General features: G+C 76.8%; 51 protein-coding genes (1 of these 51 running past the window's edge). 20 read left to right on the forward strand and 31 right to left on the reverse strand.

The window, feature by feature from the left end; translation table 11 throughout:
* Positions 1–182: 182 nt before the first annotated feature.
* The 14 genes from ACRYR7_RS01340 to ACRYR7_RS01405 form a co-directional block, all read right to left on the reverse strand.
* Positions 183–1,178 carry a glycosyl hydrolase gene (locus ACRYR7_RS01340; RefSeq protein WP_432570270.1) on the reverse strand — a complete coding sequence of 332 codons (996 nt, stop codon included), beginning with the start codon at positions 1,176–1,178 and terminating at the stop codon, positions 183–185.
* A 20-nt stretch (positions 1,179–1,198) separates the two neighbouring features.
* Complete coding sequence (locus tag ACRYR7_RS01345; RefSeq protein ID WP_432570271.1) at positions 1,199–2,815, reverse strand: lipopolysaccharide biosynthesis protein; 1,617 nt, start codon at positions 2,813–2,815, stop codon at positions 1,199–1,201.
* A complete protein-coding gene (locus tag ACRYR7_RS01350) occupies positions 2,812–3,831 on the reverse strand; it encodes a polysaccharide pyruvyl transferase family protein (protein ID WP_432570272.1) in 1,020 nt (339 codons plus the stop codon). The genes ACRYR7_RS01345 and ACRYR7_RS01350 overlap by 4 nt, the downstream gene beginning before the upstream one ends.
* Before the next feature lie 138 nt (positions 3,832–3,969).
* Entirely contained in the window at positions 3,970–5,091 is a 1,122-nt protein-coding gene (locus tag ACRYR7_RS01355) for a glycosyltransferase (RefSeq protein WP_432570273.1), read from the reverse strand.
* 205 nt (positions 5,092–5,296) lie between these two features.
* Positions 5,297–8,146, reverse strand: coding sequence for an OmpL47-type beta-barrel domain-containing protein (locus tag ACRYR7_RS01360; RefSeq protein WP_432570274.1), 2,850 nt, complete (start codon positions 8,144–8,146; stop codon positions 5,297–5,299).
* A gap of 6 nt (positions 8,147–8,152) precedes the next feature.
* Positions 8,153–9,271 (reverse strand): glycosyltransferase, encoded by a 1,119-nt coding sequence (locus ACRYR7_RS01365; protein ID WP_432570275.1) that lies wholly within the window; start codon positions 9,269–9,271, stop codon positions 8,153–8,155.
* A gap of 269 nt (positions 9,272–9,540) precedes the next feature.
* Positions 9,541–11,034, reverse strand: a complete 1,494-nt coding sequence (locus ACRYR7_RS01370) for a glycosyl hydrolase (RefSeq protein WP_432570276.1) — start codon at positions 11,032–11,034, stop codon at positions 9,541–9,543.
* A 262-nt stretch (positions 11,035–11,296) separates the two neighbouring features.
* Positions 11,297–12,544: a glycosyltransferase family 4 protein gene (locus tag ACRYR7_RS01375; RefSeq protein WP_432570277.1), complete on the reverse strand. Its 1,248-nt coding sequence runs from the start codon at positions 12,542–12,544 to the stop codon at positions 11,297–11,299.
* Positions 12,541–13,812, reverse strand: a complete 1,272-nt coding sequence (locus ACRYR7_RS01380; protein ID WP_432570278.1) for an O-antigen ligase family protein — start codon at positions 13,810–13,812, stop codon at positions 12,541–12,543. The genes ACRYR7_RS01375 and ACRYR7_RS01380 overlap by 4 nt, the downstream gene beginning before the upstream one ends.
* A gap of 7 nt (positions 13,813–13,819) precedes the next feature.
* Entirely contained in the window at positions 13,820–14,518 is a 699-nt protein-coding gene (locus tag ACRYR7_RS01385) for a YveK family protein (RefSeq protein ID WP_432570279.1), read from the reverse strand.
* A gap of 167 nt (positions 14,519–14,685) precedes the next feature.
* Positions 14,686–15,894 carry a right-handed parallel beta-helix repeat-containing protein gene (locus ACRYR7_RS01390; protein WP_432570280.1) on the reverse strand — a complete coding sequence of 403 codons (1,209 nt, stop codon included), beginning with the start codon at positions 15,892–15,894 and terminating at the stop codon, positions 14,686–14,688.
* A gap of 215 nt (positions 15,895–16,109) precedes the next feature.
* On the reverse strand, positions 16,110–16,616 hold the full coding sequence (locus ACRYR7_RS01395) for an acyltransferase (RefSeq protein WP_432570281.1): 507 nt from the start codon (positions 16,614–16,616) through the stop codon (positions 16,110–16,112).
* Positions 16,617–16,641: 25 nt separating this feature from the next.
* Positions 16,642–17,505, reverse strand: coding sequence for a glycosyltransferase (locus ACRYR7_RS01400; protein ID WP_432570282.1), 864 nt, complete (start codon positions 17,503–17,505; stop codon positions 16,642–16,644).
* A gap of 79 nt (positions 17,506–17,584) precedes the next feature.
* Positions 17,585–18,487, reverse strand: coding sequence for a right-handed parallel beta-helix repeat-containing protein (locus tag ACRYR7_RS01405; protein ID WP_432570283.1), 903 nt, complete (start codon positions 18,485–18,487; stop codon positions 17,585–17,587).
* A gap of 273 nt (positions 18,488–18,760) precedes the next feature.
* On the opposite strand from ACRYR7_RS01405, the gene ACRYR7_RS01410 reads away from it, so the two are divergent.
* From ACRYR7_RS01410 to ACRYR7_RS01420, 3 genes are all read left to right on the forward strand, one after another.
* On the forward strand, positions 18,761–19,651 hold the full coding sequence (locus tag ACRYR7_RS01410; protein WP_432570284.1) for a hypothetical protein: 891 nt from the start codon (positions 18,761–18,763) through the stop codon (positions 19,649–19,651).
* An 83-nt stretch (positions 19,652–19,734) separates the two neighbouring features.
* The gene (locus ACRYR7_RS01415; protein ID WP_432570285.1) at positions 19,735–21,060 is read left to right on the forward strand and encodes an O-antigen ligase family protein; all 1,326 of its coding nucleotides are present in this window, start codon (positions 19,735–19,737) and stop codon (positions 21,058–21,060) included.
* The gene (locus ACRYR7_RS01420) at positions 21,057–22,142 is read left to right on the forward strand and encodes a glycosyltransferase family 4 protein (RefSeq protein WP_432570286.1); all 1,086 of its coding nucleotides are present in this window, start codon (positions 21,057–21,059) and stop codon (positions 22,140–22,142) included. The genes ACRYR7_RS01415 and ACRYR7_RS01420 overlap by 4 nt, the downstream gene beginning before the upstream one ends.
* Here the strand turns inward: ACRYR7_RS01420 and ACRYR7_RS01425 are convergent.
* Both ACRYR7_RS01425 and ACRYR7_RS01430 read right to left on the reverse strand, forming a co-directional pair.
* Positions 22,111–23,271: a polysaccharide pyruvyl transferase family protein gene (locus tag ACRYR7_RS01425; protein ID WP_432570287.1), complete on the reverse strand. Its 1,161-nt coding sequence runs from the start codon at positions 23,269–23,271 to the stop codon at positions 22,111–22,113. The two genes, ACRYR7_RS01420 and ACRYR7_RS01425, sit on opposite strands and share 32 nt — an antisense overlap.
* Positions 23,268–24,377, reverse strand: coding sequence for a glycosyltransferase (locus tag ACRYR7_RS01430; protein WP_432570288.1), 1,110 nt, complete (start codon positions 24,375–24,377; stop codon positions 23,268–23,270). The genes ACRYR7_RS01425 and ACRYR7_RS01430 overlap by 4 nt, the downstream gene beginning before the upstream one ends.
* 298 nt (positions 24,378–24,675) lie before the next feature.
* On the opposite strand from ACRYR7_RS01430, the gene ACRYR7_RS01435 reads away from it, so the two are divergent.
* Positions 24,676–25,536, forward strand: coding sequence for a glycosyltransferase family A protein (locus tag ACRYR7_RS01435; protein ID WP_432570289.1), 861 nt, complete (start codon positions 24,676–24,678; stop codon positions 25,534–25,536).
* Between the two features lie 25 nt (positions 25,537–25,561).
* On the opposite strand, the gene ACRYR7_RS01440 is transcribed toward ACRYR7_RS01435, so the two are convergent.
* The 4 genes from ACRYR7_RS01440 to ACRYR7_RS01455 all read right to left on the reverse strand — a co-directional run bounded on the left by ACRYR7_RS01440 (position 25,562) and on the right by ACRYR7_RS01455 (position 28,811).
* Positions 25,562–27,085 (reverse strand): lipopolysaccharide biosynthesis protein, encoded by a 1,524-nt coding sequence (locus tag ACRYR7_RS01440; protein WP_432570290.1) that lies wholly within the window; start codon positions 27,083–27,085, stop codon positions 25,562–25,564.
* 145 nt (positions 27,086–27,230) lie between these two features.
* Positions 27,231–28,457, reverse strand: a complete 1,227-nt coding sequence (locus tag ACRYR7_RS01445) for a nucleotidyltransferase family protein (protein WP_432570291.1) — start codon at positions 28,455–28,457, stop codon at positions 27,231–27,233.
* Positions 28,439–28,597, reverse strand: a complete 159-nt coding sequence (locus ACRYR7_RS01450) for a lasso RiPP family leader peptide-containing protein (protein WP_432570292.1) — start codon at positions 28,595–28,597, stop codon at positions 28,439–28,441. Before ACRYR7_RS01450 ends, ACRYR7_RS01445 begins: the two co-directional genes overlap by 19 nt.
* A gap of 73 nt (positions 28,598–28,670) precedes the next feature.
* On the reverse strand, positions 28,671–28,811 hold the full coding sequence (locus ACRYR7_RS01455) for a lasso RiPP family leader peptide-containing protein (RefSeq protein ID WP_432570293.1): 141 nt from the start codon (positions 28,809–28,811) through the stop codon (positions 28,671–28,673).
* Positions 28,812–28,970: 159 nt separating this feature from the next.
* Here ACRYR7_RS01455 and ACRYR7_RS01460 point away from each other — a divergent pair, with 159 nt between their 5' ends.
* Positions 28,971–29,969, forward strand: coding sequence for a hypothetical protein (locus ACRYR7_RS01460; RefSeq protein WP_432570294.1), 999 nt, complete (start codon positions 28,971–28,973; stop codon positions 29,967–29,969).
* Here the strand turns inward: ACRYR7_RS01460 and ACRYR7_RS01465 are convergent.
* The 5 genes from ACRYR7_RS01465 to ACRYR7_RS01485 form a co-directional block, all read right to left on the reverse strand.
* Positions 29,902–31,140: an asparagine synthase-related protein gene (locus tag ACRYR7_RS01465; RefSeq protein ID WP_432570295.1), complete on the reverse strand. Its 1,239-nt coding sequence runs from the start codon at positions 31,138–31,140 to the stop codon at positions 29,902–29,904. The two genes, ACRYR7_RS01460 and ACRYR7_RS01465, sit on opposite strands and share 68 nt — an antisense overlap.
* An 18-nt stretch (positions 31,141–31,158) precedes the next feature.
* Complete coding sequence (locus ACRYR7_RS01470) at positions 31,159–31,593, reverse strand: lasso peptide biosynthesis protein (protein ID WP_432570296.1); 435 nt, start codon at positions 31,591–31,593, stop codon at positions 31,159–31,161.
* Position 31,594: 1 nt separating this feature from the next.
* Positions 31,595–31,855 carry a PqqD family protein gene (locus ACRYR7_RS01475; protein ID WP_432570297.1) on the reverse strand — a complete coding sequence of 87 codons (261 nt, stop codon included), beginning with the start codon at positions 31,853–31,855 and terminating at the stop codon, positions 31,595–31,597.
* A gap of 168 nt (positions 31,856–32,023) precedes the next feature.
* On the reverse strand, positions 32,024–33,889 hold the full coding sequence (locus ACRYR7_RS01480) for an ABC transporter ATP-binding protein (protein WP_432570298.1): 1,866 nt from the start codon (positions 33,887–33,889) through the stop codon (positions 32,024–32,026).
* Positions 33,890–33,900: 11 nt separating this feature from the next.
* Positions 33,901–34,770: a glycosyltransferase family 2 protein gene (locus tag ACRYR7_RS01485; RefSeq protein WP_432570299.1), complete on the reverse strand. Its 870-nt coding sequence runs from the start codon at positions 34,768–34,770 to the stop codon at positions 33,901–33,903.
* Between the two features lie 92 nt (positions 34,771–34,862).
* Here ACRYR7_RS01485 and ACRYR7_RS01490 point away from each other — a divergent pair, with 92 nt between their 5' ends.
* The 5 genes from ACRYR7_RS01490 (at position 34,863) to ACRYR7_RS01510 (ending at position 40,247) form a co-directional block, all read left to right on the forward strand.
* A complete protein-coding gene (locus ACRYR7_RS01490) occupies positions 34,863–35,846 on the forward strand; it encodes a glycosyltransferase family 2 protein (protein ID WP_432570300.1) in 984 nt (327 codons plus the stop codon).
* The gene (locus ACRYR7_RS01495; RefSeq protein ID WP_432570301.1) at positions 35,843–36,442 is read left to right on the forward strand and encodes a polysaccharide pyruvyl transferase family protein; all 600 of its coding nucleotides are present in this window, start codon (positions 35,843–35,845) and stop codon (positions 36,440–36,442) included. Before ACRYR7_RS01490 ends, ACRYR7_RS01495 begins: the two co-directional genes overlap by 4 nt.
* Complete coding sequence (locus ACRYR7_RS01500) at positions 36,439–37,509, forward strand: glycosyltransferase family 4 protein (RefSeq protein ID WP_432570302.1); 1,071 nt, start codon at positions 36,439–36,441, stop codon at positions 37,507–37,509. Before ACRYR7_RS01495 ends, ACRYR7_RS01500 begins: the two co-directional genes overlap by 4 nt.
* Complete coding sequence (locus ACRYR7_RS01505) at positions 37,506–38,735, forward strand: glycosyltransferase (RefSeq protein ID WP_432570303.1); 1,230 nt, start codon at positions 37,506–37,508, stop codon at positions 38,733–38,735. The genes ACRYR7_RS01500 and ACRYR7_RS01505 overlap by 4 nt, the downstream gene beginning before the upstream one ends.
* A gap of 96 nt (positions 38,736–38,831) precedes the next feature.
* Positions 38,832–40,247 carry a dihydrolipoyl dehydrogenase family protein gene (locus ACRYR7_RS01510; protein WP_432570304.1) on the forward strand — a complete coding sequence of 472 codons (1,416 nt, stop codon included), beginning with the start codon at positions 38,832–38,834 and terminating at the stop codon, positions 40,245–40,247.
* A 10-nt stretch (positions 40,248–40,257) separates the two neighbouring features.
* Here the strand turns inward: ACRYR7_RS01510 and ACRYR7_RS01515 are convergent, their stop codons facing one another.
* On the reverse strand, positions 40,258–40,887 hold the full coding sequence (locus ACRYR7_RS01515) for a dTDP-4-dehydrorhamnose 3,5-epimerase family protein (RefSeq protein ID WP_432570305.1): 630 nt from the start codon (positions 40,885–40,887) through the stop codon (positions 40,258–40,260).
* 148 nt (positions 40,888–41,035) lie between these two features.
* Here ACRYR7_RS01515 and rfbD point away from each other — a divergent pair, with 148 nt between their 5' ends.
* Positions 41,036–41,881: a dTDP-4-dehydrorhamnose reductase gene (rfbD, locus tag ACRYR7_RS01520; RefSeq protein ID WP_432570306.1), complete on the forward strand. Its 846-nt coding sequence runs from the start codon at positions 41,036–41,038 to the stop codon at positions 41,879–41,881.
* A 9-nt stretch (positions 41,882–41,890) separates the two neighbouring features.
* Here the strand turns inward: rfbD and rfbA are convergent, their stop codons facing one another.
* Complete coding sequence (gene rfbA, locus ACRYR7_RS01525) at positions 41,891–42,763, reverse strand: glucose-1-phosphate thymidylyltransferase RfbA (protein WP_432570307.1); 873 nt, start codon at positions 42,761–42,763, stop codon at positions 41,891–41,893.
* A gap of 20 nt (positions 42,764–42,783) precedes the next feature.
* Here rfbA and rfbB point away from each other — a divergent pair, with 20 nt between their 5' ends.
* Positions 42,784–43,773 carry a dTDP-glucose 4,6-dehydratase gene (rfbB, locus tag ACRYR7_RS01530; RefSeq protein ID WP_432570308.1) on the forward strand — a complete coding sequence of 330 codons (990 nt, stop codon included), beginning with the start codon at positions 42,784–42,786 and terminating at the stop codon, positions 43,771–43,773.
* A gap of 52 nt (positions 43,774–43,825) precedes the next feature.
* Here the strand turns inward: rfbB and ACRYR7_RS01535 are convergent, their stop codons facing one another.
* Together ACRYR7_RS01535 and ACRYR7_RS01540 are read right to left on the reverse strand one after the other, a co-directional pair.
* Complete coding sequence (locus tag ACRYR7_RS01535) at positions 43,826–44,767, reverse strand: glycosyltransferase (RefSeq protein WP_432570309.1); 942 nt, start codon at positions 44,765–44,767, stop codon at positions 43,826–43,828.
* 143 nt (positions 44,768–44,910) lie between these two features.
* Positions 44,911–46,548: a dolichyl-phosphate-mannose--protein mannosyltransferase gene (locus ACRYR7_RS01540; RefSeq protein WP_432570310.1), complete on the reverse strand. Its 1,638-nt coding sequence runs from the start codon at positions 46,546–46,548 to the stop codon at positions 44,911–44,913.
* A gap of 244 nt (positions 46,549–46,792) precedes the next feature.
* Here ACRYR7_RS01540 and rsmI point away from each other — a divergent pair, with 244 nt between their 5' ends.
* The 5 genes from rsmI (at position 46,793) to ACRYR7_RS01565 (ending at position 52,161) form a co-directional block, all read left to right on the forward strand.
* Positions 46,793–47,710 (forward strand): 16S rRNA (cytidine(1402)-2'-O)-methyltransferase, encoded by a 918-nt coding sequence (gene rsmI / locus ACRYR7_RS01545; RefSeq protein WP_432570334.1) that lies wholly within the window; start codon positions 46,793–46,795, stop codon positions 47,708–47,710.
* Positions 47,711–47,906: 196 nt separating this feature from the next.
* Positions 47,907–49,097, forward strand: coding sequence for a right-handed parallel beta-helix repeat-containing protein (locus tag ACRYR7_RS01550; RefSeq protein ID WP_432570311.1), 1,191 nt, complete (start codon positions 47,907–47,909; stop codon positions 49,095–49,097).
* Between the two features lie 96 nt (positions 49,098–49,193).
* Entirely contained in the window at positions 49,194–49,685 is a 492-nt protein-coding gene (locus ACRYR7_RS01555) for a hypothetical protein (protein WP_432570312.1), read from the forward strand.
* A complete protein-coding gene (locus tag ACRYR7_RS01560; RefSeq protein WP_432570313.1) occupies positions 49,682–50,653 on the forward strand; it encodes an HTTM domain-containing protein in 972 nt (323 codons plus the stop codon). The genes ACRYR7_RS01555 and ACRYR7_RS01560 overlap by 4 nt, the downstream gene beginning before the upstream one ends.
* Positions 50,654–50,991: 338 nt before the next feature.
* A complete protein-coding gene (locus ACRYR7_RS01565) occupies positions 50,992–52,161 on the forward strand; it encodes a right-handed parallel beta-helix repeat-containing protein (protein ID WP_432570314.1) in 1,170 nt (389 codons plus the stop codon).
* Positions 52,162–52,241: 80 nt separating this feature from the next.
* On the opposite strand, the gene ACRYR7_RS01570 is transcribed toward ACRYR7_RS01565, so the two are convergent.
* Both ACRYR7_RS01570 and ACRYR7_RS01575 read right to left on the reverse strand, forming a co-directional pair.
* Entirely contained in the window at positions 52,242–53,900 is a 1,659-nt protein-coding gene (locus ACRYR7_RS01570) for a solute symporter family protein (protein ID WP_432570315.1), read from the reverse strand.
* Positions 53,897–54,262 (reverse strand): DUF485 domain-containing protein, encoded by a 366-nt coding sequence (locus ACRYR7_RS01575; RefSeq protein ID WP_432570316.1) that lies wholly within the window; start codon positions 54,260–54,262, stop codon positions 53,897–53,899. Before ACRYR7_RS01575 ends, ACRYR7_RS01570 begins: the two co-directional genes overlap by 4 nt.
* A gap of 215 nt (positions 54,263–54,477) precedes the next feature.
* On the opposite strand from ACRYR7_RS01575, the gene ACRYR7_RS01580 reads away from it, so the two are divergent.
* The 3 genes from ACRYR7_RS01580 to ACRYR7_RS01590 form a co-directional block, all read left to right on the forward strand.
* Positions 54,478–55,692, forward strand: a complete 1,215-nt coding sequence (locus ACRYR7_RS01580) for an amidohydrolase (RefSeq protein ID WP_432570317.1) — start codon at positions 54,478–54,480, stop codon at positions 55,690–55,692.
* A gap of 111 nt (positions 55,693–55,803) precedes the next feature.
* On the forward strand, positions 55,804–57,021 hold the full coding sequence (locus tag ACRYR7_RS01585) for a glycosyltransferase family 61 protein (protein ID WP_432570318.1): 1,218 nt from the start codon (positions 55,804–55,806) through the stop codon (positions 57,019–57,021).
* A gap of 60 nt (positions 57,022–57,081) precedes the next feature.
* Positions 57,082–57,671: the 5' portion of a diacylglycerol/lipid kinase family protein gene (locus ACRYR7_RS01590; RefSeq protein ID WP_432570319.1), read on the forward strand. It continues 361 nt past the right edge of the window; only the first 590 of its 951 coding nucleotides appear in the window; it begins with the start codon at positions 57,082–57,084; the stop codon falls past the right edge of the window.

Consider the following 57,671-nt stretch of genomic DNA (forward strand, 5'->3'; position numbering starts at 1 on the left):
CCCCCCCCCCCCCCCCCCCCCCCCGCCCCCCCCCCCCCGCGGCCCGCCGCCCCCACCCCCCCCCACACCCTCCCCCCCCCCGCGCCGGCCCCCCCCCCCCCCCCCCCCCCCCGCCGCGAGCGTGCGAGGAGGCGGTGACCACCCCGGGACCCCCGGGGGGCGGTCACCGCCTCCTCGCGCGTTCAGCCCGCCGACGCCTCGGCGCCGGGACCGACCAGCCGCAGGTAGGTCGAGGCCGCCTCGGGGTTGCAGCCCTCGTCCAGCCGGAACTCGCACGGCTGCCGGGGGTCGTTCGTGCGGTTGTAGTAGGCCTCGTAGGCCAGGACGTCGCTGTTGTCGCGGAAGAGGGCGACCATGCCGGCCACGTACGCCGCCGCGTCGGCGTCGGGGGCGTTGGTGCCGTCCACCCCCCACTCCGGCACCGCGAACTCGACGCCGCGCTCGCGGGCGAACTGCGCATAGCGGCACAGGCCCTGCGGGCGCTCGGGCGTGCCGGCCCAGCACTGCTCGCGCCAGTCCTGCGCGCTGCGCACGTCGTGGCTGAGGTACACGTCGTTGCTGACGATGTCCACGAGACCGTCACCGGGGTAGACGTCGGCGATGTTCGTGGCGCCGCGGGCGGAGCCGTAGTTCAGCTCGATCCGCACGTCCGGGGCCCGCTCGCGGAACACCGCGGCGAAGCGCTGGAAGCACTGCCGGTACAGCGGCACGGCCCGTTCCAGGCCGCCGTTGCGCGGGGCGCTCACGCCCCAGGGGTACCACCCGGCCGAGCCCTCCCACCCCGGCCGCACGATCGCGCTCCCGAAGCCGTACCGGACGAAGCCCTCCGCCATGGCGCGGAAGTGCCCGTCGTTGCCCCCGGCCGCGCACAGCTCGAGCGTCTGCCCCGGCTCCTCGGTGACCAGCGGGACGGCGTAGCTGAGCAAGCGGTCCTCCCCCTCCTGCGCCGCCTCGCGCAGCCCGTAGGTCGGCACCGCCGCCGCCCAGGTGTCGGCGCTGTTCCAGGTGACCCGCACGTCGGCGGGCCGCCCCCGCCACTGCTCGAAGCTGGCGATGCCCTTGTCGTCGGAGCCGCCGCTGCGCCACGGCAGTCCCGACCGGTGCTCGTCCGGGCCGCGCTGCAGCAGGACCAGCGCGACCGTGAGCGCCACCAGGAGCAGCGAGCAGGCGAGCAGCACCGCTCGGCGTCGTGGGCGGGTCAGCGCGCGGCTCCGGACGAGGGGTGCCGGTCCCCGGCGGGAGCGGCTGGGGCGGTCTCGCGGCGCACCGCGTCCGCCTGCTCCGGAACGGCTCGCGCCCCGGCCGGCGGGCGCCTGCGGGCCGCGGCGCGGACCGTGGCGAGCGTCTCGCGCACGAAGCGCCGGTCCACCAGGACCAGCACCACGGCGAAGACCAGCGCGAAGGCGGCCCCGGCCGCCACCAGGCGCAGCAGCGGGTCCGCGTCCTCCAGCAGGTGGCGCACCAGCTCCCCGGTCCCGGCCGCCGGCGCGGTGGCCAGCACGGGACGGACCCACTGCAGCAGGTAGCGGCCCACCGGCAGCCCGGTGACCCTGCGCAGGAAGGCGATGCGCACCGGCCACAGGCCGTAGGAGCGCACCGCGAGCAGCACGCACACCAGCATCAGGCCCTGCAGCGACCCCAGGGCGGCCGCCAGCGCCGTGCCCGCGGCCGTCAGCCCGGCCACCACCAGCTCCAGGCCGGGGCGCCCGGCCGCGTAGAGCACGCTGCGGTCGAAGAACGTCACCGAGTACACCAGGCCCACCAGGCACAGCACCTGCGCCAGCGGCACGGCCTCGCCCCACTGCCGGCCGAAGACCACCGGCACCAGGTCCGGGGCCAGCACGGCGATGGCGACGAAGGTGGGCGCGGCCACGGACACCGACAGCTTCGTGGCCCGGAACAGGGCCCGCACCGTCAGGTCCCGGTCGCCCTTCAGGCGGGAGAACACCGGCAGCGCCACCCCGGACATCACCCCGGTCATGACCTCGGTGACGAGCATGAGGATGCGCCAGGCGACGTAGTAGTAGCCCAGCGCCTCGGTGCCCAGCAGGGCCCCCACGATGAGCTTGTCGGCGTTGTTGACCAGCCAGGTCATCAGGTCCACGCCCAGGACGCCGCCGCTGAAGCGCACCAGGCCCTTCCACCGCGCGCGGTCGAAGGCCAGGCCCGGCCGGAAGCGGGTGGCGGCGTAGAGCACGACCACGGAGGCCGCGGTGGTGCCCAGCGTCTGGCCGACCAGGGCCCACACGCCCGCGCCGGTGGCGGCCAGCACCACGCCCGCCACGCCGCCGACGAGCACGGAGACCAGCCGGCGCACGGCCAGCTCGCGGAAGCGGAACTCCCGCGACAGCAGGGCCTGCGGCACGCTGGAGGCCGCCTGCAGCAGGAACCCGATCGACAGCCAGCGCAGCACGGCCGTCAGCTGCGGCTCGTCGTACAGGTCCGCCACCAGCGGCGCGGTGAAGAACATCGTCAGCGTCAGCAGGGCCGACACGCCCAGCCCCACCCAGAACGCCGTGCTGGTGAAGGCCCGGTCCGGGCGGTCCTCGACGACGAGCGCCTGGCTGAACCCCTGGTCCACCAGGATGCGCACGAGGTCCAGGACCACCTGGGCGATCGCGATGACGCCGAAGACCGTCGGGTCCAGCATCCTGCTGAGCAGGACGAACACGAGGAGCTGGGCGAGCCGGGCACCCCACTTCTCCAGGACCGACCACGCCGCCCCGCGCAGCGCGCGTGCGCCGATGCCGGAGGTGGCGGTCGCGGCGGAGGCCGCCGGGCCGTCGGGGGGCGGCGTGGTGGTCCGGTCGGTCATCCTGCGGCCAGCTCCTGGAACACCTCGCGCGCCTTGACGACGGCATCCTTCGCGTTCGTCTCGATGTGGGCCAGCGGCGAGTCGGCGAGCCAGGTCTCGTGGTAGCTGCGGATCTTGCCGTACCCGGAGTCGACCGCGACGTGGGGGATGCCCAGCAGCTCGGCGAGCAGGTGCGCGTGCAGGCGGTCGGTGAGGACGACGCGACCGCGGCTGAGGAACTCCAGGCCCCGCTGCACCTGCTTCTCGGCGAGCCACTCGTAGGACCAGCCCTGCCGGCGCTCCAGGCGCCCAAGGTCGCGCAGCGGGCGCGGCGAGCGGGCCAGGCCCAGGTTCATGCGCAGCAGGAACCCCTCGGGGTGCACGGCCGGCGGGCGGGGGCGGCCCCAGTCCACCGGCGAGAGACCCTCGGCCTCGGCCACCGGGCCCAGCGCCTCGCCCAGCGTCTCGTGGTCGGTGCGGGCGAGGGTGAAGACGTCCTCCGTCGCCGGGTGGCTGCGCTGCTGGGCGCCGAGCATGAACGCCATGTCGGGGGCCAGCATCACGTGGCAGTCGAAGGACTCCTGCGCGATGCGGTGGCTCTGGTGGTCGCGCACCACGAGGACGAAGTCCCGGTGCCCGGCGATGAGGCGCTGCGTGCGCTCCATCGCCGACTTCTCCCGGAAGTGGATCGACTGGGGCATCTGGATGACGCGACGGTCCGGGAAGTCCTCGATGACCCGCTCGCGGAACCCGTGGAAGTGCGGCCACAGGTCGCCGAAGTTCCCGCCGCCGTGCAGCAGCACCGCGGTGGAGGCGGGCAGGGCGGCGATGTCCTCGCGGCGGTAGGTGCCCGTCTCGCACCGGTACACCACCCGGCAGCCCAAGGCGCGCGCGAGCGCGACCTCTCCCCGCCAGATGGCGCTGTCGCCGCAGTTGCTGTGGTTGGGGAAGTCCAGGAGCGCGACGTCACGGCCCTGCAGCAGGGGCCGGAAGGCTTCGAGCGTGGACTCCTGCAGGTCGGTGATGACGGTCGACATCGGTTCTCCTGACGAGTGGGGGCGCGGAGCCGGCCCTGCGCGGCAGGGGTCCGGGCAGCGGTGCGCGCTCGGGTCCAGGGGGTCGGTCGGACCGTACCGCAGCGGCACGGTCCGTGATCGGAGCCGGTGGGGCGGTGCTCAGGGCGTCCGGTTGGCGCGCCGCTCGGCGACGAGCTCCTGGACCGCCTCGGCCCACGGGGTCAGGACGCGGTCCCAGCTGTAGCGGTCCGCGACGGCGGCGGCCCCGGCCAGGCCCAGTCGCTCGGCCTGCTCGGGGTCCTCCAGCAGCTCCACGACCCGCTTGGCGAAGTCGGCCGGCTCGTCGGCGATGACCACGCCGCTGCCGACGAGCTCCTCCAGGCCGTCCGCGCCCACCGAGGTCGCCACCACCGGGCGCCCGGCGGCCAGCGCCTCCAGGATCTTCAGGCGGGTGCCGCCGCCGGCGCGCAGCGGGGCCAGCGCGACGCGCGCGCGCGCCAGGTAGGGCTGCACGTCCGGCACCGTGCCGGTGACGGTGAGCCCGTCGCCGGCCAGGGCCAGGGTGGCGGGGGAGGGGTCGCGCCCGACCAGGGAGGCGAGCGCCGACGGCGACGCCGCGCGCACCAGCGGCCACACCTCGCGCGCCAGCCACTGGGCGGCGTCGGCGTTGGGCTTCCAGCCCAGCGTGCCGACGAACACCGCCACCGGCTCGGTGGCCGGCGGCAGCACGGGGCGCGGTTCCCAGCCGTTCAGGGCCGTCACCGCGCGCCGCGGCCGGGCGGGCAGGCGCTCGGCGTCCTTGGCGCTGACCACGGAGACCAGGTCCGCGGCCCGCACCGCCGCGCGCTCCACGCGCTCCAGCAGGCGGGCCTCGACCAGCGAGGCGACCTTGCGGGCCGGGGGGGCGGAGGCGGCGTAGCTGGCCACCAGGGCGGCCTCGGCGTTGTGGCAGTCCAGCGCGCGCACCAGCGCGGCGGGCCCGGGCGTGCGCAGGTACGCGCCCAGCTGCGAGTACTCCACCTGCAGCAGGTCCGGGCGCTGGGCGGCGACCTGCTCGCGCACCAGCGCGGCCAGCCGAGCGTCGTAGAAGCGCGCCGCCGACAGGCTGCCCCCGGGCACGAGGCCCTTGAGGACCGTGGCCGGGCCTGGCCGCCAGGGCACCTCGTGCACCGTGACGCCCTCGGCGCGCAGCGCGTCGGCGTCGCCGGTCCCGTCGGAGAAGCAGCACAGGGTGGTGGGCCCCATCGCCGCCAGCCGGCGGACCACGGCCAGGGAGCGCAACCGGCCGCCGGCGTTGGCCGGGAACGGCGTGAACTTGGTGACGACGACGCTTCTCAGGGTGGGCCTCCGCTGCTCGTGGCGCGGCCCGCCCCGGGGGACACCCCGTGGAGGGCCCCGCCGTCGGGACTGCTGCTGGTGCTGCTACCGGGTCCCGGGAGCCGCCGCGCGGGCTGCTCCCGGGACCCGGCCGGGTGGTGCGGGCCGGTTACTGCGCCGTCACCGCGAAGGAGGAGACCGTCGCGGTGTAGGGGGTGGTGCTGCCCCCGCCCGACACCAGGACGCCCGCCTTCGCGGAACGGCCGAACCACCGGCTGACGTCCGCCGGGCTCACCGTGGTCGTGCCGATCCGGACGGGGGCCCCGCCGTCGATCGCGTACGACACGCTCACCTGCGTGAGCGGGTAGCTGCGCACCTTGTTCGGGTCGGAGGCGGCCGCGATCGGGTCGGGCACGCTCGTGTTGCCCTGGACGATCAGGTCTACCGTGCTCGCCGAGGTGACCGCCGGCACCGAGGTGGTGGCGATCGTCCGGGCGGTGCCCTTCTCGCTGAAGAAGAACGTCGCGTGCGGGTCGGTGCCGGTGCCCTGGAACTCGACCTCCGCCTTGACGAAGTTCGACTGGTCCGGGCCGAAGAAGGCCGCGACCTGCTGGTACGGCTTGGTCAGCCCCGTGATCGGCCCCTTGACGCGGGCGCGGACGGTGAACGGCCCGGTCGAGGCGTCGAACGACTTGTACAGCGCGTTCTGCTGCCGGCCGTCGGCGAGCTGGCCGGCCGTGGAGGTCATCCGCAGGCCGTCCGGCGTGAACGACATCGCCGCCGCGTTGCACTGGGTGCCGGCGGTGTTGGGCAGCACCCCGTCGAAGCCGGTGACCCCGCAGTCGGTGCCCACCGTGCCGCCGGCGGCCAGGTTCACCGTGGTGGCGGCGCCCGGCAGCGGCGCGGGGGCCTGCGCCGGTGCGGCGTTGCGCAGCACGAGCACGACGTCCTCGAAGTCGTTGTTCTTGTAGGACGGCACGCGGGTGATGTCGACGCCCACGATCCAGGTGTTGGGCACGAGCCGCCGGTCGGCGGTGTAGGCCGGGTACACGCGGATGCTGTGCAGGTGGTGCAGCGGGGTGATCGTCGCACCGGAGGTGGAGCGGGCGTGGTTGAAGCCGTCGTCGGTGTAGTTCACGTCGCCGTAGTCGCCGTGGTACAGCCCGAACGCGCCGCCGGGGCGGAACGTCGTGGTCCCGGTGAACTCTGGCATGAGCTCCTGGTTGGCCGTGTAGGCGCTGGCGGTGTCGCCGGGGAAGAGGAAGAGCTGCTTGCAGGTGGAGCTGCAGCCCGTCGCGCCGGTGGCGCCCTGGGAGATCCAGCCCGTGCGGCCGTAGCCCGAGGCCGCGGTGTTGCGGCTGCCGTAGTGCGCCACCGGGGTGAGCGTCACCGGCTGCGAGGCGTCGGCGGGGACGAAGTAGGGGTTGTACACCTCGTCGGAGCCGGGGGAGTTGCGCTGGGGCCCGATGAACCGCTCGTTGCCGAAGGTCCGGTACGTCTTCACGTCGTAGCCCAGGGCGTCGACGACCTGCTGCAGCGTGGGCTCGTTGTTGCCCTCCACGTTGCACGTCACCACGCCCGAGACGTCCACCGAGCCGGGACCGGACGGCGTGCTGTACGTCAGGCGGGCCTCGCGCACCATGTCCGCGATGGCGGTCGGGTTGGCCGAGGAGGGGCAGTTCGTCGGGTCGGTGGGCGTGAAGACCACCGAGACCTGCGCCGTGCCGCCCGCGGGCACCGTGACGGAGGACGGCTGGCCGGGGGCCAGGGCGAAGCTGCCGGCGTCCTCACCGGCGGTGGCCAGGCCCGACAGCGCCAGCGGCGTGCCGCCGGTGTTGGTGAAGGTGAACGAGCGCGCCGGCGGGGCCGGGCGGCCGCGCACCGTGCTGAAGACCAGGCGGGGGGTGGGCAGGCCCAGCGCGGCGTCGTCCGGGGAGGAGGCCACGAGGGTGCCGGCCGGGGCGGCGGCGGCGCGCGTCCAGGTCGCGCTCGCGGTGCCGGTGTTGCCGGCCCCGTCCGTCGCGGTGACCACGACGGTGTGCGCGCCGGGCTCGGCCACGGAGAACGGGGCGGTGTACGGCAGCGGCGCGCCGCCGTCCAGGGCGTACGTGATCCCGGCCAGGCCGCTGCCGCCCTGGTCGGTGGCGGCCGCGGTGACGGTGACGTCCTGCGCGTAGGCGCCGGACGCGTCGCGCTCGCCGGACAGCGCCACGGTGGCGACCGGGGCGGTGGTGTCCACCGGGGCCGTGACCACGGGGGAGACGTCGACGAAGGCGATCTTGGTGTTGACGCCGGTGGCGGGCGAGAGCGTCAGCCGCCCGTCGCTCACCCTCACGCGCGAGGTCGTCGTGCGGAACGGCTCGGCGCTGGTGAGCTTGACGGCGTCGACGATCGTCACGGCGTCCGCCCCGCCGGGCTCGGCCACGATCGTGTGCGTGGAGTTGTAGGCGGTGGCGTCGCCCACGGCGACGGTGACGTCGTAGGTGCCGTCGGCCAGCGCGTACTCCCAGCGGCCCGGGCGGGCGGTGCCGCCGTAGGCGCTGGTCGTCTGCTGCATCTGCACGATCGTGTCGTAGCGCTTGTCCGGGGAGACGGCCGAGTTGCGCTGCCGGCCGTTGCCCACCAGGGACAGCGGGGCGCCGGTGACGTCGTCCAGCCAGCCGGAGCCGGTGGTGTCGCTGTAGGGCTGGCCGTGGTCGGCGGTGTAGCCGGGGAAGGTGGCGGCGGCCTGGCTCTGGAAGTCGACCCGGGCGCTGGTGCGCGTGGCGTCCTCGGCGGCGGTGGCCGCCGGGGCCTGCGCGAGCGGGACCAGGACGGCGAGGGCGGTGCCCGCGACGATCGGGGCGCCGGGGCGGCGGTGGCGCGCGGTGGTGGTGATGTCCCCTCCCGGGGCGGGAGCAGCCCGAGGGGCTGCGGAGCGGCGGTGGACGGGGCGAACGCTACTGCGTCCGGGGGAGCGGGGGAACAGTTCGTGACCCGCCGAGCGCGGGCCGGAACGTTTTCCGCCCCCACCGGACACGCCCCGTCACTTGGTCGGTACCGAGAGTTCCTGCCGAGAGGTGACGAGCGCCTCGCTGAGGGCCACGTGCCGCGCGGCGTACCCGGCGTCGGTGAGCTCCGCGCGCTGCACCCGGTGCCGCATCCCGGCCACCAGGGCCGGCCCCGAGGAGCGGGCGACGTCGCGCACCGCCTCCCACCACGAGGTCGCGCCCGCGCCCTCGGGCACGTACCGCACCGCCTCGTCGCCGAAGTACTCGCGCAGCCCGCCGGTGTCGCTGACCACGCACGGCAGCGACCACGTGGCGGCCTCGAGCAGCACGGTGATGCCCGAGGCGTGCAGGTTGCGCTTCAGCGGCAGGCACACCACGTCCGCCGCCGCGTAGGCGTCCGCCGTCTCCTCCACCCGCCGCGCGGGCCGCACGTGCAGGTTGGGCAGCCCGGCCGCGAAGGAGGGGTCCAGGCGCTTGGTGACCAGCGTGACGTCCACCTCCGCACCGCCGGCCCGCGCCAGCTCGCGCAGCAGCTCCCAGTCGCGGTGCACGTCGTTGCCCAGGCACAGCACGCGCACGGGGCGGGGGGTGCCGTCCGCGGCGTCCGCGGCGTCCGCGGCGGGGGCGCTGCCCGGCCACGGGTCGGCGCGCACGCCGAAGGGCACCACCTCGACCGGGGCGCCGGTCAGCGCGCGCAGGAAGGCGGCGTTGTCCGGGGCCAGGGTCGTCAGCGACTCCAGGTGCCCCAGGCACCAGCGGTACAGCGCGCGGCGCGGGGCGGACCACTCCCGCCAGCGGTCGGCCACCCACACCGACTGCGCCACGACCGGCGGCAGGTCGCGGCCCAGGCCCTTGAGCAGGCCCAGGGCCAGGTGCTCGCGCTCGGTGTGGGTCCACACCACGTCCGCCTCGCGGGCCAGCGGCACCTGGCGCAGCACGTGCAGCAGGTCGAAGCCGAGCACCTTGTACACGGCCCGGCGGGTGAAGGAACCCACCGGCCCCTCGCGGCGGTCGCGGGAGAACGTCACGCTCACCCCGTCGCCCTCGGCGAGCCCGTAGCCGTACGGGGTCTGCTCGTACACCTCCCCGCGGCGGTACCGCTCGCGCCAGGCGGGGTCGCCCTTGCCTTGCTCCAGCAGAACGAAGACGCGCATCGGCACCTCTCGGGTGGGGGACCCGGCCGCCGCCCGCGCGGGGAGGCGACCGGGTCCGGTGGTCCAGGTCTGGCTCGTGGATCGGCCCGCGTCGGACGTCGCCGTCCCGCAGCGGACGGTACTACGCCGGGGACCGGACGTGATCGGGACCGGGCGGGAACCCGGGACCGGACCGGGTGGGAACCGAGGGCTGGACCTGGACCGGGAGCGGAACCGGGTGCGCCCCCGCGGCGGGGCGGTGAGCACCCCGCCGCGGGGGCGGCACCGCCTCAGGCGGTCTTGAACGTGGCCGTGACCGTGCGCTTGGCGCCGTCCCAGCCGGTGACGACCGCCGAGAGCGTGTGCGTCCCGGGGCTCATCGCCGCACCGTCGATCGGGTTCGCCCGGCCCGAGATCGCCGACACCCCGTCGGCGTGGAACGGCGCGTCGGACTCCACGTGCGTCGGTGTGCCGGAGGTGGGGGTGTCGAGGTAGAAGGCCACCGAGCGCGCCTGCGCGGCGGAGACCTCGGCGGTGACGTACACCATCCCGCGCAGGGTCGAGCCGTTCAGGGCGTACCCGGTGCCGGACCCGTCGGAGTTCTTCGTCCACTGCAGCACGGTCCCGGACGTCGCGGTGGGGCCGCTGGAGGCGGTGGTGCTGCCGGGCACGAAGCCCTTGCTCCACAACGACTTGTAGGTCGCCTTGGCGTTGGGGAACGTGCTGCCGGTGATCTTGTGCTTCTCCGCGGAGGAGGGGTCGTAGTTGAAGTAGCTCTCGAAGAGCACGTTGTTGTTGGAGACGTACTCGTACACCTTCTTGATGAAGTACGAGTCGTCACCGCCGCCCCAGCCGCTGGACAGGCTGCTCAGGCCCCACTCCGCCAGCGCGATCGGCTTGCCGTGCTGCTTGCCGAAGTCGGCCAGCCAGCGCAGGCCGAAGTCCTGGTCGTAGAAGTGGCCCCAGCGGGCCACGGTCTCCTCCGGGCGGAAGTTCTCGCTGTGGTCGTACAGCGAGGCGCCGACGGCGTCGACCCACGCGTCGCCCGGGTAGGCGCGGTCGGTGGCGAAGGTGCCCAGGGAGTTGCCGCTGCCCGGCGCCCACAGGAACGTGAACCGCTGCCCGGACACGGACCTCATGGCGCCCACGGCCTGCCGCCAGAACGCGACGTACGAGGCGGGGTCCTGCTTGGCGCTCCAGGTCTGGCAGGAGCAGTTCATCTCCCAGCCCAGCCGAACGACGGAGTTCGCCTGGCCGGCGTTGACGAGGTTCTGCGCCACCTTCTTGAAGTGGCTGTTGTAGGCGCCGGTGGCGCCGGTCTTCAGCGACGCCCCCGACTCGGGCAGCATCGGCACCGACCAGTGCATCCGGTACCCCCTGCCCTTCCAGAGGTTCATGGGGTACGGGTCGGTGATCTGCGACCAGCTGGTCTCGGGCAGGAAACCCGTGACGATCTGCAGCTTGCGGCCGGTGAGGTTGGAGAACGCCGTGGCGTCGCTGCTCGGGCGGACGAACGCCCCGTGCAGGGTTCCGGTCCCCGCGGCGGCGGTCTGCGCCGGGGCGGTGAGCAGGCCGGCCGCGGCGGCCAGCGCGGCGAGCGCCGTGCCCAGCCGTGCCGCGCGCCGGCGCCACGGACGGGCGCCCCCGCGCCCTCCGGCGCCGGCGTGCGGCGGGTGGTCGTGGCGCAGGCGGTCGTGGTCCAGGGGCTGCTCGCCGCTCGGCGACGGGCAGTGGTTCTGCGCAGCGGAGGGGGAAACGGGCGTGCGGAAGGGAGATAGGCGCATGGTCGTCTTCCGGTTCGGGAGGACGGTGCCCGGGAGGACGGCCGTCGCCGGCCGCGCGCCCCCCCGGACCGCTCAGTCCGCCCTCCCGAAAGGGCGCCGCCCTCGTGGGACCGCAGTCATCACGGTGCAGGGCGTAGCCGTTTCACCCGTTCGGGCGATCCGGCCGTCGCAGAATGTGCCCTATCAACTACCGTGATCGCCAGTCGTGTGATCCAGCTCTCACCGTCCCGGCGCGTTCCTGCCGTCGTGTCGGCTGGACGTTTCAGCGGGGTCCCTGCAGGTCAGCGCGCGTGTCGGCCTCCCGCTGCGCGACCGGCGCTGCGCTGCGCGGCGCCGGCACGGCAGGACCCCGACCGCCCTCCCCGCGGGCCCCCGAGCGCCCCGCCAGGCGCGCCGCGAGCGCCCGCAGCGGGCGCGCCGAGGGCCCCGAGACCGCGAAGCGCAGGTACTCGCGGGCGACCCGCGCGGGGTCGTGCCGCTCGGCGGCCACCCGCCGCGCCCGCTGCGCGAGCTCACCGGCGGCCACCGGGTCGTCCAGCACCCCGCGCACCGCGGCGGCCAGCGACGCCGCCGAGCCGGCCCGGAAGCGCCGGCCGGTCACGCCGTCCTCCACCAGGTCCCGCGCCCCGCCGCGGTCGGGCACGACCACGGGCACCCCGGCGAGCTGCGCCTCGACCACCGTGCGGCCCAGCGCCTCCTCGTCGTTGGCGACCACCACGCACGACAGCCCGCTCACGACCCGCTCGCGCGGCACGCGCCCCTCGAACACCGCGCGCTCGCCCAGCAGCTCGTGCGCGCGCCGGCGCAGCCCCTCGGTGTACGCCTCGTCCAGGCCGGAGGCGCCGCGCAGCACCAGCTCGGTGTCCGGCAGCAGCGCCACGGCCTCCAGGGCCAGCTCGATCCGCTTGTCCGCGTCCAGCCGGCCCACCACGCCGACCCGGTGCCGCTCGCCGGCGCCCTGCGCACCGCCGCCCGCGTCCTCCGCGTCCCCGCTCGCGCCGTCCCCGGTCGCGCCGTCCCCGCTCGCGCCGCCCTCGACGGGCCGGGCGAGGACCAGCAGCGCGGAGTAGTCCTGCGAGAGCTGGCTCGCGGCGAACCCGCTGACGGCGACGACGCGGTCGAACCACCACATCGCCACCCGCATCCGGCGGCGGCCGCCCTCCCCGGGCATGTAGTCGTGCAGGTCGAAGACCAGGGCCGGCCGCACGGCGGCCGGCAGCAGCCGCAGCGGGGCGAAGGCCGCCGCCAGCCGCAGGCTGCAGCACACCAGGGCCTCGGGCCGCTCGACAAGGGCCGTCCAGGCCAGGCGCGCGTAGAACCCCGCGCCGCGGGCGAGGCGCTTGGCGCCGCCCGGCCACTGCTCCACGAACCCGGGCGCCTGCGCCAGCAGGCCCACCCGGACCCCCTGGCGCGCCAGGTGCTGCGCCGTCACCAGCAGGCTCGTCTCCGCCCCCCACACGATGGCGCTGGTCGAGACGAAGACCGCGGGCAGTCGTTGTTCGCGCGTCACCGGGTCGCTCCGATCGTCGTGCGCGGCGGCGCCGCGCTGGTTGCGCCCGCGACCTGCCGCCGCGCGTGCACGACGGTCACCGCCAGCCAGGCGATGAGCAGCACGAGCCGGGGCTTGTCGAGGATGGACTCCACGCCGCCCTTGCCCAGCAGGCCGAGCAGGGCGCCGAGCGCGGCCACCTGCAGCGGCAGCAGCCGGGGCAGGCGCACCAGGCACTGCAGCACGCACGCCAGCAGCACCACCAGCAGCACCGCGGTGGCCGGCAGCCCGAACCGCAGCGGCAGGTCCAGGTAGATGTCGTGCGTCAGCGAGGTCCACGCCGTGCGGTCGGTCGGCCGGTCGTACAGCTGGTACTGGAAGCCCAGGCCCTCGCCCAGCCAGGGCGACTCGCGGATGCGCTGCACCGCGATCTCCAGCTGGTCCAGGCGCGACAGGCTCGACTCGGCCTTGCCGGTGCGGCGGAACGTGGCGTCCACCACGTCGGAGACCAGCGCCGCGATGGCGCCGGCCTTGACGAACGCCGCGACGGCCAGGGCCACCACGACCGCGGCGGCCACCGCGATGCCGCCGCCGCGCGCGGGGCGGACCCGCAGCCGCAGCACGACGGCCAGCGCCAGCGGCGGCAGGGAGAACAGCAGCGCCGCGCGCTGCCCGCCCAGCCCCACCAGCGCCACCGTCAGCAGCAGCAGGGGCAGCGCGACGAGCAGCCGGTCGCGCACCAGCGACACGGCCGCCACCGCGGCCACCACCGTGAACGGGTCCCCGCCGCCGCCGGTCACGAGCAGCGCCGCCGCGATCGGCAGCGTCAGCACCGGCAGCAGCGACTCGCACCGGTGCAGCCAGCGCGCCGGCGCGTCCGCCCAGGCGAGCACGAACGCCCACCCGTACAGCAGCAGGTGCCACTGGCCGAACATCAGGCGGACGTCGTGGCCGTTGGCCAGGCCCACGACGGTGCCGCCGACCCACACCGCGGTGACGAGCAGCAGCGGCAGCAGCACCGCGCGCGGCAGCACGGTGCGCCCGGCCAGCCACTTGGCCCCGCCCAGCGCGATGGCGGCGACCGCGAGCAGGTCGGTGACGCGCGCGCCGGCGAGCTTGACGCCGACGGCGTCGCTGCCCGCCGTGGGGTAGGCCCACACGTCGACCAGGTTGACGACGACGGCGGCGAAGGCGAGCAGGAAGGTGACGGGCACGCCGCGGGTCCCGGGCGCGCCGGCGGCCGGCCCGCCCGCCAGCTCGTGCGCCGCCGGCGGGGCGAGGGCGCTCACGACCGGGTCAGTCCGCGTGCCGGGCGCCGGCGCCGGCCAGCTCCTGACCGCCGGAGCGCGGGGCGCCCGGGGCGGTCGCGTCCAGGTGGACGCTGCGGCGCGAGGCCGCGGAGGCGGACTCCGCCACCAGCGCCGCGCACACCGCCAGCGCCAGGCCGGCCAGCACGCCCAGGGCCAGGCCCAGCGCCCAGCTCGGGCTCGCCGGCGAGGACGGGGCGGTGGCCGGCTGCACGAGGGTCAGCGCCACGGGGCTGGGGACGCCGCCGGCGGACTCCAGCTCGCCCACCGTGGTGACGAGCTGGCGCGCGACGGCGTCGGCGAGCTCGGCGGCGCGCGCGGCGGAGCCGTCCGCCACCGTCAGCTCCAGCACGACGGTGTCCAGGGGCACGGAGGTGGAGATGCGCGAGGCCAGCTCCTCCGGGCTCTCGGAGGAGCCGGTGGACTGCACCACCGGGGCCGTCACGGTCCGCGTCCTCGCCAGCAGCGCGTACGACTCCGCCCGGTCCTGCGCGAAGCCCGAGCCCTCGAAGGCCAGCTCGGGGTCCTGCGGGTTGCCCGGGGTGCTCACGAACACCGTGGCGGTCGCCTCGTACGTCCTGGGCAGCAGGGCCGTGGCCACCACCGCCAGCAGCAGCGGGACCAGGAAGGACACGGCGACCAGCCGCCGCCTGCGCCGGAGGGCGTGCAGGAACTCACCGATGCTCACGCGGGGGTACCTCCGGGGGTCGGGCGTCGACGGCTCGACCGGTGCGAGCCATCGTCCACCGTCGGAACTCGACGACCAGCCGTCGGCCGGGCGCGAGCGGATCGTACCCGTCCCGTGACCCTCCCGGTAGGCCCTGCGCCGTCCGGGTGCCCCCCTCGCCGGGCGGCTCACCAGCGGTCGACGGTGACCTCCTTGCCGGTCCAGCCCATGACGTTGCCGGTGAAGGTGACGTCCTTGCCGGTGGGCGCGATGACCGCGCCGTAGCGGCTGTTGTCCTCGAAGGTGTTGCGGCGGAACACCAGCCCGCTCACCGTGACGTCGCCGCGCACGTTGACGGTGTAGGAGCCGCCGCCGAGGCGGTTGTCCTCGACGACGACGTTCTCCAGCTTCCTCGAACCCGTCTCGGTGCCGACCATGATGGCGGCGTTGAGCGGGTCGCCGCCGTTGGAGGGGTCCAGGACGTTGCGGCGGATCACGACGTTGGACCCGGAGGTGGTCTGCAGCGCGTCGCTGTGCAGGCCGTCCTGGCGGGACATGTCGTGGATCCAGCTGTCCTCGATGAGCACGTTGCTGCCCCAGCGGGCGCCGTCGGCGGAGCCGTGCACGTTGACGCGGCGCAGGGTGTAGTTGCCCCAGCCCACGCCGACGTCGGCGCCGGTGGCGTCGATCTCGGTGTCCTCGACGAGCAGGTTGCGCGCGCCGTCGGCGACCTGCACGGCCACCTGGCGGCCCTGCCGGCGGCAGTTCACCTTGCTGTTGCGGATGACGACGTCGTCCGCCTTGACGACGACGCAGCCGTCGACCTGCACGCCGTCCAGGACGGTGCCGTCCCGGGTGATGACCTGGTCGCCGGTGAGCACGCGCTGGGCGCGGGCGCCGCGCAGGCCGGTGGTGAAGGCGCCGGGCCGGCCGTCGGTGGCCTGCACCCGCACGCTGCGCGCGGGGCGCGACGCGGCGGTGCGCCCGGTGCCGAGGCCGCTGGCGGGGTCGACGACCCGCAGGGTCTTGGCGACGCTGCTGCTGCTGCCGCCGCTGACCAGCTTCGCGGTGAGGCTGACGCGCCCGGACAGGCCCGACAGGTCCGCGGTCGCGGTGGCGGTCCAGTCGCCGCCGGCCGTGGTCGGTGCCGTGGCGGTCACCGCGGCGCTGACGACCCGACCGCCGACGCTGTAGGTCAGCGTGTCGAACGGCCTGGGCGACTGCGTGGTCAGCTGCACCGCGGAGGCGGGCACGCGGGCGTTGTTCACGCTCGCGCCGCCGTACGCGATCCAGGGCGAGGCGCTGGCGGCGTGCGCCGGGACGGTGCCCGCGGCGAGCACGGCGGTCGTGCCCACGGCGGCCAGGACGGCCTTCCAGGTGCGCTTCGTGCTGGGCACGGGGAGCCTCCGCTGCGGTGTCTTCGGGGACGGACTGTCCCCAGAGGCATCGGGTCGGCGGGCCCGTGAGCGCCATCGCCCCGGCGGGTGGGGCGAACGGGGTCGTCACCCGGGCGAACGGTGACGCAGCGTGCAGCGCGGGGGTCGCGCGGGCGCGACGGGGTGAGGCGTCCGGGCGACGTTCGCCCGGACGGGTGGCGCGGTGACGGCCCGCCTCAGGGCAGCTGGACCACCGTGCCGGCACCGCCGGCGTCCCCGGCGGTGCCTGCGGTGCCGGCCCGCTCGTCGGTGCCGCGGTCCAGCAGCCGGCCGTAGGGGCCGGTGGTGATGCCCGAGCGGATCACGCGGGCGGGGGAGCCGGCGACGATGCAGCGCGGCGGCACGTCCCGGGTCACCACGGCGCCGGCGGCCACGATCGAGCCGTCGCCGATCGTCACCCCCGGCAGCAGGATGCTGCCGGCGCCGATGAAGCAGTCCTCCCCGATGCGGGTGTCCGTCTTCTTCCCGCGCGTCATGTCGTGCGAGAGCACGATCACCTCCAGCGCGACGTAGCTGCGCGCGCCGACGTGCACGCCGCGCGGGTGGGTGCGGTCGAAGCGGGCGGACAGGCTGAAGGTGGCGGTGGGGTGGATGTCCATGCCCCACACCCGCACGTTGACCGCGCGCTTGGCCCCCACGATGCCCCGGCGCAGCCAGCGCAGCCGGTTGAGGGATCTCGCCATCGAGTGCTCCTCGGGGGTCGGGCCGTCAGGCGGCCGGGGTGCGGGAGGTCGTGTCGCGGTCCCAGGCGACGGGGGCGCCGCTGCTCAGCCGCCGCCGCGCGCGCAGCCGGGTCAGCAGCCCGACCGCGGCGTACACCGGCAGCGCCGGCCACAGCGCGGGGCGGGCGGCCAGGCGCCGCAGCACCGGACCCGGGCCCTGCGCCGCGCGGGCGGACTCGTGCTGCGCGTGCCCGGCGACCCGTGCGGCGGCGTGCTCGGCCACGCCGAAGCGCGCGCGCGTCTTGACGGCGAGCAGGGCGGCCAGGGTGCGCGGGGGGTGCACGGTGAACGTCGTGCCCGGCACCGAGACGCGCTCGCCGGGGGCGAAGAGGGCGCGCACGAACGTGTCGTCGCCGGTGGCGTCGGGGAAGGTGCCGAAGCGGGCCCGCCCGGCGCGCGAGAGCGCGTAGAAGCCGGAGCCGACCAGGTCGTCGGTGACGTACGGCAGCGCCGTCCACACCCGGTAGTACGCGCGCACCGGCCAGGAGGAGCGCGAGAGGTCCACCCGCAGGCGCGGGGCGGCGGCCAGCGCCGGGCCCTCGCGCAGCACGTCGAGCACGCGGCGCAGGTCCTGCCCGTCCACGGACACGTCGGCGTCGAGGTAGGCGCGCGGGAAGGCGGTGCACGCCTCGTCGCCGAGGTCCAGCGCGTGGGCCTTGCCGGGCACCGCGGTCTCCACCACGCGGGCGCCGGCGGCGCGGGCGCGCTCGGCGGTGTCGTCGGTGCAGGCGTTGGCCACGACGACGACCTCCAGGTCGCCGTCCCCGGCGCGCAGCGCGCGCAGGCACCGCTCGATCACGGCGCCCTCGTCGTGCGCGGGGACGACCACGCTGCCCCGGGGGGTGCTCACGGAGCGCACCGTAGCAGCAGCCGCACCGAGCGTGTCCGCTCGTCCGGGGGCGCCGCGGCGGCCCGCGCGGGCGGCGCGCTCAGGGCTCGTCGACCTCCACCGCGGCCCCCGAGCGGCGCTCGCGGTTGTCCTCCTCCACCTGCACCCTGCGCTCGGGGGCGATGACCGGCCCGTAGCGCGAGCCGTCGCCGAAGACGTTGCCGCGCAGCACGACCCCGGACAGGCCGTCGTCGTCGCGGACGTTGACGGCGTAGTTGCCCCCGTCCAGGTAGTTGCCCTCGATGAGCACGTCGGTCAGCCGGCCGGAGTCGTTCTCCGCCCCGAGCTGGACCGCGGCGTTGAGCACGTCGCCGGTGCTGGTGTCGGTGGGCACGAGGGTGTTGCCGCGCACGACGATGCCCTCGCCGCCGTTGGACTGCAGCGCGTCGCCGTGGAAGTCCTCGTGGCGCACCATGTCGTGCACCCAGCTGTCCTCCACCGTCACGCCCGTGCCCAGGCGCGGGCCGTCGAGCAGGGAGTGCGCGTTCACCCGCCGCAGCGTGTACCCGCTCCAGCCCACGGCCACCTCGGTGCTGCCCAGCCCGTCGATCTCGGAGTCCTCCACCACCAGGCCGCGGTCCTCGCCCTCGACGACGATCGCGCGCTGCTTGCCGCCGCAGCGGATGCGCACGTTGCGGATCACCACGTCGTCGGCCTTGACCGAGACGCACCCGTCGACGTCCAGGCCCTCGAGCACCCGGCCGTCCTCGGTCACCGTCACCGACCCCGACGGCTCCAGGTCGGTGCCCAGCGGCACGCCGGTGTCGTGGGGGCCGGGGAAGCCCTCCGGGATGCCCAGGGTGAGGGCCTGCTGGCGCAGCCGCTCGCGCTGGGCGGCGAAGGGGTCCTCGCGCTCGCCGCCGCCGCAGCCCGCCACGAGCACGAGCAGCGCGAGCACCGCGGCGCCGCGGCGGGGGAGGGCGGGGCGGGGCAGCCGGGGCACGCTCACCTCTCGGGGGTTCGTCCGGCGTGCTCGTCGTCGAGGACACCGCGGCCGGGCGGACGGGCACCGGCGGGAACCGGCTCCGCGGTCAGCATAGGGACCGACTGTGCCGATCGGGTGACGCAGCGAGCAGGCTGCGGGCATTCCCGCTACCACGGGTCACTGTGCAATGCTCTGCGTCGTCAGTCGGGGCCGGGCGGAGGTCGTCCGGCCTCCGCGCGACCCGAGGCCGCGCCCTGACCCCCGCGGGGGTGCCGAGACCGAGGAGAGCCCATGACCATCGGATCGCTGGTGCGGGTGCTCGCACACCGCTGGTACCTCACCGTCGTGGTCGCAGCCCTGGTGGCCCTCGCCTCCCGCGCGGCCTGGGTGCAGGCGCAGCCGCAGTACGAGACGAGCGCCACCTTCCTCGTCACCCCGAGCGTGGCGCTGTCGACCCCGCTGCCCGAGCAGGCGCCGGGCACGCAGCCGGGCAGCCGCAACCCCTTCTCGCTCTCCGGGGGCGCCGGCACCCTGGCGGCCACCGTCTCCACCGCGCTGAACACCGCGCCCGTGCAGGCCGAGGTGCTCGGCGCGTTCCCCGAGGCCGCCTTCAGCGCCGGCGACTCGCTCAGCAGCGGCGCGGCGCGCACCTACTTCCGGGTCTCCGCCAGCACCGCCGACCCCGCCGACGGCCCGGCCGTGATCGACGCGGCCCTGCAGGCGGCCAGCGCGCAGCTGCAGGAGGTGCAGCGGCGCGTGCAGGCCCCCGACAACGGCCTGTTCATCGTCATCCAGTCCACCCCCACCGACGGCCCGCTCGAGCTGTACCCGGACCGGGCGCGCGCCGTGGGCGCCGTCGCCCTCGGCGGCCTGGCCGCCGGGGTCGTGCTCGTCGTGCTGCTGGACCTGCTGCTGCCGCTGCTCGCCGCCCGCCGCACCGCCCGGCGCACCGGCACCCGCCGCGGCCCCGCCCACGACGCCGGCCACGACACCGCCCACGACACCGCCCGCGACACCGCCCGCGACACCGGCCACGACACCGCCCGCGACGCCGGTGCGGGCACCCCCGAGCGGGCGGTGCGCGCCGGTGAGGCCCGGCGCGAGGACGTCGACCTGCGCGCGGGCGGACCGGCGGCCCGCGCCGCCCGGGAGCGGGCGGGCAGCACCGCCCGGTCCTCCTGAGCCCGCGCACCGCGGCGGCGGCCCTGGGGCGCGCCGTCGCGGACCCGCTGCGCGCCCTGCCGTCCCGGGCGCGCCCGCTGCGGGTGTCCTGGCTGCCGGTCGCCGTGGTGGTGTGCGCGTTCACCCTGCCGGGCAACCTCGTCGTGCCCGGCCCGCTGAAGTCCAACGGCACCCCCGTCCGGCTGCTGGCCCTGCTGTGCCTGGGCCTGGCGGTGCTGACGTTCGTCGCCGCCCGCCGCCGCCGCGCCGACGACGGCGAACCGCGCTGGAGCCCGGTGGGCGCCGTGCTGGTGCTCGGGGTGGCGGAGGCCTTCTGGAGCTACGGGGTGGCGCTGACCAGCCCGCTGGACGCCGGCCGCAGCGCGGGCGCGCTGCGCTCGCTGGTGGGCACCTTCGGCGCCACCGGCCTGGCCCTGTACCTGTGGCTGGTGCTGCGACGGCGCGACGACCGCGACCGCGTCCTCGGCTGGGTCGTGGCCGGCGCGGCGCTCTCCGCCGTCGTGGCCGCCGCATCCTGGGCCGGGGTGCTGCCCGGCTGGGCGTCCCTGGTACGCGGCGTCGGCCTGGTGGAGAACACCCCGACCCTCGGCGAGGTCAGCCGCTTCGACTTCCTGCGCGCCCGCGGCACCGGCGAGCACCCCATCGAGTACTCCCTCGGCCTGGCCGCCGCGCTGCCGATCGCGCTGCACCTGGCCCGGCACGCCGCCACCACCGCCGCCCGGCGCTGGTCCGCGGTGGCCGTCGTGGTCATCGTCGCCGGCATCCCGCTGTCGGTCTCCCGCACCGCCGTGCTCGGCCTGGTCGTCGGCCTGGCCGTGGCCGTCTCGGGCTGGCCCGCGCGCCAGAAGCTCGGCGCGCTGCTCACCGCCGCCGCCGGCGTCACCGCGATGTTCGTGCTCGTGCCGGAGCTGACCCGCTCGCTGACGCGGATCTTCGCCGGCGCCGCCGAGGACGACAGCGTCACCGGCCGGCTGTCCGACTACGCCCTCGTCGAGGCGATGTTCCGCGAGCACCCCTGGCTGGGCACGGGCGCCGGCGTGTACCGCCCCGAGACCGGCGGGGTGTACCTGGACAACACGTTCCTGGGCACCCTCGTCGGCGGCGGGGCGGTCGGCGTGGCCGTCTTCGCCCTGCAGTTCCTCGTCGCCGGCGCCGTCGCCTGGGACCGCAGCGTGCTGGAGACTTCCGCCGCCGAGCGCAGCCTGAACCGGGCGCTGCTGGCGGTGCTGGCCGTGGTGCTCCTGGGCGCGGTCACCAGCGACGTCACCTCCTTCCAGCAGCCGACCGTGCTGCTCGCGCTGGCGCTGGGGGTCCTGGCCTCGCGGGCCGGCACGCCCGCGGGGGCGCTGCGCGCGGCGGCCGCCGCGGGCCCGCCCGGACCGCGCGAGCGGCGCGGGGAGCCCGCGTGAGCGGCGGCGGGCCCGTCGTGCACCTGCACCCCGGCCCCGGGCGCGAGATGGTCAACCCCTACCTGTCGCTGCTCGCGGCGGCCCTGCGGGAGCGCGGCGCAGAGGTCGTCGAGCTGGGCTCCCGCCCCTTCGGCGAGCGCTCGGTCGTGCACGTGCACTGGCCGGAGATGCCGCTCAACGCCGCCCGCACCACCTGGGCGCTGCGCCGCCTGAAGAACCTGGGCGCCGCCGTGCTGGGCGCGCGCCGGCACGGGGTGCCGGTGGTGTGGACCGTGCACAACCTGCGCGCCCACGACGGGCGGCGCCCGGCCCTGCAGCACCTGCTGTGGGCGACGTTCCCGCACCTCGTCGACGGCTGGCTGTCGCTGTCCGGCTCCGGCGTCGAACCCGCCCGCCGCGCGTTCCCGGCGCTGCGCCGCAAGCCGCACCGCGTGGTGGCCCACGGCACCTACGCCGGCGTCGTGGGCCGCCCGGAGCGGCGTGCGGCCCGGGAGGCGCTGGGCGTGCCGGCCGGTGCCCGCGTCGTCGCGATGGTCGGGCGCGTCAAGCCCTACAAGGGCGTGGAGGACCTCGTCGACGCCGTGCGCGCCTCCGGCGACCCCGGCCTGCGCCTGCTGGTCGGCGGCGGCTGCGACGACGAGGACCTGCGCGCCCGGCTGCGGGCCGTGGCCGCGGGCGACCCGCGACTGACGCTGCTGCTGGAGAAGCTGCCCCAGGAGCGCGTGGACCAGGTCCTCGCCGCCGCCGACCTGCTCGTGCTGCCCTTCCGGTCGATCTTCAACTCCGGCTCGGTGCTGCTGTGCCTGAGCGCGGGGCGCCCCGTGCTCGCCCCGCGCACGCCCGTCTTCGAGGAGCTGGCCGCCGAGGTCGGCCCCGGCTGGCTGCGGCTGTTCGACGGCCCGCTGACGGCGGCCGTCGTGGAGGAGGCGGTGCGCGCCGCCCCGCCGCGCGGCGAGCCGGACCTGTCGCGCCACGACTGGGCGGCGGTGGCCGCCGCCCACCTCGACTTCTACGAGGAGGTGCGCGGCGCCGCGACCGGCCGCGACGTGCTCAGGACCACGCGCGCAGCCGCTCGACGATGACGCCGGAGCGCTCGCGGTAGGTCCGCGCGCTCTGCGTCGTCGTGCGCGCCGGGCCCTGCAGGGCGCTGCGGGCCGCGGCGGCCAGCGCGGCGCCGTCGAGGTCGTCCGTGTCCCAGCAGGAGGACCCCAGACCGACCTCCTCGCAGAAGTTGCGCACCTTGCGGTCGTAGGAGACCCCCAGCACGGGGACCTCCGCGCCCACGGCCACGATCACGGCGTGCAGCCGCATCCCGACGACCAGGGACGCCCCGCGCAGCAGCTCGCGCAGGGCGGCCACGTCGGGCACGTGCCGGTGCACGGTGAAGCGGTGACCCTCCCGGGCCCGGTGCGCCACCTCCAGGGAGGCGACGTAGTCGTCGTCGACCGGCTGCAGGCTGGCGGGCAGGCTGCGGAACGGCACCAGCTCCACCTGCGCCCCCTCCCGCGCCAGCTCGTCCAGCGCGGCGGCCAGCTGCCCGACCGCGGCCCGGTGCCGCGCCGGCGCCGCCCCGTCGGCGCGGTCCGCCAGCCCGCGCACGGACACCAGCACCCGCGGGGGCGCACCCGCCCGCAGCGCCGAGCCGTCGTCGGGCGGGAAGACCCGCAGCGCCAGGTCCGGCGCCGTGTCCAGCGGGGCCTGCACGTCCAGCGCCCGCAGCCGCTCGGTCGACGGCGCGTCCCGCGCGACGACGAAGGCCGTGCCGTCCAGCGCGCGCCGCACGGCGTCCTCGGAGCTGCGCTTCCACAGGTCCCCGACGCTGACGCCCACCACCGCCGTGCGCCGCCGCAGGGTGCGCGCCAGCTCCAGCGGCTCCAGCCAGCCGCGCACCACCTCCTGCGTGGGGGAGTCGCGCAGCAGGTCCCCGCCGCCCAGCACGAACCCATCGCGCGAGAGCAGGGTGCGCGCCAGCCGCGCCCGCCGCGCCGCGGTGCGCGCTGCGCCCAGCCGCGCGGGCCTCCGCGCGCCCACGCGCAGGGGGGCGGCGTCCACGCCGTGCTGGCGCCGCGTGCCGGCGGGGTCCGCCGACAGGGCCAGCACGCTCTCGCCCGGCCGCGCCGCGGCCAGGGCGTCGCACATGCCGGCGAGGATCGCCTCGTCGCCGAGGTTCGCGCGCCCGTAGAAGCCGCACACCGCGGTGCCCGCCGTCATGCCCCCGCCTCCGGTCCGTCCGTGCCCCCGGGGACGCCCGCCGCGTCCCGGTACACCGCCAGGTGCCGTCGCGCCGTGCGCTCGGGCGACAGGGCCCTCGCGCGCTCGCGCAGCTCCCGGCGCTGCTGCTCCAGCGGGCGGGCGGTGCACCGCCGCACCGCCTCGGCCACCCTCGCGGGGTCCTCGCCCTCGAAGGCCTCCACGGCCGCCGGGCAGGAGGCGGTCAGCTCCTCCAGGGCGGGCGCGGCGCGCACCACCAGCGGCACCCCGGCGGCCACCAGCGTGGCGATCGACCCGGAGGCGGCGATCCGCTCGTACGGCGCCACCGCCGCCCGTGCGCGCCGCAGCAGGGCCGCCATCTCCTCGTCCGGCAGGTACCCGGTCACCTCGACGCGCCCGGCGACGCCCAGCTCGCGCGCCAGGGCGAGGACCTCCTGCAGGTACGCGGTGTTGCGGCCGGTGGCGCTGCCGGCCAGCACCAGGCGGTACCCCGGCAGGTGGGCCAGCGCGGCGACGGCCAGGTGCTGCGCCTTGCGGCGGTGGACGAACCCGGCGACCACGAGCAGCCGCTCGTCCACCTGCGCCGCGGGCAGCGGCTCGCCGGGCAGCTCCTCGACGTAGTGCGGCACGACCGCGGTCCGCCGCGGACGGGTCCACGCCAGGTTCTCGCCCTCGCGCGCGGTGCACGTGAGGACCGCGGTGGCGGAGCCGAGCAGGAGCCGGGCGGTGGCGTCGAACCCCGGGCTCACCACGCCGGCGCGGGTGAGCAGCCGCTGGACCGGGCCGCGGGCGCGCTGCCGGCGGCGCTGCAGGAGCTCGACGCGGGAGGTGTGGAAGTCGTGGGCTGTGACGAGCAGCGGGCGGCCCGCGAGCACCGTGCGCAGCACCAGCGCGACGGCCAGCTGCCGGCGTGCGGACCCCAGGTACCGGTCGGTGAACTGCACGTGCACCAGGTCGGCCCGCCGGGCCCGCAGGGCGGCGCGGGCCGCGGCCAGGGGCCGGCCCGCGGGCACGCGCACCACCGACGCCTCCTGGCCCGCCGCGCGCAGGCCGGCGGCCAGCACCCGGGCGTACCGGTTCAGCCCGTGCGCGGGGTCGTCGGTCACCAGCAGCGCGGTGCGTGCGCCCGAGGGGGTCCTCGACGCCCCGGCGAGCAGAGCGGTGCGGACGTGGCCCAACGCGCGGTGCCCCTCTCGGTGCCGTCCCCGTGGCGGGCCGTCCCCGTCGCGGGGCGCCCGGTGCCCGCACCCGGTGGACGGGGCGGTGGGCCGCCCGGCGGCGGCCGAGGCGCACGCTACACGAAGCGTGTCGCCCTCTGGACGCAGCGTGGTGCGACTCCTGGTGGCCCCGCGCGGCCCTGCGCTAGGGTCGCGCCGACCCGGGACCCGGCGGGGGAGGCGACCCGTGCTCGCGTTCATCACGTCCGTGCGCCACCCGCGCAACTCGGCCGACTACGAGCGCGTCGAGGAGCTCCTGCGGCGCACCCTGAGGTCGGTGTGCCGGCAGACGGTCGACGACCACGTCGTCGTGGTCGCCTGCAACCGCGTCCCGGCCGGGCGGTTCCCCTCCAACGTGCGCTTCCTGCGGGTGGGCTTCCCCCCGCCCGTCGACACCGCCGGGCCGGTGACCGGCCGCGAGGCCGTCCTGCGCGACAAGGGCACGAAGCTGGCCGCCGCCCTCGTGGCCGCGCAGGAGCACCGGCCCGACCACGTCATGAAGGTGGACGCCGACGACTTCGTCAGCCGCCGGATCGCCGAGTTCACCGCCCGGCACCCGGGCGCCCCCGGCTGGTACGTCGACCGGGGGTACGTCGTCTCCGCCGAGACCGGCCTGGTGGCGCCGTGCCCGGACTTCGACTCCCGCTGCGGCACCTCCGAGGTAGTCGCCAACGACTCGTTCCGGCTGCCCGCCGACCTGCCCGCGCCCGACACCGACCAGGACGAGCTGGTCGAGCGGCTCGGCACCGTGCTGGTGCGCGACCTGCTGGGCTCCCACCGCGCCGGGCGCGAGCACTTCGCCGCCCTCGGCCGTCCGCTGGCGCCGCTGCCGTTCGCCGGCGCGGCCTACCTGCTCGGCACGGGGGAGAACCACTCCGGCCTGCGGCGGGTGCGCGGCGGCAGGCCGGTGCCCCGGCGCCTGGCCGCGGAGTTCGGGATGGAGCACCTGCGCACCCCCGGTGCGTGGTCGTGCTTCGCCCGGGAGCGCGTCCGTGCCGCCCGGGGGCGGGCGAGGTCCCTGGCCGTGCGCGCGGTGCGGCGCGGCTGACCGGCTCCGCAGCGGTGCCCGCCGCTCACCCCCGCGGTGCACCGACGCGCGCGTCCCCCTCCGCGGCGCTGGCGGCCGTCGCACCGGGCGAGCGCCGGCGGCGCAGCACCCGCGCGACGTCACCGCGGAACTCCTCCAGCGCCGGGCGCGCCACCAGCAGCAGCGCCACGGGGTAGGTCACCGCCGCCACCGCCGCGCCCAGCAGCAGCCGCAGCCACTGGTCCGCCCCCGCGCTGAGGACCTGCTGCCCCCACACGCACCCGGCCATCACCGCGGCGGCCAGCAGCACCCGGCAGGGCAGCAGGACCGAGGAGTACGGCGTGCCCGCCACCCGGTGCAGGAGCACCTGGCGCACCGGCAGCGTCAGCACCGTGCGCACCAGCAGGCCCAGCGCCAGGGCGGTCAAGCCGTGGGGGACGGTGAGCACGACGATGAGCACGTGCGCCGCCACCGTGCACGCCACCAGCACGACCTCCGGCCGCAACCTGCCCACGGCGATGAACACCTGCCGGTCGAAGAACCCGAAGGTGCTCAACGCCGCCGTCACGGCGGTGATCTGCGCGACCGTCCCCGTGGTGGCCCACTGCTGCCCCAGCAGGAAGGGCACGAGGTCGGGAGCGGTCGCGGTGAGGAAGAGCATCGCCGGGAACATCACCAGGCCGGCCGCGGTCATGCTGGTGCGGTAGGCGCGGTGCAGGCGGGGCAGGTCGTGCTGCAGCTTGGCGAACGTCGACAGCGTCACCGAGCTGATGACCGACGAGCCGGTCTCCTGCACGATCTTCATGAGCCGGGTGGCCACCGTCCAGAACCCCAGCGCCGTCGCCCCGGACACGCCGGCCAGGACGAACTCCTCACCCCTGGTCTGGACCTGCTTGAGCAGGTCGATGCTCAGCAGCTTCCCGCCGAACGAGAGCATCGAGCGGGCCGTCCCCCAGTGCGGCACGGCGCGGGGGACCCACCGCGCCGACGCCCAGATGACCACCACGCTCACCACGCCGCGCACGAGCGACTGCGCCACCAGGGCCCAGACGCCGGCGCCCGCGAGGGCCAGGGTGATCGCCACCGCGGAGCCGGCGAACGTCGCCACGGTCCCGCGCAGGGCCAGCGACTTGAAGCGCATGTCGCGTCGCAGCAGTGCCGTCGGCACGCTGTTGATCCCGGTGAGGACCACGCCGAGGCTCAGCACCCGCAGGACGGGGGTGAGCCCGGGCTCGTCGAAGAGCGCGGAGACCGGCCCGGCCAGCAGCGCCAGCAGCGCGGCGAGGACCACGGACAGCGCCACGCCGGTGAAGAAGGCGGTGCTGCGGGTGCGCTCGTCGAGCTCCGCGTCGCGCACCACGAACGTGGCCAGGCCCGAGTCGCTGAGCAGGGTGAGCACCGCGATGACGGACATGGCCAGCGCCACCAGGCCGAACTCGGTGGGCTGCAGCTGCCGGCTGATGACGATGAAGGCCCCGGCGGTGGTGGCGCGCACCGTCCACGTCTGCAGGGCCGTCCAGGCCACGCCGCGGGCGGTGTCCCGCCGCAGCGAGCTCGTCGGTGCGGTCACCGTGCGACCACCGGGCGCGGCGGGGTGCTGGCAGGGGTCACGGGGCGGTCCTCCCGACACCGGTCGTTGCGGGGCGCGCGGTCGCGCACACCGACCAGACGTCAGCGTGTGGCGCCGCGAACTTACCCTGCGTGGCCGAGAGCTCTCAACGAGTGCGGCCCGCGGCCACGTCCGCGAGGTAGTGCTCGCGCTCAGCGCCCGTCCGCCGCTGCATCCCCACGGGTGCCGGCGCGCCCGCCGCGGAGCCCGCCGCCGAGCCCGCGCGACGGCGCAGCGCCCCCACCAGCTCGCGCGCGCTCGCGTCCGTCCCGTCGGCGGTGGAGGTGTAGACGACGGCGCCGTTGCGCCGCGCCTCGACCAGCGCGTGCGGCGGGCGCAGCGCGGTGGCGGCGGTGCCCAGCGCCGTCCACGCCGAGCGCCCCGCCAGCGCGCGCAGCACCGCCGGCGGCACCTCGGCGCCCAGCACGGCGCGGGCGCGGCCCAGGGCCATCGCCACCGCCAGGCCCGTGCCGGCGCGGCGGCAGCGCTCCACCAGCGCCGCCCAGCCGTCCGCGCCGGTGGCGGCCGCGCCCAGGCGCAGGTCGTACAGCCACAGCAGCCGCCACGCCCCGCTGAGGCAGGCGTGCAGCGCCAGGTGGTGCAGCTGGTCCACCGGGTCCAGCACCGGGGCCCCGGTGCCCAGCAGGCGGGCCGGGCGCGCCCGGGAGAGCAGCTCGGGCACGTCCAGGCGGAAGCGGGAGCGGCGGGCGGGGCGGTTGACCAGGTGCCAGTGCAGGTCCAGGAAGGTGCCGCGCGGCAGGTCCACGGCGATCTCGCCGGCGCCGGCGGCGCGGATGCCGGCCCAGTCGAGGTCCATCGCGCGGGCCCCGCGCGCCTCCAGGGCGCGCAGCGCCTCGCCGAACGCGGCGGGCGCGACGAGCACGTCGAGGTCGTGGAACTCCCGCGGTGCGCCGCCGTGCAGGGTCGCCGCGGCGGCCGGGCCCTTGAGCACCGCCCACGGCAGCCCGTCCAGCGCCTGCGCCACCGCGCGCAGGTCCAGCTGCACGGTCAGCTGCCGGGCGCCCTGCACCAGGGCGGCGCGGCGGGTGGCCGCGCGCAGCGGGGCGAGGCCGTCCGCGCCGGGGGAGGCGGCGAGCAGGTGGTCCAGCGAGGGCCCCACGCGGTGGTGCACGGCCACCCGCCGCAGCGCGTCCACCTCGACCGGCCGCCCGGCGGCCTGCGCGCCCTCGCGCGCGGCGGCCGGGTCGGCGCCGGCGAGCACCGCGCGCGCGAAGGCTCCCGCTGCGCGCAGCGCGCGGCGGGAGCCCCCGGTGGTGCCCGGGGCGGTGCCCGGGGCGGTGTGCGGCTCGCTGCTCAGAGGTCGCCGGTGCACTCGCAGGAGGAGACCGTGTAGAGGGGCCTGCCCTGCAGGAAGTCGCCGTCGCTGGTGGCGCCGAAGCTCTTGGGCGCCAGCGTCAGGTCCGCCAGGGACCCCAGCGTCGTCAGGGTCGGTGCTTCGTAGGGTCGGGCCACGTCGTCCTCCGGGTGCCGGGTCGGGTCTGGGTGCCGGGTCTGGGTGCGGTGCCGGGTCTGGGTGGGGCGCCGGTCAGGAGACCGTGTAGAGGTCCTGGCCGTCGGCGCACAGGAAGTCGCCGTCGCTCTTGAGGCCGAAGTCCTTGTTGCGCAGCGTCAGCTCGGCCAGCGAGCCGAGCGTGGTCAAGCGCGGGGCGACGTACTGCTCGGCCATCGCGGGTCCTCCTGGTGGCGGGCTGCCGACGTGTCGTAGCGGATCGTGGTGACGAGACTACTCGACGTCCACTTGATCGGCTGCATCTTCTGCGACGACAGCAGCACGCAGAGTAGGGGCGGTGGTGCGCCCGGGGCGGCGGGCTGGTTCGATCCGGGGGTGCCCACGGCCACCGAGGTCCCCGACGCGCCCCCCGGCCCCGTCCGCACCGCCTACGGCCTCGCCCTGCCCGACCTCGCCGGCGCCGCGCACCTGCTGCTGCCCGCCCGCGGCGGCGAGACCGAGTGGCGCGTGCACCGGCGCGCCCCCGGCCCCGGTGACGACGTCGAGACCGGCGCCGCCCACGTCGACGCCGAGCGCGCCTGGCTCGGCGTCCCCGGCGGCGGGCGCGTCCTCATCGAGCGCGCCCGCCGCGCCACCACCTTCGCCACCGCCCGGGCGCTGAGCGACGCCGAGGTCGTGCACCCCCACCTGGCCTCCACCGCCGCCACCGTCGCCCACTGGCACGGCCGCCTGGCCCTGCACGCCGCCGCCGTCGTCGCCGGCGGCCGGGCCTGGGCGCTGCTCGGCGACCGCGGCGCCGGCAAGAGCACCGCCCTGTACTCCCTCGTGCGCGCCGGGCTGGAGCCCGTCACCGACGACGTGCTCGTCCTCGACGGCGCGCGCGCCCTGCCCGGCCCGCGCTGCGTCGACCTGCGCCTGCCCTCCGCGGAGCACTTCGGCACCGGCGACGACCTCGGCGTCGTGGGCACCCGGCGCCGCTGGCGCGTCGCCCTGGACGAGCCCGCCGCCGGGCCCGGCGGCCACCCCACCGGCCACCCCACCGGCGACCCCGGCGCGGGCGTGGCCGCGGGCGTCGAGCTCGGCGGGTTCGTGCACCTGGCCTGGGGGGAGGGCACCGCCGTGCGGGACGTGCCGCTCGAGCGGCGCCTGCCCGCCCTGCTCGACGCCCTGGCGCTGCGCCTGCCGCCGCCGGACCGGGTGGGGCTGCTGCGCCTGCTCGCGCTGCCGGCCGTGCGGCTGACCCGCCCGCGGCGCCTGGAGGAGGTCGAGGCCGTCGCCGCGCACCTGGCCGGGCACCTGCACCGGCTCAGCGCGCAGGCACCGCCCCCTGCGCCGCCCCCTCCTGCGCCAGCCACGCGTGCTGCAGCAGGGTGAGCGAGTGCAGGTCCGGCGCCGCTGAGAGCCACTCCGCGCGCAGCGCCTCGGGGTCCACCAGGTCCGCGAGCGCCCCGTCCAGGCCGCCGCCGCGCCAGCGCCGCGCGAACTCCCGGCCCGGCCCGGCCCAGAACGCCCCGTCGAAGCCCGCCTTGTCCTCCCGGGCGAACAGCCGCGCCGGCAGCAGGTCCCCGAAGTGCCGCGGCATCTCCGCCGCCCGCCCGCGCGGGCCGGCCCACCCGAACGTCGTCGCCGCCGCCGCCAGCACCGGCGCGCACGCGAACGGGTGCGCCACCAGCACGTCGTGCGCCCCGGCCGCGCGCTCCTTCGCCCGCGCCGCCACCTGCAGGATCCGCCCCGGCCACGCCCACGTGCGCGCCGAGACGTCCCAGCGCAGCGGCTCGGAGGCGCGGTCCAGGGCCAGCTCGGCGCGCAGCGCCCGCGCCGCCGGCGGGCGCAGCCAGCCGAAGCCCACCGGCAGGTGCCGGCGGGTGCGCCGCGCCCGCCACCGCCCCGGCGCGGCCGCCGTGAACAGCAGCGAGGGCGCCCGCCGCCACCGCAGCGGCGCCCGCCGCGCCGCCACCCGCACCACCGGGTAGCGCTCCACCGGCGCGAACAGCTCGTCGCCACCGATCCCGGTGAGCACCGAGCCGCCCGCCGCCGCCGCGAACACCGGCTCGTGCAGGTGCCCGTTGAACGGCGGCAGCACCCCGTCGCGGCGCAGCGCCGCGCGCGCCACCGGCCCCAGCACGTCCATCTCGTCCGACCACCGCGGCCGCTGCCACTCGCCCAGGTCCAGCGCGCCGACGACCAGCTCCTGCCACGGCGACTCGTGCGAGTCCGGCACCGCCGGGAAGCGGTGCGAGTACGGCACCGGGTCCGGCAGCCCCTCCCGGCGCGCCACCGCCGTCGCCACCGCCAGCACCACCGAGGAGTCCCGCCCCCCGGAGAAGCTGACCAGGCACGGCGGTCGCCGCAGCGCCGGCAGCACCGCGTCCTCCACCGCCGCGCGCAGCGCCGAGACGCCCCCCGCGCCGGCCCGCCCCGCCGGGCCCGTCGGGCCCGCAGGGGTGCGGGGGAGCGGGTCGACGCCCAGCTGGCGCCCGTACGGCATCCCCCAGACCGTCTCCAGGGGCGTCAGGCGCTCGCGGGGCGCGGCGACCGGCCTCACCGGGACCTCACCGCGGCCTCACCGCTGCGCCGGCACCCGCGTCAGCTCCCGGAACTCCGCGCTCTCGTCCGCGTCGTGCCCGTCGAGCCAGGCGTGCGCGGAGAACCCGTCCGCCACCGACACCGCCACCACCGCCTCGCGCGCCTCGCCGTGCGCGAGCAGCCACGCCTGCACCACCAGGCAGCGCTGCAGGCACGTCGCCCTCCGCCGGCGCAGCACCGCCTCCACCGCGCCCAGGGCGCTGCCCGGCAGCCGCGGCGGCGGCGCCACCCGGGTGCGCAGGCCGTCCACGGGCAGCTCCGCGCGCACCCGGCGCAGCGAGCGCTCCGCCCACCACGCCGCGCGCAGCCCCCCGCCGGTGAGCAGGTGCGCCCGGCGCGCCGTGCGGCGGCGCACCCGCAGCGCCCGCACCCGCAGCGGCGCGGCCCGGTGCGCGCTCGTCCCGGCGCTCACGTCAGGACCGCTGCAGCAGCGGCGCGCACGAGGCCAGGAACGCGTCCAGGTCCGCCTCGGCGCGCCCGCGGTCCACGTCGAAGGTGCCCGTCAGCCGCTCCAGCAGGTCCGCGCGCGTGGCGCCCGCCACGAGCATCGGCCACAGCACCACCCCGGCGCCGGAGACGGCGTGGTACGTGGAGGTGGCGGTGTCCAGCACGACGATCTGGTCGTCCACCTCGTTCCAGGCGAGCTCGTCGGCCCGGACGGCGACGCGGTCCACGGTTCCTCCTCGGGGTGCGGCGGGCACCCAGCGTAGAGGTCCCCTGGCTGTGCGTGGTGTCCGCTCCTGGTGGTCGAGGGCGGTGGGGGTCGGGCGGGTGCCGCCACCGGGCAGGGCGGGGGACCCGCTGCGGCGACCGCGGCACCCCCGGCAGCGCGGGGGGCTCCCTCAGCCCTCCCGGTACGCCTGCGCCTGCAGCGCGTACAGCTCCGCGTACAGCCCGCCGCGGGCGACGAGCTCGTCGTGGGTGCCGACGTCGTCGACCGCGCCCTCGCGCAGGACGACGATGCGGTCGGCCTCGCGGACGCTGGAGAAGCGGTGCGAGATGAGCACGACGGTGCGGCCGGCGACGAGGTCGCGGACCTGCGCGAACAGCTCGGCCTCGGCGCGCGCGTCGAGGGCGGCGGTGGGCTCGTCGAGGACGACCAGCTCGGCGCCGCGGTAGAAGGCGCGGGCCAGGGCGATGCGCTGCCACTGGCCCAGGGAGAGGTCCACGCCGCCGGTCAGCTCGGTGCTCAGCGGGGTGGCGTATCCGTCGGGCAGGCGGCGCAGGAGGGCGTCGGCGCCGGACTGGCGGGCGGCGGCGGGCACCGCCTCGGCCTCGTCGGGGCGGCCGGGGCGGCCCACGGCCACGTTGTCGTGCCCGCTCATGCGCCACTGCACGAAGTCCTGGAAGACGACGGCGACCTGGTCGCGCAGGGAGGCCGGGTCGAGGCCGGCGGTGTCCTGGCCGTTCCACAGCACCGTGCCGGCGCCGGGCGGGTGCAGGCCGGCGAGGACCTTCGCCAGCGTCGTCTTGCCGGAGCCGTTCTCCCCGACGAGGGCGACGACCTCGCCGCGGCGCACTTCGAGGGTGACGTCGCGCAGCGCGGGCCGCTGCGCGCGCGGGTAGGTGAAGGACACCCCGCGCACGGCGAGGTGCTCGAAGCGCCCGGCGGGGCGGGTCCGGCCGGGCGCGCCGGCGCCGGCGGGCGGGGCCAGGGCGAGGAAGGCGCGCAGGTCGTCGAGGAACAGGCCGGACTCCAGCACGCCGCCGACGCCGGAGACGAGGGCCTGCAGCCGGGAGGCGAGCAGGGGCGCGGCGGCCGCGGCAGCGCCGGCGTCGGCCAGGCCCAGGCGGCCGCGGCCGACCAGCCACAGCAGCAGCAGGGCGGTGAGCACGACGCTGAGGGCGGTGAGGGCCTGCCCGGCCACGGCCAGGCGCACGCGGCGGGCGACCTGCCGGCGCAGGTCGCGCTCGTAGGCGCCGGCGAGCTCCTCGTAGCGCCCGCGCAGGACGGGGGCCAGGCCGTAGGCGCGCACCTCCTTGGCCTCGCGCCGCCCGACGAGGGCGTCGCGCAGGTGGGCGCGGGCGCGGTAGGCGGGGGTCTGGGCGACGGCGAAGTCGAACTCCAGCCGTCCCCCGCGCCGGGAGAGCAGGAACAGCGGGACCCCGGCGAGCAGCAGCACCGGCAGCAGCACCGGTTCCAGGGCCCACAGGGCGGCGCACAGCCCGGCGCTGCCGACGAGGCCGCCGACGATCCCGACCAGGCCCTGCGCCACGCCCACGGGGCGCGAGACCGCGCTGGTGGTCACCCGCTGCAGGCGGTCGTAGAAGGCGGGGTCGTCGAAGCGGTCCAGCTCGACGGCGGTGGTGACGTCCAGGACGCGGCCCCACACGGCGCGCTGCACGGCCTCGGACAGCAGCCGCAGCCGCTGCCCGCGCACGGCGCCGGAGAACCCGGCGACGAGGCTGACGCCGGCGAGCAGCAGCAGCGGGCCGGCGAGGTCGGCGACGACGGCCGGGCCGGTGCCGGCGCCGCCCAGGGCGCGGGCGAGGGCCTCGCGGCCGACGAGGACCTGCACGCCCAGCAGCGCCGAGCCCAGCAGCTGCACGCCGAACACCAGCAGCAGGTCGCGCCGGCGCGCGGCCCAGCACAGCCGCAGGGCCTCGGCGACCAGGGCGGGCAGCGCGCCGAGCCGGCGGCGCCGGGCCCGCCCCTCCCGCGCCAGGGTGAGCGCGTCGACGCGGCCGGTGCCCGCGCTCGTCCCCACGCCCGGCCCGCTCAGCGGTACTTCACGGCCGCCGCGGCGCGGCCGTAGCGCACGTAGAAGGCGCCGACGACGTAGGCGAGGCGGCTGCGGGCGCCGTCGAGCTCGGGGGCGCGCACGGCCCGCGCGAACGCCCCGACGGGCGGCGCGAACGCCCTGGCGCTCAGCGCGCCGGGGGGCTGCTCGCCGTTGCGCACGCGCAGCTGCCGGCCGTGCTGGACGCGGCACAGCTTCTTCCACGCCTCGGCGTAGGAGGCGCGGGCGGGGTGGGCCACGACGGCGTCGGCGACGTAGGTCAGGGGGAAGCCGGCGGCCACGGCGCGCGCGCACCACTCGGCGTCCCCGCCGGAGGGCAGGTCGGCGTCGAAGGGGCCGACCGCGTCGAAGACCTCGCGCGGCACGACGAGGTTGGCGGTGACGGCGAGGCCGCGCGGCGCGGTGCGGTCCTGGCGGAAGGCGTTGACGACCTCGAACGCCTCGACGGGGTGCGGGCGCCGCGGGTCGCGCGGGTACACCCGCACCCGGCCGGCCACCACGCGCGCGCCGGAGCCCAGCGCGCGCACCGCGCCGGAGACCCACGAGGGCTCGGGCAGCGTGTCGGAGTCGGTGAAGGCGAGCACGTCGCCGGTGGCGCGGGCCACGGCGGCGTTGCGGGCGGCGTAGGAGCCCGGCCGCGGCTCGGACAGCACGCTCACGCGGGGGTCGAGGTCGGCCAGGTCGGTGCGCGGGTGCCGGGAGCCGTTGTCCACCACCAGGACGCGCAGCCTGTCGGCGGGGTGGTCCTGGGCGAGCAGGGCGCGCACGCACGCCTCCAGCCGCGGGTCGTCCTTGACCGGCACGACGACGTCGACGGTCGGCGCGCTGGTCGCCTCGGCGCTCGGCATGGGACGGGCGTCCTTCCGGGAGCTGGTGGTGGGCGCATCGTCGCACACTCGGCGTTGCGTTCTGGGCACCCGGCGTAGCAGGATGCCGCCGCGTGACCACCCTGCACTCGTCCGTCGAGCGGGAGGCCGCAACGCCCTCCACCCGGCCCGTCGCGCCGACCGTGAGCGTCGTCGTGCCCGTGCACGACGGCGTGGAGGACCTGCGCCGGTGCCTGGCCGCGCTGCTCGCGCAGGACTACCCGCCGGAGCGGGTGCAGGTCCTGGTCGTGGACAACGCCTCCCGCGAGGACGTCTCGGCGGCCCTGCCGGACGACGAGCGGTTCCTCCTGCTGTCGGAGCCGGTGCCGGGTTCCTACCGGGCCCGCAACCGCGCCCTGGCGCGCGCCGACGGCGAGGTGGTCGCGTTCACCGACGCGGACTGCACGCCCGAACCGGACTGGCTGCGCCGCGGCGTCGAGGCGCTGCGGCGCACGGGGGAGCACCTGGCGATGGTCGGCGGCGCCGTGGAGCTGACGTTCCCGGCCGGGCGCCCGCGCACCGCGTGGGAGCTGTACGAGGCCGCGCACGCCTTCCCGCAGCAGCGCTACCTGGCGGAGCAGAACTTCGCCGTGACCGCGAACCTGTTCACGTGGCGCTCCGCGCTGGCGGAGGTCGGCCCGTTCGACGCGGCGCTCAGGTCGCGCGGGGACGCCGAGTGGGGCCAGCGCCTCGCCGCCCGCGGCGGCGCCCAGGGCTACGCCGGCGCCGCGGTCGTGCACCACCCCGCGCGCTCGACGTGGTCGCAGATGTGCGCCAAGACGCTGCGGGTGGCGCGCGGGCGGCGCGACGTGGACCTGGCGCGCGGGCTGGGCCGCCGCCACTTCGCCGGGGTGGCCGTGGCGCACGCGCGGCTGGCGGTGCGCGCGCTGGTGGAGCCGCCGGTGCGCGAGGGGGTGCTGCGCACGCCGCTGGATCGGGTGCGGTACCTGCTGGCGCACACCACCGCGCGGGCGGTGTTCGTCGGGGTGTACCTGCCGTGCGCGTGGCGCCCCGCACCGGTGACGCGCGGCACCGGCGCCCCGGCGACCTCCGCGTGAACGACCCCCGGCCCGACGCGGGCCTCGTCCACGACCTCGCGGACCGGTGGCACGGGGCGGTGGCGGGGACCGTGGGGCCCGCCCGCGTCGCGCTGCTGGACTTCCCCGGGCACCGCAACGTCGGCGACTCGCTCATCTGGCTCGGCGAGCGGCGCCTGCTGGCGCGTGCGGGCACCCGTGTCGCCTACACGTGCGAGCACCACTCCCTGCGGGAGGGGGCCCTGCGCCGCCGCAGCGGCACCGCCCCGGTCCTGCTGCACGGCGGCGGGAACTTCGGCGACGTGTGGCCGCAGTACCCGCGGTTCCGCGAGGGGGTCACCGCCGCGTACTCCTCGATGGCCCGGCAGAACCTCGCCGCGGGGGTGCGCACGTTCAGCCGCGGCCGCGTCGTCGTCACCGACCGGCTGCACGGGCACGTGCTGTGCCTGCTGCTGGGGATCCCGCACGTGGTGCTGGACAACTCCTACGGCAAGATCCGCGACTTCCGCGAGGCGTGGACGTCGGGCAGCGAGCTGACGCGCACCGCCACCACGGCCGACGAGGCCGTGGACCTGGCGCGCGAGCTGCTCGGCTCGCCGCTGGTGACCGCGCCGTGAGCAGCCCCGGGACCCTGCCCGGCCCGCCGGCGCGCTCGGGCGCGGCCGCGGTGCCCGTGCAGGTGGCGGTCGCCTCCGCGCACACCGCGGGCTGGCCGGAGCGGCACGCCGCCGGCCTGGTCCCGGACCGCTTCCCCTACGGCCTGGACCGCCTCGCCGAGCACGGGTTCGCCCCGGAGCTGCTGGGCGTCGGGCCCGCGAACCCGGTGGAGCGCGTCTCCGGCAGGCTCCTGGACGGCCTGCGCTTCGGCGGGCGCTCCTGGGCCGGCGCCGGGCCGCTGCTGACGTGGGAGGAGCGCATCGGGGTCCCCGCGCTGGCCTCCGCCGGCCGGCGCCGCCCGGTGGTCTCCGGCGTCGTGTGGTGCACCGACCCCGGCCCGCGCGCCGCGCGGGCGCTGGCCCGCCGGTTCCTGCCGCGCGCCGCGGGGCTGTTCGTGCTCTCCCGCGCGCAGCTGCCGGTGCTGGCCTCCTGGGGCCTGGGCGGGCCGCACGTGCGGCACGTGCCGCAGGGCGTCGACACGGGTTTCTGGACCCTCCGCACCACCGCTCCCGCGCCGGGCGCGGTGGTCTCCGTCGGCAACGACCGGCACCGCGACTACGCCACCCTGGCCGCGGCCTGGCCCTCGGTGCGCGCCGCCCACCCGGGCGCCTCCCTCACGATCGCCACCCGCCGCCCCGTCGAGGCCGGGGAGGGTTCGCGCACCGTGCAGCTGGACCACGTCGCGCTGCGCGAGCAGCTCTACGGCACCGCCGCCGTCGCGGTGGTGCCGCTGGTGCCGAACGTCCACTGCTCCGGGCTGACCGCCACCCTGGAGGCGATGGCCGTGGGCCTGCCCGTGGTGACCACCCGCACCGCCGGCATGGACGACTACGTCGCCGACGGCGAGACCGGCCTGCTCGTGCCGCCCGGGGACCCGGCGGCCCTGGCCGCGGCGGTGCGCGAGCTGCTGGCCGACCCGCAGCGCGCCGCCGAGGTGGGGCGGCGCGGCGCCGCCCTGGTGCGCGAGCGCTTCTCCACCGCCCGGATGGCCGCCGACCTGGCGCAGCTGCTGCGGGAGGTGGCGTGAGCGCGCACCGCCGCCCCCTGGTGGCGCTGCTGTCGAGCACCGCGTTCGAGGGGCACCGGCTGTACGAGCAGCGCCTGGCGGAGGAGCTGGCCCGCGACCACGACGTCCTCTTCGTGCAGCCGCCCACGGCGGTGTGGACCCGGCGCGACGGGCTGCGCGCCGGGCGCGGCCCGGTGCGCGCCCCGCGCGGCGTGCGGGTGGTGACGCCGTGGGTGCCGCCGGCCAGCCGCCGCCGCGGCCTGCACCGCCTCAACGCGCCCGTGGTGGCGCTGACGCTGCTGGCGGCGTGCCTGCGCGACGGGCGCCGGCCGCGCGCGGTGGTCACCGCCCAGGACGTCACCGGCCCGCTGGCCCGCGCCGCCCGCGCGCTGGGGGCGCGCACCGCGTTCCTCGTCAAGGACGACTACGTCGCCGGCGCCGGGCTCGTCGGGGTCCCGGCCGCGCGGCTGCGCGCCGGGCGCGAGCGCAGCCTGGACCTGGCCGACGAGGTCGTCGTGGTCTCCCCGCGCCTGCTGCGCCTGGCCGCCGAGCGCGGGCGCACCGCGCACCTGGTGCCCGCCGGGGCCCCCGAGCCCGTCGCCGCGGAGGGTGCCGCGCGTGCTGTCGCGGAGGGTTCCGCGCCGGGTCCCGCGCCGGGTCCCGCGCCGGAGGGGGAGCGGCCCTTCGCGGTGTTCCTCGGGATGGTCTCCGACCGCCTGGACCTGGGGTGGCTGGAGGAGCTGGTGCGCACCGGCACCGACCTCGTCGTCGTCGGCCCGCGCCAGCCGACGTTCACGCAGGACGCGGCCTGGCAGCGGCTGGTGGCCGATCCGCGCGTGCGCTGGCTGGGCCCGCGCGAGGCCGGCGAGGTCGCCGGGGTGCTCGCCCGCGCCCGGGTGGGCGTCATGCCGTACACGCTCTCGGAGTTCAACCGCGCCAGCTTCCCGCTGAAGGTGCTGGAGTACCTCGCGGCGGGCCTGCCGGTGGTGTCCAGCCGGCTGGACGCGGTGGAGTGGTTGGACGCGCCCGGCGTGCGCGTCGTCGACGACGCGGCGGGTTTCGCCGCCGCGGTCGCCGAGCTGGTCGCCGCCGGCCCCTCGGCGCGGGGGGCCGGCGAGCGCCGCGCCTTCGCCGCCGGGCACACCTGGCGCGAGCGCGGCCGGCGCTGGCGGGAGCTGCTGGGGCTGGACGCCCCCGCCGCCGGGGGGCCCGCCGCCGGCGAACCCGCCGCGGGGGCCCGGGCCTGACCCTCCCGGCCCGCCGGAGCGCAGGCGGCCCGCCGGGTGGTGGTTCTCACACCGCGACCGGTGGCGGGTGCCCGCCGCGCGGGGCACGTTGGGGGCGTGGACGGACCGGCGGAGTACGACGTGGTGGTGGTCGGGGGAGGCCCGGCGGGCACCTCCGCGGCGGTGCGGGCGGCGGAGCTGGGCGCGCGCACCGCGCTGCTGGAGGCGCGCCGCACCGGCGGCACGTGCGTGAACACCGGCTGCGTGCCCACGCGGGTGCTGGCCAAGACCGCCCGGCTGGTGCGCGAGGTGCGCACGGCGGCCGACCACGGCATCGCCGTGGCCGGGCAGTCGGTGGACTGGAGCGCCACGGTGGCGCGGGTGCGCGCCACCGTGGAGCGCGTGCAGGAGGCCAAGGCGGACCCGCAGCGCCTGGCCGACCTCGGCGTGGACCTGGTGCTGGAGGGCCGGGCCCGCTTCGTGGACCCGCACACCCTGGAGCTGGAGCGCACCGGCCGGCGCGTGCGCGGGCGCAGCGTCGTGCTGTGCGTGGGCGGGCGCTCGCGCCGGCTGCCGCTGCCCGGCGCGGAGCTGGCCACCCACCCGGAGGAGGTGCTGGACCTGCCCGCGCTGCCGCGGCGGCTGGCCGTCGTCGGCGCGGGCAACACCGGTGCCCAGCTGGTGACGGTGTTCCGCGCGCTGGGCAGCGAGGTGCTGCTGCTGGACCTGGCCCCGCGGGTGCTGCCCACCTCCGACGCCGACGTCTCGCACGCCGTGCGCGAGGCGTTCGAGGAGCAGGGCGTGCGCGTGCGCACCGGCATCGAGGGCGTGGAGCGGCTCGACCGCCGCGCGGACGGGGCCGTGGACCTCACCTGGCGCGAGGGCGGGCGCGGGTGCACCGAGGCCTTCGACGCGGTCGTGCTCAGCGTCGGCTGGCCCGCCGCCCTGGAGGGCCTGGGGCTGGAGGCGGCCGGCATCACCGCCACGCCGGCGGGGGTGCCGGTGGACGAGCACCTGCGCAGCGAGGTGCCGCACGTGTTCGTCGCCGGCGACGCCACCGGCAGCTCGATGCTCGTGCAGGCCGCCCACGCCGAGGCCGAGGCCGCCGCGCACAACGCGGTGCTGGGCCCCACCCGGTGCGCCCCGCACCGGCTGCTGCCCGCGGGGGGTTTCACCGACCCCGACTACGCCGGGGTCGGCGCGACGGAGGAGGAGGCCCGCGCGCGCGACCCGCGCTGCCACGTCGTCACGGTGCCCTTCGCGCAGATGGAGCGCCCGATCATCGACGACCGCACCCGGGGTTTCCTCAAGCTCGTCGCCGACCGGCGCCGCGAGGTCGTGCTGGGGGCGCACGCGGTGGGGGAGGAGGCCGTCGAGATCGTCCAGGCGGTCACGACCGCGATGGCCGCCGGGGTGGACGTGGCGACGCTGGCGCGGGTGGAGTTCGCCTACCCCACCTACAGCGCCGTGATCGGCGAGGCCGCCCGCCGGCTGCTGCGCGAACCCTCCCCGCCCTGGCGCGGCAACGCCTGAGCGGACCGGTTCAGCGCCGCGCGGCCGCCCGCAGCCCCTCGACGAACCCCTCCACCGCGCCCAGCTCCGGCAGCGCGCCCGCCGCGCGCGCCTGCGCCAGGGTGGGGGCCCGCTCGTCCTTGGCGGACAGGGTGAGCGTCAGCTCGCGGCCGTCGCGGCCGGTGCGCGGCCACTCGATGCCCAGGTCCGGGTCCAGCGGGTGCACGCCGTGCTCGCGCTCGGGGGCGTAGCCCTGCGAGCACAGGTAGACCACCGTGGAGCCGTCGGCCAGGGACAGGAACGCGTGCCCGAGGCCCTCGGACAGGTACACCGCGCGGCGGTCCACGTCGTCGAGCAGCACGGAGTCCCAGCGGCCGAACGTGGGGGAGCCGACCCGCAGGTCCACCACGACGTCGAGCACGGCGCCGGCGGCGCAGGAGACGTACTTCGCCTGTCCCGGCGGCACGTCGGCGTAGTGCACGCCGCGCAGCACGCCGGCGGCCGACACCGAGCAGTTCGCCTGCGCCAGCGCCAGCGGGTGGCCGGTCAGGCCGGTGAGCGCCGGCTCCCTGAACCACTCCAGGAACGTGCCGCGCTCGTCGCCGAACTGCCGGGGGGTGATCTCCCACGCGCCGGCGATGCCCAGTTCCCGCGTCCGCACCGCGTCCCTCCCCCGCTCGCCGCGCGCGGCCGGGCGGCCGCGCGCACGCCGCACCCTAGCGAGCCCGGCCGCAGGGGGCGATGCTGTCGGTGAGCGATTCGTCACCGTAGGCTGCCGCCCGTCGGGTACCGGGAGCGGAGGGGGACGCGTGCGCTGGGTCGTGGCCGGGGCCACCGGGATGCTCGGGGTGGACGTCGTGGACGTGCTGCGCGGGGCCGGGCAGGACGTGAGCGCCCTGGGCCGCGCCGACCTCGACGTCACCGCCGCCGACGAGTGCCGGCGCGCGGCGGCCGGGGCCGACGTCGTCGTGAACTGCGCCGCGCACACCGCGGTGGACGCCGCCGAGACCGAGGAGGGCGCGGCGTTCGCGGTCAACGCGCTCGGCGCGCGCAACCTGGCGGTGGCCGCGGCCGCCGCCGGCGCCCGCCTGGTGCACGTCTCCACCGACTACGTCTTCGACGGCACCGCCACCGAGCCGTACCCGGCCGGCGCCCTGCCGGCCCCGCGCGGGGCGTACGGGCGCACCAAGGCCGCGGGGGAGTGGGCGGTGGCCGCCAGCGGCGCCGACGCGCTCGTGCTGCGCACCGCCTGGTTGTACGGGGCGCACGGCTCCTGCTTCCCGCGGACCATCGCCCGCGCCGGCGCCGAGCGCGGGGCGCTGTCCGTCGTGGACGACCAGGTGGGGCAGCCCACCTGGACGCGGGACGTCGCGCGCCTGGTGCTGGACCTGGTGGCCGCCGGCGCCCCCGCCGCCACCCACCACGCCGTCTCGGCGGGGCGGTGCTCGTGGTACGGGTTCGCCGCCGCCGTGCTGGCCTCGGCGGGGCTGGAGCGGGTGGCGCTGGAACCCGTCACGAGCGCGCAGTTCGTGCGCCCGGCGCCGCGCCCGGCGTTCTCGGTGCTGGACACCTCGGGCCTGGCCGCGGCCGGGGTGGAACCGATCGGTCCCTGGCGCGAGCGGTGGGAGCTGGCCGCGGCCTCGGTGCTGGGCTGAGCGCGCGGCTCAGCGCGCCGCGCGCGCCAGCAGCTCGAGCAGGTACGCCCCGTACCCGCTCTTGGCCAGGCGCTCGCCGCGCTCGCGCAGCTCGTCGTCGCTCAGCCAGCCGTTGCGCCAGGCGATCTCCTCCGGGCAGCCGATCTTCAGGCCCTGGCGCGCCTCCAGGGTGCTCACGTAGTTGGCCGCGGCGAGCATCTGGTCGAACGTGCCGGTGTCCAGCCACGCGGTGCCGCGCGGCAGCACCTCCACCTTCAGCGCCCCGCGCCGCAGGTAGGTGAGGTTCACGTCGGTGATCTCCAGCTCGCCGCGCGCCGAGGGGCGCAGGCCCCTGGCGATGTCCACGACCTCGTGGTCGTAGAAGTACAGGCCCGGCACGGCGTAGTTGCTGGCGGGGACGGCGGGTTTCTCCTCCAGGCCGGTGGCGTTGCCGTCGGCGTCGAAGGACACCACGCCGTACGCGCTGGGGTCGCTGACCCAGTAGGCGAAGACGGCCCCGCCGCTGAGGCCGTCGAAGCGGCGCAGCTGCGAACCCAGGCCGGGGCCGTAGAAGATGTTGTCCCCCAGCACGAGCGCGACGGACTCCCCGGCCAGGAACTCCTCGCCGATGAGGAACGCCTGCGCCAGCCCGTCGGGGGAGGGCTGCACCGCCCAGCTGATCGAGACGCCGAACTGCGAGCCGTCGCCCAGCAGCCGCTGGAACTGCTCGGCGTCGTGCGGGGTGGTGATGACGAGGACGTCGCGGATCCCGGCCAGCATGAGGGTGGACAGCGGGTAGTACACCATCGGCTTGTCGTAGACGGGCACGAGCTGCTTGCTGATCCCCCGGGTGATGGGGTGCAGCCGGGTGCCGGAGCCGCCGGCGAGGATGATTCCGCGCATGGCACCGTAGTATGACTCTCATGAGACTCCTGGTCACGGGCGGTGCAGGTTTCATCGGGAGCCACTACGTGCGCTCCGCCCTGACCGGGGCCCACGGCGCGAGCGGGGTGGGTTCCCTGGTGGTGCTGGACAAGCTCACCTACGCGGGGAACCTCGCCAACCTCGACCCGGTGGCCTCCGACCCGCGCCTGGAGGTCGTCGAGGGCGACATCACCGACGCCGCCACCGTGGACGCCCTCGTCGCGCACACCGACGTCGTGGTGCACTTCGCGGCCGAGAGCCACGTCGACCGCTCCATCACCGGCGCGGCCGGTTTCGTGCGCACCAACGTCGTGGGCACCCAGACGCTGCTGGACGCGGCGCTGCGGCACGGGGTGGAGAAGTTCGTGCACGTCTCCACCGACGAGGTGTACGGCAGCATCGAGTCCGGTTCCTGGTCCGAGGACCACGCCCTGGAGCCGAACAGCCCGTACTCGGCCTCCAAGGCCTCCAGCGACCTGCTCGCGCGCGCCTACCACCGCACCCACGGCGTCCCGACGGTGGTGACGCGCTGCTCGAACAACTACGGGCCGTACCAGTTCCCGGAGAAGGTGCTGCCGCTGTTCATCACCTCGCTGATGCGCGGCGGCACGGTGCCGCTGTACGGCGACGGCCTGAACGTGCGCGACTGGCTGCACGTGGACGACCACTGCCGCGGCATCCAGCTCGTGCTCGAGGGCGGGCGCCCCGGCGAGGTGTACAACATCGGCGGCGGCACGGAGCTGACCAACCGCGAGCTCACCGGGCGGATCCTGGACGCCTTCGGCGTCGGCTGGGAGCGGGTGCGCCAGGTCGAGGACCGCAAGGGCCACGACCGCCGCTACTCCGTGGACACCTCCAAGATCCGCGCCGAGCTGGGCTACGAGCCGCGGGTCGGCTTCGAGGAGGGCCTGGCCTCGACCGTCGCCTGGTACCGCGAGAACGAGCAGTGGTGGCAGCCGCTGCTCAAGCACCTCACCGTGGTGCGCTGAGCCGGCCGCCCGGCGCGCCCGGGCGGGCCGGGCGGGCCGGACGGCCGGGCGCCTACAGGGCCAGCGGCTGCGCGTCCCCGCGCAGGTCCACCGCGCTGGCGGCGGCGGCGAGGAAGTCGTCGGGGCCGATCGCGTCGGCCTCGCGCACCACGGCCAGGCCGCGCGCGCGCAGCATCCCGGCGATCTGCTCCTGGTGGTCGTCGACGTGCTCGCCGAACTCCGCGCGGCGCGGCACCAGCAGGGGCAGCTTGCCCGCCTGCAGCGCCTCCAGCGCCACGCCGGTGCCGGCGTGCGCCACGACGAGGTCGGCCTCGCGCATGGCCGCGCCGAGCTCGGCGGCCGGCACCGCGGCGCGCGCGCCGAGCACGGGCAGGCCGGTGGTGTCCGTGGTGCCGGTCTGCCACAGCACCTCGGCGCCGGAGTCGTGCAGCAGGGGCGCCAGGTGCTCCAGCAGGCGGCGGAAGCCGTAGGTGCGCGAGGTGCCCAGCGAGACGACGACGCGGGAGACCTTGCCGGGCGCCTGCGCGCGGCGCGCCTGCCAGCCGTCGAAGACCGAGCCGGCGTACTTCCACTTGCGCGAGGCCCAGGAGGCGTTCTGGGTGTACAGCTCCACCCCGGGCACCCTGGCCAGCACCCGCCCGCTCAGCGAGGGCCCGTCGGTGCGGGTGGCGCTCTCGATGTAGTAGGCGGGCGTGCCGCGCAGGCGCGCCTGGGGCAGCACGGAGACCGCCAGGCTGGAGCCGGTGCTCACCACGGCGGACAGCCGGCGGCGCTTGCACAGCGGGAAGGCCAGCACGGCGTTGTGCAGGGCCGCCCCCACGTCGCGGGTGGGCCCGGGCCGGACCCAGGTGACGTCCTGGCCGGCCAGCAGGGACTCCGACTGCGGGGTGGGCACGGTGACCCAGTGGAAGGTGTCGTCCATGGGCAGGCGGCGGGACAGCGTCTTCAACTGCATGAGGTGTCCGCCGTCGTTGGCCACGAGCAGTGCAGTCATGAGGCAGACCTCGTCCGATCGCGGCTGCCCGGACGGAGCAGCCTGTGACGGGCTGCACTGTACCGACTGCCCTCGGTGACTGTCACATGACGATCACGGAGCGTGCACCACCCTCCCGGCCGGGCCCCGCCGCGCCGGCGGCCTCACACCCAGCTCGGCAGCCACATCCGGTCCTGCCAGGACCCGTAGGGGATCACCTGGGCCGTGTAGACCGGCCAGAAGAAGGCGAAGCAGGCCACGCACGCGACCACCACGGCGCCGGCGGCCAGCGCCCCGCGGCGGCGCCGGCGCAGCGCCGCCTCCACGTCCGCGCCCCCGCGCAGCACCGCCGCCCCCGGGTCCGGCCCCAGCAGCAGGCCCAGCGCGAAGGTCACCGCCAGCACCACGAACGGCACCAGGACCACCGCGTAGAAGGTGAAGATCGTGCGGTGCTGGTACTGGAACCACGGCAGGTACGTGGCCGCGTACCCGGCCAGCACCGCTCCCGCGCGCCAGTCCCGGCGCAGCGCCCACCACCACAGCAGCACCACCAGCGCCACCAGGCCCGCCCACCACAGCACCGGCGTGCCCAGCGAGGTGATCGCCTTCGAGCACGCCGCCACCTCGCAGCCCTGCTGGCCCAGCTTCGGGTCCTCGTAGAAGAAGGAGGTCGGCCGGCCCTGCACCAGCCACGACCACGGGTTGGCCGCGTACGGGTGCGGGCTGTCCAGGCCGACGTGGAAGGCGTACGCCTGCTGGTGGTAGTGCCACAGCGAGCGCAGCGCGTCCGGCACCAGGGCCCCGGCGCCGGAGGAGGGGTGCTGCTCGCCCCACTGCCGGCCCCACCCGGCGCTGGAGGCGAACCAGCCCGCCCAGCTCGCCACGTACACCGCCAGCGCCACCGGCACCGTGGACAGGAACGCCGGCACCCCGTCGCGCCAGGCCGCCGCCGGCAGCCACGCCCGCACGCCCACCGCCCGGCGCGCCCCGGCGTCCCAGAGCACCGTCAGCAGCCCGAAGACGGCCACGACGTAGATCCCGGACCACTTCACCCCGCACGCCAGGCCCAGGCTCACCCCGGCCGCCAGCCGCCAGCCGCGCAGGCCCAGGCGCGGGCCGAGGCCGTCCGCGCCCCGCTCGGCCACCGCCCGCGCCAGCCGCTCGCGGGCCCGGTCGCGGTCCACTAGCAGGCAGGCGAACGCCACCAGCACCCAGAAGGAGAGGAAGACGTCCAGCAGGCTGGTGCGGCTCTCCACGAAGTGCAGCCCGTCGGTGGCCAGCAGCACCGCCGCCGTCACCCCCAGCACCGTGGAGCGGAACAGCCGCCGCGCCACCCGCCCGACCAGCAGGATCGACAGGGTGCCCACCACGGCCGCCGAGAAGCGCCAGCCGACGGAGGAGTCCACCCCGAAGAGCCACTGGCCCACCGCGATCATCCACTTGCCCACCGGCGGGTGGACGACGAAGTCGCCGACGGTGTCGAAGACGTCCGGCGTGCCGGCGGTGAACAGCGCGTCCGGGGTCGCGCCCAGGTCGGGGTCGTTGCGCAGCTCCACGCCGTGCTGCAGCAGCGACCAGCCCTGCTTGACGTAGTACGTCTCGTCGAAGACGAGCTGGTGCGGCTCGCCCAGGCGCCAGAAGCGCAGCAGGCCGCCGATCGCGGTGACCACCAGCAGCGGCACCCAGCCGCGCCACCACGGCTCGGCGGTGGTCTCCGAGTCCCCGCCCAGCAGGCGCTCGCGCGCCTCCCGCTCGTCCCAGCGGCGCGCCGCGGGCCGGGCGCCCGCGCTCGTCGCGCTCACGGCGCGGTCCTCGGCAGCGGCCTCACGCGACGTCCCCGCGGCTGTCGATCACGTCCGTCATCGTAGGTGCGCACCCGCGCGCACGGCCGCGCGCCGGCCGCGGCGCGGCGTGCGCGAGGATCGGGGGGTGGAGGCGACGGGGAGCGACGGCGGGGCCGCGACGGGCGAGGCGCCGGACCCGGCGGTGGACCCGGTATTGGACCCGGCGGTGGACACGCCGGCGGGCCCGGCGGTGGATACGCCGGTGGACACGGCGGCGGGCCCGGTGGCGGACGTGGCGGGGCGCGGGCGCCTGGTGCTGGCCGCCACCCCCATCGGCAACCCCGGCGACGCCTCGCTCCGGCTGCGCGAGCACCTCGCCGCCGCCGACGTCGTGGCCGCCGAGGACACCCGCCGCCTGCACCGCCTGTGCGCCGCGCTGGGCGTGGCCCCCGCCGGGCGGGTGCTCAGCTACCACGAGCACAACGAGGTCGCCCGCACCCCCGCCCTGGTGCAGGAGGTCGCCGGCGGCGCCACCGTCCTGCTCGTCACCGACGCCGGGATGCCCTCGGTGTCCGACCCCGGCTACCGGCTGGTGCACGCCTGCGCCGAGGCCGGGCTGCTCGTCACCGCCCTGCCCGGGCCCTCCGCGGCGCTGACCGCGCTGGCCCTGTCGGGGCTGCCCAGCGACCGCTTCGCCTTCGAGGGCTTCCCGCCGCGCAAGCCCGGCCAGCGCGAGCGCGCGCTGCACGAGCTGGCCGCCGAGCGGCGCACCCTGGTCTTCTTCGAGTCCCCGCACCGCACCGCCGCCACGCTCGCCGCGATGGTCGCCGCCTTCGGCGCCGCCCGCCCGGCCGCGCTGTGCCGGGAGCTGACCAAGACGTACGAGGAGGTCGTGCGCGCCCCCCTGGGGGAGCTGGCGCGCTGGGCCGGGCAGCGCGAGGTGCGCGGGGAGGTGTGCCTGGTCGTCGCCGGTGCCGAGGAGGGGGCCGGGGTCGAGGAGCTGGACGAGGCGGAGCTGGTGGCGCGCGTGCTGGAGCGCGTGGGCGCCGGCGAGCGCCTGAAGGAGGCGGTGCGCGAGGTCGCCCGCCGGCACGGCGCCGTCGCGCGCGAGCTGTACGACGCGGCCGCCGCCGCGCAGCGCGCCTCCCGCGCGGGGGCGGGCGCGGCGCCCCGCGGCTGAGGGCGCGGCGCCGAGCGGTCCAGGCCCCGGCGGGCGCACCGACACGCGCGGGGAACGGGCGGGAACGGGCACGGGAACGGGTGTAACCGGGCATCACCCGTTCGCCAGCACACTGCGGGCGGAGAGAGTAGGCGCCGGGGCGCCCCGATGCATGGGGGGAGAAGAACGAACCCCCTCCCGGACCAGGAGTCCTCCCGTGCTCACCGCCGCCCGCCCCGCCGCCGCCCGTCGCCCCCGCCGCTCGCGCACCCTGCTCGCGGCCGCCGCGCTCGTCGCCGCCCTCGGTGCCGGCGCCGGGATCGGCACCGCCCCCGCCGCGCAGGCCGCCGCCTCCCCGGTGATGAATTACGACGGCGCCACCGTCAACAACGCCCGCATCCCCGCTGCGGCCGTCGCGATCGAGACCGTCACCCCGGTCGCCTTCGACCGCGCCGTGTACTTCGTCGGCTCCACCCAGGTCGGCACCGTCGGTTCCGCCGCCGTCGACGCCGACGGCTCGTACCGCGGCACCGGGACCGTGGACCTGACCGGGCGGACCGGCTCGGTCACCCTCGTCGCCAAGCTGTACAAGGGCAAGTACATGGTGCAGAGCGTGTTCAAGGTCCTGCGACTGGTCCCGCCCACCCCGGTCGGCATCCCGGCCGGCTGGCCGAACGCCGCCACCACCGGCGTGCCCGCCGGCAAGGTGCTGCAGCGCACCGGTGACGTGGTCGTCACCACCCCCGGCACCGTGCTCGACGGCCTCGACATGGGCTGCCTGACCGTCCGCGCCGCGAACGTCGTCGTGCGCAACTCGAAGGTCACCTGCGCCGACGCCCGCCTGCAGGCCGTGGCGCTGCAGGACGCCAAGGGGTTCGTCATGGAGGACTCCGAGATCGACGGCGCGAACGGCACCGCCGAGGTCGCGATCGGCTGGAGCGGCTACACGCTGCGGCGCGTGGAGGTGCGCGGCACCCAGGACGGCCCGCGCCTGGGCAGCGACGTGACGATCGAGGACAGCTGGGTGCACGGCCTGGTCCGCGACCCCGACGTGCACACCGACGCGCTGCAGTCCACCAGCGGTGAGCGCATCATGGTCCGACACAACACCCTCGACCCGCGCACCCCCGGGGCCGACGACTTCCTCAACGCCGCCGTGCAGCTGGGCACCGAGACCGGCGCGAAGAAGCTGCGCAACGCGGTGTTCGAGAGGAACTACTTCAACGGCGGCACCTACTCCGTCAACGTCAGCTGCACCGCGAACGTCGACAAGAGCGTGGTATTCCGCGACAACCGCTTCGGCCACGGCGGAAAGTACGGCGCCGTGATCGCTCCCGCCGGCGTGAAGCTGTCGGGGAACACCTGGTCCGACAGCGCCACCGCGGTGCCCGTCGCCAAGGCCTGCTGAGCCGTCCCGTCCCCGTCGTCGACACCCCCGAACGGGGGGCGGGACGATCCGGGAAATGACGCTACGGGATTACGTGGTGACTCTTAGGGTTCACCCGTGTCGACCACCACGCACCGCGCAGCTCCCCGGCGCACGGCAGTGCGGGCGGTCTTCGCCCTCGCCGTGATCGCCCTGCCCCTCCAGGTCGGGATCCGCCACCTGGCCTCCGAGCCGTACCCCGGCCTCTACCAGCCCTCCTTCGGCGGGGTGCCCCTGGCCGGGCGCGAGGCGGTGACCACCGAGGCCGAGGTCACCCTCGAGCTCGCCGGCGGTCAGCGGCGCACCAGCAGCGTCGAGGAGGTCCTGCCGCCCACCGGCGTCCTGCCGCGCTACGTCTTCGCCCGCGGCTTCGGCGACCAGGAGGCCGCCGACGACCCGCGCACGGTGGCCTGGCTGCGCGAGCGCGCCGCGACCCTCGACGACCGGCCCGTCACCGCGCTGGACGTGCGCTGGCAGCGGGTCGGGTACTCCCTCGACGACGGCTCCCGCCGCGTGCTCGAGGACCTCGACCACGTGCGCGTCGACCTCGCCGCCGGCGGTGACCGGTGAGCCGGGCGTGGGCGGCGTTCGACCGGTGGGTCGAGCGCGGGCCCTTCACCGCCACCGACCTGGGGCGCTACCGGGTGCTGTTCGCCCTGCTGCTGCTGCTGACCCCCCGGCGGTTCGCCTGGGTGGGGGCCTTCCCGGACTCCTTCGTCGACGGCCCGCCCGGGCCCTTCATGCTGCTGCGCGCCGTCCCGCCGCCGGCGGTGCTCACCGGCCTGGACCTGCTCCTCGCCGTCGCCGCCGCGTTCCTGCTGCTGGGGCTGTTCACCCGCACCGCCTCCGTCGTGGTCGGGCTGACGCTGCTGACCGGCAACGGCATCGCGTACAGCCTCGGCAAGATCGACCACGACATCTTCCTCGTGCTGGTGCCGCTGGTCCTCGCGTTCGCCCGCTGGGGGGACGCCGTCTCCGTCGACGGCCTGCGCCGCGCCCGCCGGGCCGGGCCCGGGAGCGCGGTGCCCGCCCCGCCGCAGTGGCCGCTGCGGCTGCTCGCGCTCCTCGTGGGACTGGGTTTCCTCACGGCCGCCGTGCCCAAGCTGCTCAGCGGCTGGCTGTCCCCGGCGACGCAGGCCGTGCAGGGCGTGATGTTCACCCAGTACCACGTCAACGGCCGCACCGAACTGCTGGCGAGCACGGCCCTGGACGTGCGCAGCGCCTTCCTGTGGGAGGTCGCCGACGTCGCCACCGTCCTGCTGGAGGGGCTGCTCGTCCTCGCCGCGCTGAACTGGCGGGCGTGGCGGGTGGGGATCGCGATCGCCTCGCTGTTCCACCTGGGCGTGCTGCTCACCATGAACATCGGCTTCGCGGTGAACGTCGTCACCTACGCCGCCTTCGTCGCCTGGGGGACGTTACGCCTGCCCGTGGCGCTGACGCGGCCGCGGTGGTGGTCGCTGCGCTGGGGCGCCCCCGTGGCGCTCGTGCTCGGTCTGCTCGCCGCGCTACGCCCGCGGGACTGGGTCCTGCCGCACTAGGCGCGGGCCCTCGTCGTCCTGGCCGCGCTCGTGAGCGCCTGGTACCTGCTGCGCACGGCCCGCGACCTGGTCGGGCGCGCCCGGCCGGACCGCCGCCACGCCGACTTGACCGCGCCCCGCTCGGCGACCCCGCCGCTCGGCCGCCGCTGAACCCCGCGGAACCGCCCGACCTCCCCGCGGGCGCACCGGGGGTCCGGCCGGTGAGCGGCGCCACGCCCTGGCGGTCACCGGTTCAAACCCCGGCTCACCCGTTCGCCGTGACGCCTTGGCCGAAGCAGTAGGCGCTGGACCGTCCCGAGAACTTCAGCAGAACGACCCGCTGAGTTCCGGAGGATCCTGTGATCACCGCTTCCCGCTCCCGCGCCTCCCGCGTCCGCTCCCTGGTCACCGCCGCGCTGCTCGCGGCCGTCGCCGCCGCGTCCGTGCTGCCCGCGCCCACCGCGCGCGCCGCGACCACCCCCGGCATGACGTACCAGGGCGCCAGCGTGAACATGGCGAACATCCCCGCGACGACGGTCCCCATCGCGGTGACGACCCCGGTGAAGTTCGACCGCGGCACCTACTCCCTCGACGGCGCGGTCGTCGGCACCCTCGGCGCGGTCACCTTCGACGGCACCACCCACACCGGCACCGGCACCGCCGACCTCACCGGGCGCACCGGCGCCGTCGCCCTGGTGGCCAGGCTCTACAGCGGCAAGTACCAGGTCCAGACGGTCACCAAGTGGCTGCGCGCCGTCCCGCTGGACACCACGAGCGTGCCCGCCGGGTACCCGGGCGCCGCCACCACGGGCGTGCCCGCCGGCGTGCAGCTCACGCCCTCCACGGACCTGGAGGTCTGGGAGGCCGGCGCCGTCCTGGACGGCTTGGACGTGCAGGGCTGCCTGACGGTGCACGCCCCCGGCGTCACCGTGCGCAACTCGCGGATCACCTGCGACAGCGAGCAGCTGCGCGCCGTCAGCCTGGTCGACGCCCCCGGCTTCGTCATGGAGGACTCCGAGATCGACGGCCGCGGCAAGGCGGAGGTCGCGATCGGCTGGAGCGGCTACACGCTGCGGCGCGTGGAGGTGCGCGGCACCCACGACGGCCCGCGCCTGGGCGACCGCGTGACGATCGAGGACAGCTGGGTGCACGACCTCGTGCGCGCCGACGGCGTCCACACCGACGGCACCCAGTCCACCTCCGGCACCGGCATCCTCGTGCGCCGCAACACCTTCGACCCCCGCCAGGCCGGCTCCGCGGACTTCCTCAACGCCGCCGTCCAGCTCGGCAGCGAGACCGGTGCGCAGGTGCTGCGCGATGCGCGCTTCGAGGACAACTTCTTCAACGGCGGGGCGTACTCGGTGAACGTCAGCTGCGTGGCGAACTTCTCGAACGTCGTCTTCAGCCGCAACCGCTACGGCCACGGCAGCCGCTACGGGGCCGTCATCGCCCCCGCCGGCATCGACTTCTCCACCGACACCTGGGCCGACACCGGCCTGCCCGTGCCCGTCAAGCCCGCCTGCGCCTGAGCGCCCGGGGCGCCACGCGCGAGGAGCCGCGGACGACCGGCGACCCGGCCGTCCGCGGCTCCTCGCACGCGCAGGGGACGTCAGTGCTGCACGGCCTTCTCCGCGCCGGCGCCCGTGAGCGAGCGCACCTCCATCTCCGCCGCGCGCTTCTCGTTGCCGCGCTCGCGGCCGGTGACCGAGCCCAGCCAGCCCAGGAAGAAGGCCAGCGGGATCGTCACCAGGCCCGGGTTCTCCAGCGGGAACCAGGAGAAGTCCACGGACGTGTCGGTGATCATCGACAGGCTCGCCCCGGTGACCGGGTCCGTCTTGCCCGAGACGACCGGGGAGAGCGCGATGAGCACCAGGCAGGAGAGCAGGCCGCCGTAGGTGCTCCACAGCGCGCCGCGCGTGGTGAACCGCCGCCAGAACAGCGAGTACAGGATCGTGGGCAGGTTCGCGCTGGCGGCCACCGCGAACGCCAGCGCCACGAGGAACGCCACGTTCTGCCCGTTGGCGAAGATGCCGCCGACGATGGCGACCGCGCCGATGACGACGATCGTGATGCGCGCGACCCGCACCTCGGCGGTGGGCGAGACCTCGCCCTTCTTGATGACGCTGGCGTAGATGTCGTGCGCGAAGGAGGCGCTGGCGGTGATCGCCAGGCCGGCGACAACCGCGAGGATCGTCGCGAACGCCACCGCCGCGATCACGCCCAGCAGGATCGTGCCGCCCAGCTCGTAGGCCAGCAGCGGCGCGGCGGAGTTGGCCCGCCCCGGAGCGGCCCGGATGGCGTCCGGCCCGACGATCGCCGCCGCGCCGTAGCCGATGACGAGGGTGAACAGGTAGAAGACGCCGATGATCCAGATCGCCCACACCACGCTGCGGCGGGCCTCCTTGGAGCTGGGCACCGTGTAGAAGCGCATGAGCACGTGCGGCAGGCCCGCGGTGCCCAGCACCAGCGCCAGCGCCAGCGACAGGAAGTTCAGCTTGGAGGTCTCGCTGGCGCCGTACTGCGCGCCGGGCTCCAGCAGGGCCTCGCCGGCCGAGCCGGGGGCGGCCACGGCCGCGCCGAGGACCTCCGAGAGGTTGAAGCCGTAGCGGGCCAGCACCCACACCGTCATCACGGCCGCGCCCACCACGAGCAGGCACGCCTTGATGATCTGCACCCAGGTGGTGCCCTTCATGCCGCCGACGAGGACGTAGAGCACCATGAGGGCGCCCACGACCGCGATGACGACGTTCTGCCCCGCGCGCGAGTCGATGCCCAGCAGCAGGGCGACCAGCCCGCCGGCGCCGGCCATCTGCGCCAGCAGGTAGAAGAACGACACCGCCAGCGTCGAGATCGCCGCGGCCGTGCGCACGGGCCGCTCGCGCAGCCGGAAGCTGAGGACGTCGGCCATCGTGAAGCGCCCGGTGTTGCGCAGCAGCTCCGCCACCAGCAGCAGCGCCACCAGCCACGCGACGAGGAACCCGATGGAGTACAGGAACCCGTCGTAGCCGTAGATCGCGATGGCCCCGGCGATGCCGAGGAAACTGGCCGCCGAGAGGTAGTCGCCGGCGATGGCCACGCCGTTCTGCGGGCCGGTGAAGCCGCGCCCGCCGGCGTAGAAGTCGGCCGCCGAGCGGTTGTTGCGGCTGGCCTTGATGACCACGGCCAGCGTCACCGCGACGAAGGCGGCGAAGATGGCGATGTTGACGCCCGGGTTGCCGATGTCCGTGCCGGCCGCCGCGGCGGGCAGGGCGCTCAGGGCCGCGCTCACCGGTCACCCCCCTCCACGCGGCGGCGCAGCTCCTCGGCCGCCGGGTCGAAGTTCTTGTTCGCCCACCGCACGTACACCGTGGTGATGACGAACGTGGAGACGAACTGGCCGAGCCCCAGCAGCAGCCCGACCGTGATGTTGCTGCCGCCGAGGCGGGTGCCCATGAAGCCGTGCGCGTAGTCGGCCAGCAGCACGTAGGTGGCGTACCACACCAGGAACAGCGCCGACAGCGGCAGGACGAAGCGGCGGAAGCGCCGCCGCAGCGCCTGGAACTCCGGGGAGTCGCGCACCTCCTCGTACGGTGTGCGTGCCGGGCCCGCGCCGGACGGCGGGCCGCTGGATCCGTGGTCCGTCGTGCTCACCAGAACCTCCTCGTCCTCCCCGGACCGTCGCCGGGGCGTGAGGGTCGTCACGGTAGCGGCCACCGGGCCGGGGCGCGGCAGAAACGCCGCCGCACCTTCCGGAACGTCGGGAACCTGTTCCGGAAGGCGGGGACCCGCCCGGTCGCCGGCACCGGTGCGACCCCGGTACGACCCCGAGCCGGTGCCCCGCCGCGGTCACCGGGCACACTGCGCCGGTGGACAGCGCACTGCGGGACGTGGCGATCGTCGGGGGCACCGTCCTCCGCCTGACCCCCGGCTGGGCCGGCGAGCGCGAGCGGGCCACCGTGCTCCTGCGCGGCGGGCGCGTGGAGGCCGTCGGCCCCGACGTGGCCGTGCCGGAGGGCGCCGACGTCCTGGACGCCACCGGCCACCTGGTGCTGCCCGGCTTCGTCGAGCCGCACACCCACCTCGGCGTGCACGCCGAGGGGGAGGGCTGGCACGGCGCCGACGTCAACGAGAAGGGCACCCCGCGCGGGGCCCGGCTGCGCGCCCTGGACGGCGTGGACCCCGCCGACACCGGCTTCGCCGACGCGCTCTCGGTCGGCGTGACCACCGCGGTCGTCATGCCCGGCTCGGCCAACGTCGTGGGCGGGCAGACCGCCGCGCTGAAGACGTGGGGCGCCACCGTCGACGAGATGCTGCTGCGCGCGCCCGTGGGCGTGAAGAGCGCGCTGGGGGAGAACCCCAAGAAGAACGACGGGCCCACCACCCGCATGGGCGTGGCCGCCGCCCTGCGCGACGCCTTCGCCGCCGCCCGCCGCCACGCCGCCCGCCGCGAGCGGGCGCTGGCCGCCGGCGAACCGTGGGACGAGCCCGTCGGCGACGAGCGCGACGCGGAGGTGCTGGCCCGCGTCCTGGCCGGCGAGATCGTCTGGCACCAGCACGCCCACCGCGCCGACGACATCGCCACCGCCGTGCGCATCGCCGAGGAGTTCGGCTACCGGCTGGTGCTCAACCACGCCACCGAGGGCCACCTCGTGGCGCACGTGCTCGCGCGCGCCGGCGTGCCCGCCGTCGTCGGCCCGCTGCTGACCTCGCGCTCCAAGCCGGAGCTGCGCCACCGCACGCCCGCCGTGCCCGGGGTGCTCGCGCGCGCCGGGGTCACCGTCGCCCTGACCACCGACCACCCCGTGGTGCCGGTGCAGCACCTGACCCTCTCGGCGGCCGTGGCCGTGCGCGAGGGCCTGGACCCCGACGAGGCGCTGCGCGCGATGACGCTCAACCCCGCCCGCGTGCTCGGCCTGGACGACCGCGTCGGCTCCCTGGCCCCCGGCCTCGACGGCGACGTCGTCGTCTGGTCGGGCGACCCGCTGCTGGTGTCCTCGCGCGCCCTGCACGTGCTGGTCGGCGGCCGCCGCGCCTACCGCTGGGCCGACGGCGCCGGGCGGGTGGCCGACCCGCTGGCCTGAGCGCGCCCGCGCCCCCGGCGAGCCGTCGCGCGGGCCGCCGCACGGGCCGTCACGCGGGGTGACGCGACGTGAGAGTGGTCACGTCCCGAGCGAACCGTCACCATCGCTGACGTGGCGACGGGCAACGTCGGCTGGCCCTACCTGCTCCGGCGCGCGCTCGGCTTCCACGTGCGCGACCGGCTGCGGGCCGCGGCCGCGCCCGCGGCGGCGCACCCCGAGACGACCTCCACCGAGCTCGCCGCCCGCGGCGGCGCCCGCCGGGTCCCGGTCCACCCCGCCACCGGGCCGGTGCCGCTGCACCGCCCCGAGGGGCTGCCGCGCGGCACGTGGCGCTCCTGGCGCGCCGGGCACGTCGGCGCCGCGGGCGAGCAGTTCGTCCTCGACGTGCGCGGCGCCACGGTCGTCGGCGGGGCCGGCTGGGTCTTCGACTCCGGCCGCCTCATCGCGGACCTGTGGCAGGACGTCGACCGCCCCCAGGAGCGGGCCTCCTCGGCGCGCCGGCTGGCGGCCCCCGCCCGGCCCGACGGGCCCGCCCGCGCGCTGGCGGGCACCACGGCCTCGCTGCTGTCCCCGTGGGCGCCGAACTACTACCACTGGACGGTGCAGGCCGTGCCCCGCCTGAGCCTGCTGGCCGCCGCCGCCGACCCGCGCGAGGTCGATCACTGGCTCGTCCCCGAGCCGATCCACCCCCACCTCGGCCAGTGGCTGGACCACCTCGGCGTGCCCCGCGCGGCGCGCGTGCCGGTGCCCACCGGCCTCGGGCACCGCTTCACCGCCGAGCGCCTGCTGGTCACCTCCGTGCCCTCCGCCGGCTACGACGTCCCGCGCTGGGTCGTGCAGGACGTGCGCGCCCGCGTCGCCCCGCTGCGCCGCGGCGGCGGGCCGGCGGCGCTGTTCGTGGACCGGGTGGGCGACGGGCGGCGCCGGCTGCTCAACCGCGGCGAGGTGCTGCGCGTCGTGCGCGAGCGCGGCCTCGCCGTCGTCGACACCGCCGACGCCACCCTGGCCGAGGAGGTGGCGCTCTTCTCCTCCGCCCGCCTGGTGGTGGGCGTGCACGGCGCGGGGCTGACCAACGCCCTGTACTGCCCCCCGGGCGCCCACCTGGTGGAGATCGCCCCCTCGGGCCTGTCGTACCCCACCTTCCACAAGCTCGCCGCGGTCGCCGACCTGCACCACCACGTCCTGCCCGGCACCGAGCCGGCGCTGCCCTGGCGCCTGAGGTTCCTCGACAACGTCGCCGACGTCGTCGCCGACGTGCCGGCGCTGACCCGGCTGCTGGACCGGCTGCTCGCGGCGCCCGCGCCCGCGCCCGCCGGCGAGGTGGTGTGAACCCGCCGTGAGCGCGCCCGCGCCGGGCACGCGCGCCGCCGCCGCGGCGTTGGTCCCGGTGTGGGAGAGCAGCAGCAGGCGGGGCCGCGCCCCGCGCCGGGGCCGGGGGAGCCACCACCGGGCGGGGTCCTCGCCGTCGTCAACGCCGCCGCCGGGTCCGCCCGCGAGGCCGCGGTCGACGCGGTCGTCGGCGAGCTCGGGCGCGAGGCCGACGTCGAGCTGCGGCGCACCCGCGGCCTGGACGACCTGCGCGCGGCGCTGCTGGCCGGCGACGGCCGCCGCGTCGTCCTGCTGGGCGGCGACGGCACCCTGCACGCCGCGCTGCAGCTGCTCTGGGACGCCGGCGCCACCCGCGACGTCGGGCCCCTGGGCGTGGTGCCGCTGGGCACCGGCAACGACCTGGCCCGCTCCCTGCGGCTGCCGCTGGACCCGGTGGCCGCCGCGCGGGTGGCCCTGCGCGGGCGCCCGCGCGACCTGGAGCTGCTCGTCGACGGCCACGAGCGGATCACCGTCAACACCGTCCACGCCGGCATCGGCGCCGCCGCCACCGCCAGGGCGCAGCGGCTGAAGGGCGTCCTGCGCGCCGGCGCCTACCCGGTGGGCGCGCTGTGGGCCGGCGTCGGCGCCGGGCGCGGCTTCCGGCTGCGGGT

It is taken from the genome of Kineococcus gurbantunggutensis (assembly GCF_050871925.1).
In the GTDB taxonomy this organism is placed as follows: domain Bacteria; phylum Actinomycetota; class Actinomycetes; order Actinomycetales; family Kineococcaceae; genus Kineococcus.

Bases quoted from the DNA above. Each gene is read 5' to 3' on its own strand.
- ACRYR7_RS01365 (WP_432570275.1), bottom strand. From the start codon at position 9,271: ATGCGCGTCTTCGTTCTGCTGGAGCAAGGCAAGGGCGACCCCGCCTGG.
- ACRYR7_RS01370 (WP_432570276.1), bottom strand. From the start codon at position 11,034: ATGCGCCTATCTCCCTTCCGCACGCCCGTTTCCCCCTCCGCTGCGCAG.
- ACRYR7_RS01535 (WP_432570309.1), bottom strand. From the start codon at position 44,767: ATGACTGCACTGCTCGTGGCCAACGACGGCGGACACCTCATGCAGTTG.
- ACRYR7_RS01425 (WP_432570287.1), bottom strand. From the start codon at position 23,271: ATGACGGCGGGCACCGCGGTGTGCGGCTTCTACGGGCGCGCGAACCTC.
- rfbB (WP_432570308.1), top strand. From the start codon at position 42,784: ATGAGACTCCTGGTCACGGGCGGTGCAGGTTTCATCGGGAGCCACTAC.
- ACRYR7_RS01395 (WP_432570281.1), bottom strand. From the start codon at position 16,616: ATGGCGAGATCCCTCAACCGGCTGCGCTGGCTGCGCCGGGGCATCGTG.
- ACRYR7_RS01345 (WP_432570271.1), bottom strand. From the start codon at position 2,815: ATGACCGACCGGACCACCACGCCGCCCCCCGACGGCCCGGCGGCCTCC.
- ACRYR7_RS01485 (WP_432570299.1), bottom strand. From the start codon at position 34,770: ATGCCGAGCGCCGAGGCGACCAGCGCGCCGACCGTCGACGTCGTCGTG.
- ACRYR7_RS01455 (WP_432570293.1), bottom strand. From the start codon at position 28,811: ATGGCCGAGCAGTACGTCGCCCCGCGCTTGACCACGCTCGGCTCGCTG.
- ACRYR7_RS01350 (WP_432570272.1), bottom strand. From the start codon at position 3,831: ATGTCGACCGTCATCACCGACCTGCAGGAGTCCACGCTCGAAGCCTTC.
- rfbA (WP_432570307.1), bottom strand. From the start codon at position 42,763: ATGCGCGGAATCATCCTCGCCGGCGGCTCCGGCACCCGGCTGCACCCC.
- ACRYR7_RS01410 (WP_432570284.1), top strand. From the start codon at position 18,761: ATGACCATCGGATCGCTGGTGCGGGTGCTCGCACACCGCTGGTACCTC.